At 71.5% G+C, this 54,918-nt stretch carries 55 protein-coding genes, 2 pseudogenes and 1 riboswitch (1 of these 58 only partly in view); of the genes and pseudogenes, 25 read left to right on the forward strand and 32 right to left on the reverse strand.

The features are described from left to right. Nucleotides 1–232: 232 nt before the first annotated feature. Together ABGB11_RS03115 and ABGB11_RS03120 are read left to right on the forward strand one after the other, a co-directional pair. A pseudogene (locus ABGB11_RS03115) lies at nucleotides 233–340 on the forward strand (IS5/IS1182 family transposase); the annotation flags it as partial. A gap of 191 nt (nucleotides 341–531) precedes the next feature. Continuing rightward, complete coding sequence (locus ABGB11_RS03120) at nucleotides 532–1,443, forward strand: inositol monophosphatase family protein (protein WP_347628567.1); 912 nt, start codon at nucleotides 532–534, stop codon at nucleotides 1,441–1,443. Nucleotides 1,444–1,569: 126 nt separating this feature from the next. On the opposite strand, the gene ABGB11_RS03125 is transcribed toward ABGB11_RS03120, so the two are convergent. After that, nucleotides 1,570–2,028 carry an NUDIX domain-containing protein gene (locus ABGB11_RS03125; RefSeq protein WP_347628568.1) on the reverse strand — a complete coding sequence of 153 codons (459 nt, stop codon included), beginning with the start codon at nucleotides 2,026–2,028 and terminating at the stop codon, nucleotides 1,570–1,572. A 158-nt stretch (nucleotides 2,029–2,186) separates the two neighbouring features. Here ABGB11_RS03125 and ABGB11_RS03130 point away from each other — a divergent pair, with 158 nt between their 5' ends. Both ABGB11_RS03130 and ABGB11_RS03135 read left to right on the forward strand, forming a co-directional pair. Then, the gene (locus ABGB11_RS03130; RefSeq protein WP_347628570.1) at nucleotides 2,187–2,468 is read left to right on the forward strand and encodes a hypothetical protein; all 282 of its coding nucleotides are present in this window, start codon (nucleotides 2,187–2,189) and stop codon (nucleotides 2,466–2,468) included. Continuing rightward, nucleotides 2,465–4,072, forward strand: a complete 1,608-nt coding sequence (locus tag ABGB11_RS03135; protein ID WP_347628572.1) for a zeta toxin family protein — start codon at nucleotides 2,465–2,467, stop codon at nucleotides 4,070–4,072. The genes ABGB11_RS03130 and ABGB11_RS03135 overlap by 4 nt, the downstream gene beginning before the upstream one ends. A 358-nt stretch (nucleotides 4,073–4,430) precedes the next feature. Here the strand turns inward: ABGB11_RS03135 and ABGB11_RS03140 are convergent, their stop codons facing one another. The 4 genes from ABGB11_RS03140 to ABGB11_RS03155 all read right to left on the reverse strand — a co-directional run bounded on the left by ABGB11_RS03140 (nucleotide 4,431) and on the right by ABGB11_RS03155 (nucleotide 8,522). Beyond that, on the reverse strand, nucleotides 4,431–4,646 hold the full coding sequence (locus ABGB11_RS03140; protein WP_347628574.1) for a hypothetical protein: 216 nt from the start codon (nucleotides 4,644–4,646) through the stop codon (nucleotides 4,431–4,433). A gap of 459 nt (nucleotides 4,647–5,105) precedes the next feature. Next, nucleotides 5,106–6,671 carry a hypothetical protein gene (locus ABGB11_RS03145; protein WP_347628576.1) on the reverse strand — a complete coding sequence of 522 codons (1,566 nt, stop codon included), beginning with the start codon at nucleotides 6,669–6,671 and terminating at the stop codon, nucleotides 5,106–5,108. 28 nt (nucleotides 6,672–6,699) lie between these two features. Then, nucleotides 6,700–8,235: a relaxase/mobilization nuclease domain-containing protein gene (locus ABGB11_RS03150; RefSeq protein ID WP_347628578.1), complete on the reverse strand. Its 1,536-nt coding sequence runs from the start codon at nucleotides 8,233–8,235 to the stop codon at nucleotides 6,700–6,702. Beyond that, nucleotides 8,232–8,522, reverse strand: coding sequence for a MobC family plasmid mobilization relaxosome protein (locus ABGB11_RS03155; protein WP_347628580.1), 291 nt, complete (start codon nucleotides 8,520–8,522; stop codon nucleotides 8,232–8,234). Before ABGB11_RS03155 ends, ABGB11_RS03150 begins: the two co-directional genes overlap by 4 nt. 276 nt (nucleotides 8,523–8,798) lie before the next feature. Between ABGB11_RS03155 and ABGB11_RS03160 the strand changes: the two genes are divergently transcribed. From ABGB11_RS03160 to ABGB11_RS03170, 3 genes are all read left to right on the forward strand, one after another. Then, nucleotides 8,799–8,942, forward strand: a complete 144-nt coding sequence (locus tag ABGB11_RS03160; protein WP_347628582.1) for a hypothetical protein — start codon at nucleotides 8,799–8,801, stop codon at nucleotides 8,940–8,942. Nucleotides 8,943–9,213: 271 nt separating this feature from the next. Further along, a complete protein-coding gene (locus ABGB11_RS03165; RefSeq protein ID WP_347628584.1) occupies nucleotides 9,214–9,585 on the forward strand; it encodes a hypothetical protein in 372 nt (123 codons plus the stop codon). Beyond that, entirely contained in the window at nucleotides 9,582–10,094 is a 513-nt protein-coding gene (locus tag ABGB11_RS03170) for a hypothetical protein (RefSeq protein WP_347628586.1), read from the forward strand. The genes ABGB11_RS03165 and ABGB11_RS03170 overlap by 4 nt, the downstream gene beginning before the upstream one ends. 115 nt (nucleotides 10,095–10,209) lie before the next feature. Here ABGB11_RS03170 and pheA read toward each other — a convergent pair whose 3' ends face one another. The 3 genes from pheA to ABGB11_RS03185 all read right to left on the reverse strand — a co-directional run bounded on the left by pheA (nucleotide 10,210) and on the right by ABGB11_RS03185 (nucleotide 13,057). Next, on the reverse strand, nucleotides 10,210–11,148 hold the full coding sequence (gene pheA, locus ABGB11_RS03175) for a prephenate dehydratase (protein WP_347628588.1): 939 nt from the start codon (nucleotides 11,146–11,148) through the stop codon (nucleotides 10,210–10,212). Nucleotides 11,149–11,267: 119 nt separating this feature from the next. Then, nucleotides 11,268–11,726: a DUF4446 family protein gene (locus ABGB11_RS03180; RefSeq protein WP_347629636.1), complete on the reverse strand. Its 459-nt coding sequence runs from the start codon at nucleotides 11,724–11,726 to the stop codon at nucleotides 11,268–11,270. Then, a complete protein-coding gene (locus tag ABGB11_RS03185; RefSeq protein ID WP_347628590.1) occupies nucleotides 11,726–13,057 on the reverse strand; it encodes a glycosyltransferase 87 family protein in 1,332 nt (443 codons plus the stop codon). Before ABGB11_RS03185 ends, ABGB11_RS03180 begins: the two co-directional genes overlap by 1 nt. A 53-nt stretch (nucleotides 13,058–13,110) precedes the next feature. On the opposite strand from ABGB11_RS03185, the gene ABGB11_RS03190 reads away from it, so the two are divergent. Next, nucleotides 13,111–15,339: a hypothetical protein gene (locus ABGB11_RS03190; protein WP_347628592.1), complete on the forward strand. Its 2,229-nt coding sequence runs from the start codon at nucleotides 13,111–13,113 to the stop codon at nucleotides 15,337–15,339. A gap of 433 nt (nucleotides 15,340–15,772) precedes the next feature. On the opposite strand, the pseudogene mptB reads toward ABGB11_RS03190, so the two are convergent. The 3 genes and pseudogenes from mptB to ABGB11_RS03205 form a co-directional block, all read right to left on the reverse strand. Then, a pseudogene (gene mptB, locus ABGB11_RS03195) lies at nucleotides 15,773–16,420 on the reverse strand (polyprenol phosphomannose-dependent alpha 1,6 mannosyltransferase MptB); the annotation flags it as partial. A 290-nt stretch (nucleotides 16,421–16,710) separates the two neighbouring features. Then, a complete protein-coding gene (locus ABGB11_RS03200; RefSeq protein ID WP_347628594.1) occupies nucleotides 16,711–17,442 on the reverse strand; it encodes a glycosyltransferase family 2 protein in 732 nt (243 codons plus the stop codon). A 120-nt stretch (nucleotides 17,443–17,562) separates the two neighbouring features. Further along, nucleotides 17,563–17,898, reverse strand: a complete 336-nt coding sequence (locus ABGB11_RS03205) for an STAS domain-containing protein (RefSeq protein ID WP_347628596.1) — start codon at nucleotides 17,896–17,898, stop codon at nucleotides 17,563–17,565. A gap of 201 nt (nucleotides 17,899–18,099) precedes the next feature. Here ABGB11_RS03205 and ABGB11_RS03210 point away from each other — a divergent pair, with 201 nt between their 5' ends. Beyond that, complete coding sequence (locus ABGB11_RS03210; RefSeq protein WP_347628598.1) at nucleotides 18,100–18,453, forward strand: hypothetical protein; 354 nt, start codon at nucleotides 18,100–18,102, stop codon at nucleotides 18,451–18,453. 12 nt (nucleotides 18,454–18,465) lie between these two features. Here ABGB11_RS03210 and ABGB11_RS03215 read toward each other — a convergent pair whose 3' ends face one another. Both ABGB11_RS03215 and ABGB11_RS03220 read right to left on the reverse strand, forming a co-directional pair. Further along, on the reverse strand, nucleotides 18,466–19,581 hold the full coding sequence (locus ABGB11_RS03215) for a HAMP domain-containing sensor histidine kinase (RefSeq protein ID WP_347628600.1): 1,116 nt from the start codon (nucleotides 19,579–19,581) through the stop codon (nucleotides 18,466–18,468). Then, complete coding sequence (locus tag ABGB11_RS03220; protein ID WP_347628602.1) at nucleotides 19,578–20,300, reverse strand: response regulator transcription factor; 723 nt, start codon at nucleotides 20,298–20,300, stop codon at nucleotides 19,578–19,580. Before ABGB11_RS03220 ends, ABGB11_RS03215 begins: the two co-directional genes overlap by 4 nt. Before the next feature lie 123 nt (nucleotides 20,301–20,423). Here ABGB11_RS03220 and ABGB11_RS03225 point away from each other — a divergent pair, with 123 nt between their 5' ends. From ABGB11_RS03225 to ABGB11_RS03235, 3 genes are all read left to right on the forward strand, one after another. Then, entirely contained in the window at nucleotides 20,424–21,011 is a 588-nt protein-coding gene (locus ABGB11_RS03225) for a hypothetical protein (protein WP_347628604.1), read from the forward strand. Nucleotides 21,012–21,062: 51 nt separating this feature from the next. Continuing rightward, nucleotides 21,063–21,233 (forward strand): hypothetical protein, encoded by a 171-nt coding sequence (locus tag ABGB11_RS03230; protein WP_347628606.1) that lies wholly within the window; start codon nucleotides 21,063–21,065, stop codon nucleotides 21,231–21,233. An 88-nt stretch (nucleotides 21,234–21,321) separates the two neighbouring features. Further along, nucleotides 21,322–22,875 carry a long-chain-fatty-acid--CoA ligase gene (locus ABGB11_RS03235; protein WP_347628608.1) on the forward strand — a complete coding sequence of 518 codons (1,554 nt, stop codon included), beginning with the start codon at nucleotides 21,322–21,324 and terminating at the stop codon, nucleotides 22,873–22,875. Between the two features lie 53 nt (nucleotides 22,876–22,928). Here ABGB11_RS03235 and ABGB11_RS03240 read toward each other — a convergent pair whose 3' ends face one another. The 4 genes from ABGB11_RS03240 to ABGB11_RS03255 form a co-directional block, all read right to left on the reverse strand. Beyond that, on the reverse strand, nucleotides 22,929–23,810 hold the full coding sequence (locus ABGB11_RS03240; RefSeq protein WP_347628610.1) for an endonuclease/exonuclease/phosphatase family protein: 882 nt from the start codon (nucleotides 23,808–23,810) through the stop codon (nucleotides 22,929–22,931). Nucleotides 23,811–23,971: 161 nt separating this feature from the next. Beyond that, nucleotides 23,972–25,153, reverse strand: a complete 1,182-nt coding sequence (gene tuf / locus ABGB11_RS03245) for an elongation factor Tu (RefSeq protein WP_347628612.1) — start codon at nucleotides 25,151–25,153, stop codon at nucleotides 23,972–23,974. A 304-nt stretch (nucleotides 25,154–25,457) separates the two neighbouring features. Continuing rightward, nucleotides 25,458–25,580, reverse strand: a complete 123-nt coding sequence (locus ABGB11_RS03250) for a hypothetical protein (protein WP_347628614.1) — start codon at nucleotides 25,578–25,580, stop codon at nucleotides 25,458–25,460. A gap of 27 nt (nucleotides 25,581–25,607) precedes the next feature. Continuing rightward, nucleotides 25,608–26,888, reverse strand: a complete 1,281-nt coding sequence (locus tag ABGB11_RS03255; RefSeq protein WP_347628616.1) for an MFS transporter — start codon at nucleotides 26,886–26,888, stop codon at nucleotides 25,608–25,610. Between the two features lie 51 nt (nucleotides 26,889–26,939). On the opposite strand from ABGB11_RS03255, the gene ABGB11_RS03260 reads away from it, so the two are divergent. Further along, a complete protein-coding gene (locus tag ABGB11_RS03260; RefSeq protein ID WP_347628618.1) occupies nucleotides 26,940–28,145 on the forward strand; it encodes an arginine deiminase in 1,206 nt (401 codons plus the stop codon). Nucleotides 28,146–28,324: 179 nt separating this feature from the next. Here the strand turns inward: ABGB11_RS03260 and ABGB11_RS03265 are convergent, their stop codons facing one another. The 4 genes from ABGB11_RS03265 to ABGB11_RS03280 all read right to left on the reverse strand — a co-directional run bounded on the left by ABGB11_RS03265 (nucleotide 28,325) and on the right by ABGB11_RS03280 (nucleotide 33,194). Beyond that, on the reverse strand, nucleotides 28,325–28,873 hold the full coding sequence (locus ABGB11_RS03265; protein WP_347628620.1) for an ATP-binding protein: 549 nt from the start codon (nucleotides 28,871–28,873) through the stop codon (nucleotides 28,325–28,327). A gap of 368 nt (nucleotides 28,874–29,241) precedes the next feature. Then, nucleotides 29,242–31,242 carry a PAS domain-containing protein gene (locus ABGB11_RS03270; RefSeq protein ID WP_347628622.1) on the reverse strand — a complete coding sequence of 667 codons (2,001 nt, stop codon included), beginning with the start codon at nucleotides 31,240–31,242 and terminating at the stop codon, nucleotides 29,242–29,244. A gap of 77 nt (nucleotides 31,243–31,319) precedes the next feature. Then, nucleotides 31,320–32,666 (reverse strand): cytosine permease, encoded by a 1,347-nt coding sequence (locus tag ABGB11_RS03275; protein WP_347628624.1) that lies wholly within the window; start codon nucleotides 32,664–32,666, stop codon nucleotides 31,320–31,322. Next, a riboswitch (TPP riboswitch) is annotated at nucleotides 32,659–32,775 on the reverse strand. (Overlaps the previous gene by 8 nt.) An 83-nt stretch (nucleotides 32,776–32,858) precedes the next feature. After that, nucleotides 32,859–33,194 (reverse strand): rhodanese-like domain-containing protein, encoded by a 336-nt coding sequence (locus ABGB11_RS03280; RefSeq protein WP_347628626.1) that lies wholly within the window; start codon nucleotides 33,192–33,194, stop codon nucleotides 32,859–32,861. Between the two features lie 46 nt (nucleotides 33,195–33,240). On the opposite strand from ABGB11_RS03280, the gene ABGB11_RS03285 reads away from it, so the two are divergent. Further along, nucleotides 33,241–33,702, forward strand: coding sequence for an SSI family serine proteinase inhibitor (locus ABGB11_RS03285; protein ID WP_347628628.1), 462 nt, complete (start codon nucleotides 33,241–33,243; stop codon nucleotides 33,700–33,702). 470 nt (nucleotides 33,703–34,172) lie between these two features. Here ABGB11_RS03285 and ABGB11_RS03290 read toward each other — a convergent pair whose 3' ends face one another. Then, a complete protein-coding gene (locus ABGB11_RS03290; protein WP_347628630.1) occupies nucleotides 34,173–35,036 on the reverse strand; it encodes a DNA-formamidopyrimidine glycosylase family protein in 864 nt (287 codons plus the stop codon). 196 nt (nucleotides 35,037–35,232) lie between these two features. Here ABGB11_RS03290 and ABGB11_RS03295 point away from each other — a divergent pair, with 196 nt between their 5' ends. The 3 genes from ABGB11_RS03295 (at nucleotide 35,233) to ABGB11_RS03305 (ending at nucleotide 38,766) form a co-directional block, all read left to right on the forward strand. After that, nucleotides 35,233–35,439 (forward strand): heavy-metal-associated domain-containing protein, encoded by a 207-nt coding sequence (locus ABGB11_RS03295; protein ID WP_347628632.1) that lies wholly within the window; start codon nucleotides 35,233–35,235, stop codon nucleotides 35,437–35,439. A 62-nt stretch (nucleotides 35,440–35,501) separates the two neighbouring features. Beyond that, a complete protein-coding gene (locus ABGB11_RS03300; protein WP_347628634.1) occupies nucleotides 35,502–36,470 on the forward strand; it encodes a hypothetical protein in 969 nt (322 codons plus the stop codon). Between the two features lie 34 nt (nucleotides 36,471–36,504). Then, entirely contained in the window at nucleotides 36,505–38,766 is a 2,262-nt protein-coding gene (locus ABGB11_RS03305) for a heavy metal translocating P-type ATPase (protein WP_347628636.1), read from the forward strand. Nucleotides 38,767–38,829: 63 nt separating this feature from the next. On the opposite strand, the gene ABGB11_RS03310 is transcribed toward ABGB11_RS03305, so the two are convergent. Beyond that, a complete protein-coding gene (locus tag ABGB11_RS03310; protein WP_347628638.1) occupies nucleotides 38,830–39,267 on the reverse strand; it encodes a MarR family transcriptional regulator in 438 nt (145 codons plus the stop codon). A 112-nt stretch (nucleotides 39,268–39,379) separates the two neighbouring features. Here ABGB11_RS03310 and ABGB11_RS03315 point away from each other — a divergent pair, with 112 nt between their 5' ends. Continuing rightward, a complete protein-coding gene (locus ABGB11_RS03315; protein ID WP_347628640.1) occupies nucleotides 39,380–40,453 on the forward strand; it encodes an alkene reductase in 1,074 nt (357 codons plus the stop codon). Here the strand turns inward: ABGB11_RS03315 and ABGB11_RS03320 are convergent. From ABGB11_RS03320 to ABGB11_RS03330, 3 genes are all read right to left on the reverse strand, one after another. Further along, nucleotides 40,446–41,057: a transcriptional regulator gene (locus ABGB11_RS03320; RefSeq protein WP_347628642.1), complete on the reverse strand. Its 612-nt coding sequence runs from the start codon at nucleotides 41,055–41,057 to the stop codon at nucleotides 40,446–40,448. The two genes, ABGB11_RS03315 and ABGB11_RS03320, sit on opposite strands and share 8 nt — an antisense overlap. A gap of 192 nt (nucleotides 41,058–41,249) precedes the next feature. After that, nucleotides 41,250–43,436, reverse strand: a complete 2,187-nt coding sequence (locus ABGB11_RS03325; RefSeq protein WP_347628644.1) for a glycosyltransferase — start codon at nucleotides 43,434–43,436, stop codon at nucleotides 41,250–41,252. Between the two features lie 2 nt (nucleotides 43,437–43,438). After that, the gene (locus tag ABGB11_RS03330; protein ID WP_347628646.1) at nucleotides 43,439–43,933 is read right to left on the reverse strand and encodes a hypothetical protein; all 495 of its coding nucleotides are present in this window, start codon (nucleotides 43,931–43,933) and stop codon (nucleotides 43,439–43,441) included. Nucleotides 43,934–44,051: 118 nt separating this feature from the next. Here ABGB11_RS03330 and ABGB11_RS03335 point away from each other — a divergent pair, with 118 nt between their 5' ends. Beyond that, nucleotides 44,052–44,681, forward strand: coding sequence for an RNA polymerase sigma factor (locus ABGB11_RS03335; RefSeq protein WP_347628648.1), 630 nt, complete (start codon nucleotides 44,052–44,054; stop codon nucleotides 44,679–44,681). Beyond that, nucleotides 44,678–45,382 (forward strand): hypothetical protein, encoded by a 705-nt coding sequence (locus ABGB11_RS03340; RefSeq protein WP_347628650.1) that lies wholly within the window; start codon nucleotides 44,678–44,680, stop codon nucleotides 45,380–45,382. Before ABGB11_RS03335 ends, ABGB11_RS03340 begins: the two co-directional genes overlap by 4 nt. Nucleotides 45,383–45,428: 46 nt before the next feature. Here the strand turns inward: ABGB11_RS03340 and ABGB11_RS03345 are convergent, their stop codons facing one another. The 3 genes from ABGB11_RS03345 to ABGB11_RS03355 form a co-directional block, all read right to left on the reverse strand. Further along, the gene (locus ABGB11_RS03345) at nucleotides 45,429–46,385 is read right to left on the reverse strand and encodes a DUF5996 family protein (RefSeq protein ID WP_347628652.1); all 957 of its coding nucleotides are present in this window, start codon (nucleotides 46,383–46,385) and stop codon (nucleotides 45,429–45,431) included. Between the two features lie 81 nt (nucleotides 46,386–46,466). Continuing rightward, nucleotides 46,467–47,279, reverse strand: coding sequence for a transporter substrate-binding domain-containing protein (locus ABGB11_RS03350; protein WP_347628654.1), 813 nt, complete (start codon nucleotides 47,277–47,279; stop codon nucleotides 46,467–46,469). A 27-nt stretch (nucleotides 47,280–47,306) separates the two neighbouring features. Next, entirely contained in the window at nucleotides 47,307–47,516 is a 210-nt protein-coding gene (locus tag ABGB11_RS03355) for a hypothetical protein (RefSeq protein WP_347628656.1), read from the reverse strand. Between the two features lie 231 nt (nucleotides 47,517–47,747). Here ABGB11_RS03355 and ABGB11_RS03360 point away from each other — a divergent pair, with 231 nt between their 5' ends. Continuing rightward, nucleotides 47,748–48,305: a dihydrofolate reductase family protein gene (locus ABGB11_RS03360; RefSeq protein WP_347628658.1), complete on the forward strand. Its 558-nt coding sequence runs from the start codon at nucleotides 47,748–47,750 to the stop codon at nucleotides 48,303–48,305. 48 nt (nucleotides 48,306–48,353) lie between these two features. On the opposite strand, the gene ABGB11_RS03365 is transcribed toward ABGB11_RS03360, so the two are convergent. The 3 genes from ABGB11_RS03365 to ABGB11_RS03375 form a co-directional block, all read right to left on the reverse strand. Then, on the reverse strand, nucleotides 48,354–48,764 hold the full coding sequence (locus ABGB11_RS03365) for a phosphoribosyl-AMP cyclohydrolase (RefSeq protein ID WP_347628660.1): 411 nt from the start codon (nucleotides 48,762–48,764) through the stop codon (nucleotides 48,354–48,356). A 61-nt stretch (nucleotides 48,765–48,825) separates the two neighbouring features. After that, nucleotides 48,826–49,197, reverse strand: coding sequence for a hypothetical protein (locus ABGB11_RS03370; RefSeq protein WP_347628662.1), 372 nt, complete (start codon nucleotides 49,195–49,197; stop codon nucleotides 48,826–48,828). A gap of 490 nt (nucleotides 49,198–49,687) precedes the next feature. Beyond that, entirely contained in the window at nucleotides 49,688–50,266 is a 579-nt protein-coding gene (locus tag ABGB11_RS03375; RefSeq protein WP_347628664.1) for a TetR family transcriptional regulator, read from the reverse strand. Between the two features lie 85 nt (nucleotides 50,267–50,351). On the opposite strand from ABGB11_RS03375, the gene ABGB11_RS03380 reads away from it, so the two are divergent. The 4 genes from ABGB11_RS03380 to ABGB11_RS03395 all read left to right on the forward strand — a co-directional run. After that, nucleotides 50,352–51,755 (forward strand): MFS transporter, encoded by a 1,404-nt coding sequence (locus tag ABGB11_RS03380; RefSeq protein ID WP_347628666.1) that lies wholly within the window; start codon nucleotides 50,352–50,354, stop codon nucleotides 51,753–51,755. Nucleotides 51,756–51,790: 35 nt separating this feature from the next. After that, nucleotides 51,791–52,987 (forward strand): serine hydrolase domain-containing protein, encoded by a 1,197-nt coding sequence (locus ABGB11_RS03385; protein WP_347628668.1) that lies wholly within the window; start codon nucleotides 51,791–51,793, stop codon nucleotides 52,985–52,987. Then, nucleotides 52,984–53,622 (forward strand): hypothetical protein, encoded by a 639-nt coding sequence (locus ABGB11_RS03390; RefSeq protein WP_347628670.1) that lies wholly within the window; start codon nucleotides 52,984–52,986, stop codon nucleotides 53,620–53,622. The genes ABGB11_RS03385 and ABGB11_RS03390 overlap by 4 nt, the downstream gene beginning before the upstream one ends. 486 nt (nucleotides 53,623–54,108) lie before the next feature. Beyond that, on the forward strand, nucleotides 54,109–54,918 hold the 5' portion of the coding sequence (locus ABGB11_RS03395; RefSeq protein WP_347628672.1) for an NADP-dependent oxidoreductase. 195 nt of this gene lie beyond the right edge of the window; only the first 810 of its 1,005 coding nucleotides appear in the window; its start codon is at nucleotides 54,109–54,111; the stop codon falls past the right edge of the window.

The raw sequence follows: 54,918 nt of genomic DNA on the forward strand, positions 1-54,918 counted from the left end.
CACGTGTCACCGCTCCGGCAGCGGCGTTCTCAGGGGATGGGGGCATGCCGACACGCTCGCACACCCCATCCTGATCACTGACCGATACCCACCAGTCACCAACCGCGATCTAGTGATGTAGTACTAGCACCTCCCCCGCCCGGTAGGGGTCCAATAGTGATCGCGGAAAACCAACGGATATGAGGCTCGCATCAGCGCCAACAATCTGCTCCGCGGTGTACGCGGCATCGGCGAACGCGCCAACGCCCTGCTCATCATACGTTTCAAAGCCTTGCGGCACGTCAGCCTGGATCCCTACCGGATCGGCGCGATCACCCAGGCCGCCCTCGTCCTGCTCCACCACGAGAACGACCGCACCACCTGCCGATCACCCAGCGTCAACGATCCTTACCGAGAATGGTTCACTTGGGCGGAGGCCATGACCGTATGCAGCGTCCACTGTCTTCTGTTCCTTCACCCGACACCGGCTGGAACAGTGGGCTGATGAAAGATGTCCAAGACAAAAACATCTCTTAACGGACAGGAGCACGGATGGCCGCGTCATTGTCGGCTTTGGGACAACTCGCGCTGGATGCCGCGCAGGCGGGAAACCAGATCGTCCGAGCCGCGCAGCGCGAGCAGAGCTTCGAGGTGCGGGCCAAGTCGTCCCACCGAGATCTGGTCACCGACGTCGACCACGCCGCGGAGGCGGCCATCGCCCGCCATCTGCAGCAGCGGCGACCCGGTGACGCGATTCTGGGGGAAGAAACCGGCGAGCGACCCGGGACGACCAACGTCCAGTGGATCATCGATCCGATCGATGGGACGGCTAACTTCGCCCGCGGCCGCACGGACATCGCCGTGGCGGTCGCCGCGAAGATCGACGATGAAATCCGCGTGGGGGCGCTCGTCCGCCCGGGGCACGGCGACTGGCTCGCCACGGACGGCGAGGTGATACGGGGCAGCCGCGGCACCCCCTCGGTATCAGGAGTGGAGAACCTCCAGGACGCGCTCGTGTCGGTGAGCGTCTCGGTCAGCGCCGAGCGTCGCCCGGTGACCCTGGCAGTGCTCCAAGGGTTGCTTCCGGAGGTCCAGGACTTCCGCCGCATCGGTTCAACGTCGTGCGACATGTTCGCCGTGGCGACCGGTGAGCTGGACGCCTACGTGGGGATCGGCACCAAGCCGTGGGACATTGCGGCCGGGTGGGCTGTCACGCGCGCCGCTGGCGGTCGGTGCCTGCAGTTTCCAGTTGCTGGAGGCCACACAGCGTTCGTCCTCGGAACGCCAGAAATCGCCGATCAGATCGCGCCGCTGGTGGAGGACATGGCGTCGGCCCATACGGCGGCGTTGGGACGGACTTCGTCGACGACCTCCCGGCTGAACCAGTCTGTGGGGCAGGGAACTGACGCTGCGTCGCTCATGCGCCTGAGCCGTCCGAATGATCTAGGCCACGAGCGAGGGTGAGTCCAAGCCAAAATTATTCCGAATACGGGCAGTGCGGCGACCAGGTCGGCGTCGATCTCCAGCATGGCGGCCAGTTCTCTTGTCTAAACGGTCACTCTCGCCCCACCGTCCGGTGAAAGCCCGAGGCTAACGGAAGACTCCACGGCGGCCGCCCGCCAGGTCGTCCAAAGCGTCCCGGTGCTGCTGGTTGAACAGCCGCGGAGCCTGCTCCAACGGAAAGTACCGGAGGTCGAGGGTCTCTTCCCCATCCACGCGGAGGCCGCCGCCGACGGGCGTGCAGCGGAAGAAGACCGCCAGTGTCTGGGCCACATCGCCGTTGGGGTAGGTGTGCATGTACTTGGTGTACACCCCGAGCATCGTCTCGATCTTGACCCGTAGCCCGGTCTCTTCCCCAACTTCGCGGAGCACCGCCTCCTCGGCCGATTCGCCGAGCTCGATGGCCCCGCCGGGAAAGCCCCAGGCGTCATGGTCACCCCGACGTTGCAGCAGTACCGAGTCGTCGACACACACGCAACCAGCGGCGAAGTTCAGTTGGACGGGATCGTTTCCAACGCGAGACCGCAGCCAGGAGATGTAATCAGCCATGTCCATAGCCTGCCGGACAACCGTTCGCTACAGAAGCTGAACGGTCCGAGAGTAAGACCACACGCGAACCGGAACCTGACCATGATCCTCTAAGGTGATGAAGCGTCCCGGGGCTCGCGGTAGGCGCCCGATACCGGACGACACTCTGGAGGAAAACGGTGAGCGAGAACCGAGAAGTGCCACCCCACGAGGACCTCATCTCATACGACACCGCCCGTAACGTCCTCGTGCAATTGATAGGCCACGCGTCTAACCGGGTCACCGCCGTCAAGGGACAGCCGGAACCCGATAGGGAGTGTCTGAATCAATGGGAGGAGCGCCGAGAGGGTTGGACGGCGCGACTGCAGAACCTCGATCCGCGCGACATGGCCACAGTGCAGCCCGCGCTCCGAGAGGACGCCCGCTTCCTGCGCTCCCTGCTGAAGGGAGACGCTGGGTGACCACCGGCCCCAACGATCCTGACGTCTTCCTGCCCGAAGAGCAGGCCCAAGACATTTTCCGCAGCACCATCGTCCCGGCTCTGCTGGACCCCATGATCGCCAAGGCTCCGGCGGACGCCCTACGCTTGCGGCTGGTCCTCAGCGGTCCCGCAGGCGCCGGGAAGTCCGAGTTGGCGGCCCTGATTAACCCGGTGCACATCGATGTAGACCTGTTCAAGGGATTCCACCCGCGCTACATCGAGATGATGCGCGCGGACGAACAGGCCGCCGACGAGCTCCTGCTGCCCGACGCGCGGCGCTTCTTCGAGTGGGCCGTCGACCATCTCGTCGATGCCGGAGTCCCCGCCGTCATTGAGCACGGGCTGCGCGACCGCAATGTCTACGACTCGCTGATGAACCTTCTTACCGCCCCCGAAAAGCCGCAACTGCCGGTCGAGGTCGCGGTGATGGGAACACCGTACGCGTGGAGCCTTCTCGGAGATCTGGAGCGCTACCAGAAGAACTACGAGACGATCGGTTTCGGGCGCTTCGTTCCAGAAGCTCACCTGCGGGTGCGCTTGGAACATCTCTCGACGGTCGCTGACTGGGCGGACTCAGACCCTCGCGTGTCGTCCGTCTCAGTATACCGCCAGGGCAGCACGGAACCGGTGTTCCAGAAGGAACGGGGCACCCCACGCGGACTAAGAGCGGCGCTCGAAGCCGAACGGCAGCGTCCACGCGACTTCGACGAGAGCCGTGCCTTTCTGCGCCGGCACGGGAGCCTGGCGCCGCGAATGACACCCGAATGGCGCGACCTGGTCCACAGCACCATGTCCACGGCCGAGCCGCTGCTCGCCCCAGAGGCTCGGACGGGCCCCGTCCATGACAAGAACGCCGTGACTTTCGGCCGCTATCAGTTGGTGTCTATCGCGCACCTGGACACGGTGCGGGCCATTGCCATGGACTGGCCGAAAGTGACGGTCGGCGTGATCGACATCGACGCCCAGCCGTCCGAGGCGCTCGCAGTCCCGCCGCACTTGGAAGACTTCTACCGCGACTGCGATGCGAACACGGCTCCGCAGAAGAACCCCATGACTTTGGACGAGCGGATCAGCCTCTGGCAGACGGCATTGCATGCCGCCGGTCTCCAAGACCGCGTGACGGTCCAGGCCGTCCCACGTCCGGAACTTGACCCCAAAGGCTTTAATGCCGCCTTCCCCTCAGACGAGTACGATGTGGTGTTCCCCGCCCCCAGCGGCAAGGGCTTCGACGGGTCACGCAACGCTAACTTCGAAGAGATCCTCGACCGCGACGTCAAGGCGGTCGAGCCTCCGCTGGAGTACCACACGTCGACCATCCGGGAGTCATACCGCAGTGGCGGCCAGACCTGGCGCCGCGCCTTCGCTCCGGGAACACTCGATACCTTCATCGCCATGGACGGCCCCCGCCGACTGCTGGGAGCCGGTACCGCCCCCAGCCAGGAACAAAGCGCCGTCTCTCTGGTATCGATGATGAGACCAGGAACAACCTCATCCCGCCTAGAGGCCGCCAACAAGCCGGACAACACACTGGCTGGCCCGCCTCCGCCATCACAGAGCACCGACCCGAACCAACCCGAGCGCTGACACGGCGCCGGTTACATCTGGTGCGGTGACGGGCGGTGATTTGCGTCCGTCAGAAGCAGGAACGTTCGCTACCGGTTCGGGCGACACTGTGGCTGCGGCCGGGGCGGGAATGTCGATGAGATCCGGCAACGGTGCTGTCTACTGTTCCCAGGACCGGTCCCGGTGGGCCGTCGACCTTCCCCCGGGCGCACCAGACCGGGTTTCAGGGAGTGACTGTCTAATCACTTTTGGTGCTGCCTTAGGAAGCCGACCCGTGAAGGGATGTGAGGCGAAACTCCACACCCCGGTGGATTCGCGGCCCCCTCCCGAAGCCCCAGAGCCCGTTGCCGACAGATTCCGGTCGTCCCGGATCAGCGCTCTACAGTGCGCTCCTGCCGGGCCCGTGGCGGGCGCTGAGGTGACGGCCCCCGTTCGGACCGCCGACCGGGTTGATGGGGTTGCTGGCGCCGTGGGAGGCGGCCATCAGTTCCATGGCCTGCTGGGCTTGGCTGGTGAGGTCGTCGGGCTCGCCGACGATGACCGACGCTGGGCGGATCACTTGCCCGCCGACGGTGTATCGGGGCTTGAGCAGCATCGGAACGAGAAGTCACGCTAGGGCCGTCTCGTGCTTGCCAGCGCAAGCACCGGGCGGTCACCGGCTCGACATTGTGTCTGAACCCGACCACCGCCAGGCTCTCGCCCCGGGCTCCGAAACCGGGGCCCCGCCTGCGCGGGTTTCACAGATTCGCCCCCGACCGCGCGGCGCGCGCCTGACTTATCCCCGTTGCCCGGCCGCCGCGCGTCCGGAAACCGCTTGCTGCAGCACGCGGCAGCGCTGGAACGGGGAGTCACGGTAAGACCGACGTCGGCAGGGCGCTTAGCGTGACTTTTCGTTCCGATGCTGCTCAAACCCCGACTCCTGCCAGTGCCGCATCGCCCGGCGCCTGTACTGGTTCATCGTCGTCATGCGCGCTGTTCCCTTCTGATCGGCCGCCGGGTCCCGGATGACCGAAATAAGATCATCCGGCGAGGGAACGGGTCATCCCCGTTGGAGTCAGCGAGACAGCGGATCGTTCTCCTGCCGGGGCCCGCGCGTCTGGCTTGCCCCGACAGGGGCGTTTTGCGCCCCCTTTTGCGCCGTGTCGGCGACACGATCGGAGGGCTTGGCGGTGTAGGCCTGCGCCACCGTGGTCGCGGCCTTGGCAGCCTCGACAACAACCGGGTCGCCGTCCTGGCTCATCTGCTCATAGACCTCAGCAGCCGCGGTGTCCTGCTCGGTCGGCGCATGCCGGATGGCCGCAGCGTCCGGTCCAGGAACAGGGGCAGCCGACTCTGCGGAGGGTGCCCGGCCGGTGAGCAGGTCACGTACCTGGTCGCCCGTGGCGGCCTCGGGGAGTATCACCTCGAACTGGCGGTGCACCGCGCTGCGCAGGTGGGCTAGGGCCTGGTCGCGGCTACGTCCCGGCGCCCAACTGGCGACCTGATCCCACACGGCCGCGGCCTCCGATCTGGTGGCGGTCTGCCACCATTGCTCATCCAGCTCGTAGCGCAGCGCAGCCCAACGCACCACAACATCGCCGTCCTCGCCACGCAGGTCGGCCTCGACGGCCTGCAGCCGCGTCCCAAGGCGACCCAACTGCGCCCGGGTGTCCTCTGCTCGGTCGCGCGCCCACGACTGCCGCTCGCCCGGGTCGTCGGGGGCGTCAGCGAAGGCGGCGTCCTCACCGTTACTCAGGGCGGTCAGTCGACCCCGCAGCCGATGCCGTTCGGTCCGCAGGACAGCGGCCACCTCGGCCCCGCCCTCCGCGCTTTCCGCCGCACGGGCATCGGCCTCACGCGGCTGCGCCACGATCGTCGAGTAACGGTCGTGCATCTCCTGGGCGGCGACGCTGTCCAATGTGAGCAGCCTCCGCTCCGGGTCGATTCGGTCGCCGGCGAACATCTCGATGCCGCACCAGCCGTCGTGTTCGGCTTGGTAGGCGGTGAGGCGTTCCGCAGCGATCTGCCGGGCGACGTCGGTTCCGTCGTCGGCCGCCAGATGCACCACACCGGTCTCTGTGTGACCGTCCGGGCCGTGCAGGCGGTAGGTGATGGTGTCGAGTCGTTCCCGGGCGCCGGGATCGGTGGCCACGGTCGTGGCGTTGGAGGGTGAGGCCGAATCGGGTTGCGGGTCGGCCGCACCGCCGAGCAGCGCGGCCAGTTCGGCCCCGCGTACTTCCACCGGGTCGACGGTGATTCCGTACCGCTCGGCCAGCTCGGCACGCATGTGCTCGATGGTGGCCTTGGCGGCGGGGAACTCATCGGTGGCCCATGCTGCGGCCGCCTCCCACGCTCGGGCGATCCGCTCCGGGGCCGCCTTCTCCCAGAACTCTTCGTGCCAGACCCGCCGCCACACCAGCCGGTCGGCGTCATACAGCGCGTCCTCCTGCTGCTTAAGACGACGCTGTTCGGCTTCGCTTCGCGCAGCTGCGGCGCGGGCCTTCTCCGTGCGCTGGTGCGCGCGAGAGGTGACTTGTTCGGTCACCATCGAGATCAGCGTCTGAATCCTCTGCCCGGCCGAGGCTGCCACCTCATCAGTGCCCTGGGTGGAGGCGTAGTCCAGAATGCTCGGTTCGCTCATCTGCCTCTCGTTTCTTCGGCGGGGAGGGTTACCGTCCCAAGTCGCTTCCGGGACCTGGGCGGGTGGGCGGACGGCGCGGCTGCCCAGCCGGCGGAAGGCTCGGCCCGGCGACCGCAGTCGTCGCAGCGGCGGCCGCCGTTGTGGTCGCCATCGAGGCGAGGTCGCGGTCCTGGACACGGGCCAGGCCGGTGCGGACGGCCTCGGCCAGCACGGCGGCCTGGTGCGCCCGGCCACGGGCCTGGTGCATGACGCTGATCGCCTCCACAAGGCGGCTGATCTGACGTAGCAGCAGCTGGCCGGAGAGGCTGCCCGGCTCGCGAGAAGCGGCGGCTGCCACCATCGCCACACCGCGCAGATCCTTCACCCGGCCGACGCGTTGCGCGCGTGGCCGGCCAACGGGGGTTTGCGCCGAGCGGGCCAGCGCATCGGCAGCAAAGTCAGCGGTCCGGGCGCGTGGGTCTCCAGTCGGATCGACCACGCCGCGAGCACACCAGTATGCCTCCCGTGCCGCTCCGGCCCAGGTGGCGAAATCATCGGTGGCCGCGGCGGCGAGTTCGGCGCGGACCCTGTCGACCACGGCTGCGGCCTGAGCCCGACTGTCCCCGCGGTAGGTGTCACCGGACGTGCGTGCGACGCGCCAGCGACGCCACTCGGACAGCGCCTCCCGCGTCGCGGCAGGCGAGTTCGTCCAGTGCGCTCGCAGCCGCGGCAGGGTCAGGTCCCGTGCAAGTCGGCCACCACCAAACCAGACGGATGCCGCGCCGTCCCTGGCTGTGGGCCGCAGGGCGACTGAGTAGCCAACCACCTCGGTTCGCCCGCCGGACTCGAACCGGGGGCGTACCAGCGCCTCATGGCGGCGAAGTTGGCGAACGAAGTCGGCTTCGCCCTGGGCGGCCACCGCGCAGCCGCGCACGGTGCGCGCCAGCCGGAGGCGATCGGGTTCAGCCTTGTCCGGGTCACGAGCGGTGCGTTCAATCTCGGCACGGCTCAGGCCTGGCATCCCAGCGCCGGCGCGGCCCTGCACCACGCTCAGCCCGAACCGCTGTTCCAGCGTGGCGCACACCCGACTCATCTTCCTGCGTTCCCAGCCAGTCGAGGCGAACGTGCCGTCCTCGCGGACGAGATTCACCGCCAGGTGGATGTGCTGGTTCCCGCCTAGCGAGGGCCCGTGGTACACCGCCACCCAGCGGCATGGCGCTCGGCCAGTGTCGAACCCCATCTCCGCGACCGCTGTCCGGGCGGCCTCCGCCCACTGCGCGTCGGTCAGCACCTCGCCCGGCGGCAGCGAGATCGCGCAGTGCCAGACGTGCCCCCCGGGCATCTGCACACCCAGCACCCTGCGGTGCGCGTCCAGCAGTTCGCCCAACGCAAGGATCTCGGCGTAGTCCGCCGGGTCGCTGTAGTCCAGGGCCGTGCCGTCAGCGAGCCCGAGCGTCTCGGCCAGTGTCTCGGCCGCTGCGATGACCTTCTGATCTCGGTGCTCGTTGTGTCGGCCAGGCCCGAACAGGTACCGCGTCAGCCCCCCGGTGGTGTGGCCGCGCTGCGGCACGATGAAGTTGTTCACAGCTGCCCGCCCAGTTCTGGCGTCCGCGCCGGCGGCACCCTGGTCAGCTCCGCCACCGACGCGTCGAGACGGGCCGTGACCCGGGCGACCGCGTGCATCGTGGCGCGCAGCTCGGCGGGTACTTCTCCGGTCGCGTTCGCCGCGGCGGCGAGCTGGTTGACGTTGTTGCTCACCCGTGCCAGCAGGCGCCGTGTCGCCAGGAACTCGGCGACCATGGCGCGCCGCTCGCTGGCGGTCTGAGCTTCCCCGGCCAGAGCTGCCTCCACCAGCAGCCTCGGCACGCTCACTCCCGCGACTCTGGCCCGCGCGACGATCTGCACCTGTTCCTCGTCAGACAGGCGGACCAGGTGCTGATACGGGCGCCCGCCGGGCTGACGGCGTCGGCGCGCGGCAGGCCGACCGCCCGTCGCCTCCGCCGGCCCCTCCTCCGACACCCCCGCGACCACCCTTCCGCCCAGCGCAGCGACTCTACCTCGTGGGGACATCACCCGACACGCTAAGGAGGGTGATCACTGCGGCGCCAGCCGCAACAGCTCCGAGCCGCCTTCGCTGAAGGGGCTCCGTTGCTGGACGGGGTGCTGGCAGTCGGGGATCCGATCTCGGTGCTGCCGAGGTTCTTCCATCTGCTCTGGTCGAATGAGCTGATGATGGACCTGACCGTCCCGCTGCACATGTCGGCGATCGTGTCGCTCCCGGAGGCGATGTGACCGATAGGCGGGCGCCTCGGCCGGTGCTGAGACTGGGCGACTGGGTGCAATACGACGACAGCGAGTACCAGGTGGTGGCGCTGGATAGAACGTCGGTGCGGCTGAGGGCGGCGGGCGGGCGGAACTCGGTGGTGCTGCTGCCGTTCCTGCTGGGCTCGCCAGAGTTCGCGGTGGTCGATGGTGAGCCCTTCCCAGAGCTGGAGCCGCTGGGCCTGCTCAACAGCCTCCCTGCTGAGGTTCTGGCGCGGCCAAAGAGTGGGAGCGCCACATCGTGGAAGTCATCACGGGACTTCCCCCTGACGCTGAACCGGGTACGGCAAAGCGGTTGGAATGCGATCCGGAGCTTCATCCGCTGGGCGAGCGCGGCCAGGCCAAGGCATCCGAACTCGGGACCACATCGCGCACCATCCGCACCCGCCGGGCTCGCTATGCCGCGCAGGGATTGTGGGGGTCGGTGGATCAGCGGGCGGTGCGCGAGTGGCAGGCAACCGGACGGGTCGACGCGAGGGTCGTGAAGGCAGTCCAGGAGGCGCTGGATGCCGAGACGAACACCTCGACGGGGACGAGGTCGCGGTTGATCTGGAAGGTCACCAAGTCGCTTGAGGCCGAGCACGGGCCGGGGGTGCCGCTGCCGGCCGGTTGATCGACACGCTTTCGACGGGCCGTCACACGTTCGGGTCGGCCTCCACACGACGGCAGTTGGACAATCGGCCGGAGGGACCGTTCACGCCGACGCTGGCCGACCGGCCGGGCGAGCAGGTGCAGGTCGATTCCACGCCGCTGGATGTGATGGGTGCTGCTGGATTCCGGAGTGGCGGTCCGGGCGGAGCGTCTCCAGCCGTACGGCGACTCCGGGAGGAACGCCGTCGCGCCGCCGATCTCGGCGCCGCGATGCCCGGAACCCCGTTTGACGACTGGGTCGAACGATTCGGACCCGTCATCGACTGGCCCGAAAACCTGTCCACTGCTCCGCTTATCGTCGACATCCCGATCGGCAGCGACCCGCATAACGCCCTCGCGCTGGCAGCCGTGGCACGGACCGAGCCGAAGCTGGTGATCTGGCTCGATTACCAGCTCGGCGTAACGCTATGCGGCTCACGAGGCGCAATCTGCGCCGACTCATCGGGCACGAGACATCGGCAAGGCCTTTGACCTGGCGGGCTGCGTTCTTCGGTCGGCGCAGCATCTTCGCCAATGCGTTGTGGAACACCTTTCTCGGGACGGTGCGTCATGCAACGAACTCCCGCGCCGCCTGATTTCCGGAGGCTCAGGCGTTGCCGGTGCGGATGGCGTCGACCCAGGCGGCGGCCTTGGTGAAGTCGGTGTCGTGGGTGCCGCGGCGGATGTCCGGGCGGACCCGGTCGGCGCGGGCGTAGGAGCCGAGGAAGCGGACGTCGGAGCAGACCCGGCGCAGGCCCATCAGGGCCTCCCGGACGCGGGCGTCGGCGACGTGGCCCTCGAAGTCCATCCAGAACAGGTACGAGCCGAGGCCCGCGCCGGTGGGGCGGGACTGGATCAGCGTCAGGTTGATGCCGCGGACGGAGAACTCGGTGAGGATCTCCAGCAGCGCGCCCGGGTGGTCCTCGCCGAGGAACGCGACGACGGTCGTCTTGTCCATGCCGGTGGGCCGCGGCGGGGTGCAGGGGCGGTGCAGGACGACGAACCGAGTGACCGCGTCGGCGACGTCGTGGATGTCCTCGGCGAGGATCGACAGCCCGTAGCGGGAGGCGGCGAACGATCCGGCGAGGGCGGCGTCGTAGTGGCCGTCGGCGACGTGCTGGGCGGCCTCGGCGTTGGACGTCGCGGCGCGCCATTCGGCGTCCGGGACGTTCTCCAGCAGCCAGCGGCGGCACTGCGGCTGCGCGATCGGGTGGGACGCGACGGTCTTGATGTCGTCCAGCGCGGTGCCCGGGCGGACGAGCAGCGCGAACGAGACCGGCAGGTGGATCTCGCCGACGATCTGCAGGGCTTCGCCGGTGGCGAGCTCGTCGAGGGTGGTCGGGACCGAGCCCTCGACGGAGTTCTCCAGCGCGACGACCGCGGTGTCGGCCTCCCCGGCGCGGAGGGCTTCGAGGACGGCCGGGACGGTCGAGTACGGGACGTGCTCGGCGTCCGCGGCGTCCGGGAGGGTGAGGAGCGCGGCCTCGGTAAAAGTGCCCCGCGGACCCAGGTAGGCGTAGCGCGCTGTCCTGCCGTCTGCGGTCACGGGGTCCCCCGGGTGGTCTGTTTCTGGGTAGACGAGAGCGCCTTGAGGCAAGGCGAGATGGCCGAGTTTACTTCCCGGGAGGTAAAGCCCGTACTCGACCGCCCGTATCAAGGCACGGGTCAGGCGCGGGCGGTGGGGGCGCGGTCGCCGTTGCCGAAGTCGGGGAGCGGGTCGTCCATGGAGACGACCGGGCCCTTGCCGAGCCGGGCCGCGCGCAGGACCTGGTTCTCCTCGGGGGAGAGGGTCTCGACGGCGTGCCCCGCCTGGACGGCCTTGGCGTAGGTGCGCGTCTCGGTCCGCCCGTTGATGGAGCTGACGATGACGCCGTCACCGACCGCGTTGATCAGGGCGAGCGAGAACGAGCGGTGCCCCGACATCTCCTTGAGGGCGTCGTAGTGGACGATGGCGAGATCGCGCAGCGCGCGCTCGTCGACCGACCCGCTCGCCACCTGGAGCTGGCGCCTCAGCATTTCCCCGCACTCGTCGACGACCTGGTTGACCCGGTTGTGCGCGACAACTGCGATGGACAGCCCCGCGACCCCGGCGACCAGGCCCGCGACGGCCACCGCGACAAGCATCACGAGCCGAGCGTACCCATCCCGACCTGCTGTTGCGAAGGATCCTCGGGCCGGATGACCGGATCGAGCCGTTTCACGAGCCAGGTGCCGAGCGCCAGGATGGACACGAGTGCGGCGATGCCGAACGTGTCGCGCAGGACGGAGCCCGCGAAGACCGAGACCACGGAGTGGTCCGGGCCGATCAGCGAGCGCGCCCACCAGGGGATCGGGAACAGGAAGAGGAACCAGAGCCCGCCCGCGAACAGACATCTTCGCGTGTCCCGCCCATCACCGGCCAGAGCGCCGACCACCGCGATCATCCAGACAAGGTGGTGAATCCACCCCACAGGGGACAGGACGACGGACAGCAGCCCGACGATCGCGACCCCGGCGAGCAGCAGGCCGGCGGAGTCCGTCCCGGTCGCGGCATCGGCGGCGAAGGTCGCGCGGCGCGCCCACGCGAAACCGAAGTAGGCGACGACCAGGGCGAACGACAGCCACACGAACGTCCGGGCCGGCCCCTCGTCCAGGATCCGGGCGACGATCCCGTGGATCGCCTGGTTGGTGGTGCCGTCGACCGCGCCCGTCCGGTCGCCGCCCTGCAGCAGCGCGCCGAACCAGTAGCCGGACGAGTCGGACGGCAGCAGCGCGAACCCGGCGAGCGTGGCGGCGGCCGCCGTGAGCACCGCGTTGCCCAGCGCCTCCCGCCGGCCGGTGATGAGGAAGTAGATCAGGAAGACGCCCGGCACCAGCTTGATCGCCACCGCGAGCCCGACCAGCGCCCCGCGCGGCCAGCGGGGCGTGCGGGCGCAGCAGTCGGCCAGGCACAGGGCGAGCAGGAACAGCCCGACCTGCCCGAACCGGACCTGGTCGCGGACGGGGTCGAGCCACGCCATCGCCGCGAAGAGCACGCCGGCGGTGAGCGGCGCCCAGCGTCCCGTCCGGCGGATGAGGTCGCGGAAGGCGTACCAGACGCTGATCGCGAGGGCCGCGTAGATCATCCCCGTCCACGCCCACTGCGCGGTACGCCAGGGCAGCAGGGTGAACGGGACGGCCAGGGCGGCGGCGATCGGCGGGTAGGTGAACGGAAGCAGCTGCGGGGGCTGCGTCAGGAAGTCGTACAGCGGCGCGCCGCGCAGGACCGCCCGGCCGCCCTCCCGGTAGACCTCCAGGTCGACGAGCCGCTGGTCGGGCGGGTTGCCGAGCCAGCGCACCACGATCGGCGTGACGGCGGCCACGGCCACCGCCACGCCGGCCAGGACGATGACCAGATCGAGGGGGCCGCGCCGGGGGCCGGCGGGGGCGGCCTCGCCGCGGGCTTCGCCGGCGTCGCGCGCCATGAGACCGTCCACGCACGCAGGATATGACCACTACCCGATGGTGGGGCTCTTGTAACCTGAACGCCATGACGCCCCGGGGAACGAAGATCGCAATGTTCCTCGCGACCCTCGTCACCGTCCTGACCGGCGCGATCTGGCCGGCCGCGGCCCACGCGGAGGCCGGCTCCGCACCCACCGGGCGCGTGGTGATCATCGGGGTGCCGGGACTGATGTGGAGCGACGTCACCCGGGACAACACCCCGGCGCTGTGGGGCCTGACGGCGCAGGGGGCGGGTGCGGGCCTCAGCGTCCGCACGACGCGGGTGAACACGTGCCCGACGGACGGCTGGCTGACGCTGTCGGCCGGGCAGCGGTCCCGGCTGCCGCACGGCGACTGCGCGCTGCCGTCCGCGCCGATCCTGCCGGGCCAGGACTCCCCCACCGGCGCGCCGCCGCCGGGCGGCGCCGTCGCCGCCGGCTGGCCGGCGATCAAGAGCGACAACGCGGGCACCAACTACCACGCCCAGATCGGGCTGCTCGGCGACGAGGTGCACGAGGCGGGCGGCTGCACGACGGCGGTCGGGCCCGGCGCGGTGTTCGGCGCGGGCAACGGCGGCGGGCGCGTGGACCGCTACGTCGAGTCCCCGGACAAGGTCACCGCGGCCGACTGGGCGCGGTGCCCGCTCGCCGCCGTCGACGTGGACGACCTGTTCCGCGCCTACATCAACGCCGGCGTCGACCCCAAGGGCGACCAGGTCCCCCTGTCGGACCGCAAGCGCGCCGCCGCGGCGGCCGCCGCCGACCGCCGCGTCGCCCAGGTCGTGACCGGGCTCCCCGAGGGCACGAACGTCCTCGTCGCGGGCCTGTCCGACATCGGCGTGGACCCGCACCTGCGCGTCGCGATCGCCAAGGGGCCGGGCTTCGAGCCCGGCTACATGACCTCCGGCGCCACCCGGCAGGAAGGCCTGGTCACGCTGACCGACCTCACCGCGACGACGCTGAAGCTGCTCGGGCTGAAGCAGCCGAAGCAGGCCGTCGGGTCGGCGTGGCGGTCGGAGCCGTCGGAGGCGTCCACGCACGAGCGGGTCGACGCGCTCATGGACGAGGACGTCGCGGCGCAGGCGATCCGGACCGTCCAGACGTCCTTCTACTGGGTGCTGTTCGCGACGCAGCTCGTCCTGTACGGGGTCGCGGTGATCGCGCTGCGCCGCCTCGGCGGCGACCGCAGCTCGCGGGCGCGGATACTGGGCGGCACCCGGGTGATAGCGCTGCTCGGCGGGGCGGCGCCGGGCGCGTCGTTCCTCGCCGGGCTGCTGCCGTGGTGGCGGGCCGAGGCGCCGACGCCCGTGCTGATCTGCACCGTCCTCGGCTTCGCCGGGCTGCTGACCGGGGTGGCGCTCGCGGGTCCCTGGCGCCGATCCGCGGTCTTCCCCGGCCTGGTGATCACCGGGGTGACGGCGCTGGTCCTCGCGCTGGACGTGATGACGGGCTCGTCCCTCCAGCTCAACACGCTGATGGGCTATACCGCCCTCGTCGCCGGCCGGTTCTACGGCTTCGGCAACCAGGCGTTCTCGCTGTTCGCCGTCGCCTCGATCCTGACGGCGGCGTGGCTGACGGAGTACCCGCTGCGCAAGGAGCGCAAGGCGATCGCGGTGGGGATCGTCGCCGTGATCGGCGCGTTCGCCGTCGCGGTGGACGGGCTGCCGGCGTTCGGCAGCGACTTCGGCGGCGTGCTGGCCATGGTCCCCGCGTTCGCGATGCTCGGCCTGATGGTCGCCGGCAAGCGCGTCTCGGCGCCCCGGCTCGGCGTCTTCTTCCTGGCCGGCGCGGTCCTGGTGCTGTTCATCTCCTACCTGAACGCGCGCAGCGACAACCCGACGCACCTCGGCCGGTTCTGGCAGGACCTCATGGACGGGGACGCCTGGGGCGTCGTCACCCGCAAGTTCGACGCGATGCTGAACAGCCTCGGGTACTGGCCGTACACGCTGGCGCTCGCCGCCGCGGTGGTGTTCCTGTTCTTCGTCCTGGCGCGGCCGACGCGGTGGCGGGTGTCGCTGCTGCAGGGCGCCTACGAGCACAGCCTGACGATGCGCCCGGCACTGATCTGCGCGCTCACCGTCGGGGTCATCGGCACGCTGGTGAACGACTCCGGCGTGGTGATCCTGTCGGTGTCGTTCAGCCTGGCGACCCCGCTGATGCTCGCGGCCGGGCTCCGGTCGCTGGAGATCGACCTGAGGAACGCAGACACGCCGCCACCAGAGCGGTCAGGATCGCCAGCAGCGTCCACGGAACGACGGTCGGCCGAACGACGGTGAACAGCCACTCCAGGTCGTCCGGCAGCCGGATCCGGGCGGGCGCGCGGGCCGGCAGGTAGGCGAGGCTGAGCGCGGCGGTGTGCGCGAGCAGGATCCAGTCGATCCGCGTCCACGGCAGCAGCGCCAGCAGCGCCCAGCCGAATCCGTCGTACCAGGGCAGCGCGTAGGGGGCGGCGAGGAGCCACGCGAGGACGATCGCGACGGCGACGCGGCGGTTCTCGGCGTCCTGCGCCGTCGCCCCCGCGTCAGGCGACGGCCCGTCGTCCTTCGGCAGGGCACGGAACAGCAGCAGGAACAGTGCCAGGCCGAGGAGCATCGCGCCGGTCTTGATGATGTCGCGCTGCGAGCCGCGGCCGAGCGACTCGTCCACGAGGTGCCAGGGCGTCGCGAACGACACCATGTTGCTCGCCTCGCGGACCTGGTCGAGGGCGTGCGGGCCGGCGATCACGTACGACAGCGCCGTGACGGCCACGCCGCCGGCCGCGAGCGCGACCAGCGCCCCGATCGGCCGCCACCGGCGCTCGGTCCACGTCTCGCGGAGCAGCGCCCAGGCGGGGCCGCCCGCGACGAGGGCGGCGGGCAGCTTGATCGCCGTGCCGATGCCGACCAGCGCGCCGGCCGCCAGGCCGCGCAGCCAGCTCGTCCGGCCGCCGGCGACGGCGAGCGCGGCCACCATCGGCGCGATGGCGAGGACGTCGTTGTGCGCGCCCGCGATCAGGTGGAACAGCACGAGCGGGTTGCACGTCCACAGCAGGGCCGTGCGGAGCCGCCGCTCCTCGCTCCTGGACGTCCGGTAGAGGATCAGCGAGGTCGCCGCGAACGCCACCGTGTTCAGCACCGACAGCACGAACACGGTCAGCCGCACCGACCCGCTGCCGAGCCACGCGGCGAACGCCTGCCCGCCGGTGGCGATGGGCCCGTACACCGACGGCGTCGTCCGCCACTCCTCGGGCGCCCCGGCGACCGGGTCCTTCGGCAGGTCGTCGGCGCTCGTCCGGTAGGGGTCGTGGCCGGTCGCCGCCATCCGCCCGTACGAGGCGTAGTTCAGATGGTCGGTGGACCCGACCGGCGGCATGACCATGAACGCGACCGCCGCCGCGATCCCGGCCAGCACCAGCGGCAGGGGCCGCACCCGCCAGCCCCGGCGGACGGCGGCGAAGCACAGGCCGAGCCCCACCGTGCTCGCCACGATGCCCGCGACGACGAGGCCGATCACGAGGTACGGCGACGGGTGGACGTCCAGCGCGTACGGCGGCTCGCGGCGGGGACCCTCGAGCTCGGGCTGGAACACCGACGGGCCGAGCAGGGCGGTGGCGGCGAAGCAGGCGACGCCGGTCCCGAGCCCGCACAGCCCGCCCGTCCCGAGACGGGTCACGGGCGGCTGCCGCGCAGGCGGTCCAGCCTCCTGGCCACCGCCGGTTCGCGCACGGCGAGCGCTCTGGCCACGTCCCGGAACTGCCGGGCGCGGTGCATCTGGGAGCGCCAGTCGGTGCCGGTGGCGCGGTGCGCGAGCGGGACCTCCACCTCCGCCACCCGGAAGCCCTTGCGCAGCAGGTCGATGGTCAGCGCGGTCTCCACGCCGAAGCCGGCGGCGAGCGGGAGCGCGGCGTCGAACGCGGCCCGGGTCAGGCAGCGCTGCCCGTTCAGCGGGGCGGTGGCCTCCCAGCCGGTGGCGCGGCGGATCCCGTCGCGGGACAGCCCGACGACGAACCCGTGCCCGCCGAGCTTCACCGTCGTGGTGAACACCGCGATCGTCATGTCGGCCTCACCGGCCCGGACGGGTTCGACGAGCGGCGCCGCCCCGCTCGCGGTCTCGGCGAGGTCGGCGTCCAGGAACAGCAGGTGGCGGGGCTGGTCGCGGCCCTCGTCCAGGAGCCGGACGGCCTCGGCGCCGGTCTCCATCGCGGCGCCCTTGCCTCGGTTGCGGCTGTGCCGCACGACCCGGGCGCCCGCCTCGCGCGCCGCCCGCCCGGTGCCGTCGGACGAGCCGTCGTCGATCACCACGACGAGGTCGGCTCCGGGCAGTTCCTGGGCGGCCTTGACCGTGGCCGCGATGCGGTCGGCTTCGTCCTTGGCCGGGATGCATACCGCTACGTCCTGCATATCCGCGATCGTAGTCGGGGACGGGCGCGCCATGCCGCACGGCACCCGGAACGGTCCGGGCCGTTTCCCCGCGGGATCGCGCGGCGAACCCCGGCGTTCACGCGCCGGGGCCACACCGGGTCAGCCGGCGTCCAGGACGGGCGCGGCGTCGGTCACGGTGAAGACCGTGTCGAGCCCGGTGACCTGCAGGATGCGCTTCACGGCCGGGCGCGGCGCGGCGAGCTCCAGCGCGCCGCCCTGCTCCTTGAGCCGCTTCATGGCGGCGAGCAGCACGTTCATGCCGGTCGAGTCGCAGAACTCGACGCCGCTCATGTCGACCACGATGCGGTCGATCTCCTCGCGCAGCAGTGCCGCGAGGGCCGCCTGAAGCCTGGGCGCGGTGTACAGGTCGAGTTCACCGGTCGCCGTGACGACGGCGTGACCTCCCTGAGATGCGGTCGAAACGTTTAGCTCCACGTCCGGCACACTATCTCGCTAACGGCCACGGGGCCAGACGGTTCGCCAAGTCCCCTGGCCCGTGGGCGATTCCGGGGCGTGTCGCCGCCTTGCCAGCCCCGTACGCTTTGAGAACTACCCACCGTGATGCCGCGATCCCCGGTTCGGCCGAACTCGCGGGTTCGCCTCGCGCGGACGCCCGGAGTAGGAGAGGCTGAGCGGGTGCAACAGCGGCATGCCCACCTCCGCGAACGCCTGGAGACGATCCGGGCGCGCTCGGCGAAATCCAGCACCTGGCGGACGTCCACGCAGGTCCTCTCCCGCCTGGTGAACAAGAACGGCTTCGTCCCGGTCCGCACGCGCCTGTCGCGCGAGGACCTCGCCTTCCTCTCCGGCGCCCGCGAGGAGGTCATCGCGTTCGCCGACCTCGGCCTGCGCCTCATCGACATGCACCGCCCGCAGGAGGCCGGAGGCATCACCAGCGACCCCGACCGCCCCATCCGCCGCTGCCGCGCCTGCATGTCGCGCTGGCCCTGCCCCACCTACCGGGCCATCTCCGAAGCCCTCGACCACTGACCCGGTGGCCCCTCAGACGGTGAGGGGGAGGCGGACCTCGAAGCGGCAGCCCAGGCCCTCGTTGGCGACGCCGATCTCGCCCGCGTGGGCCTCGACGATGCCGCGGGCGATGGCGAGGCCGAGGCCCGCGCCGCCGCCGGGAGTGCGGGCCGCCTCGCCGCGGAAGGCGACGTCGAACACGCGCGGCAGGTCGTCCTCCGGGATGCCGCCGCAGGCGTCGGCCACCGTCACCCGGGCCTCCCCGCCGCGGACCTCGCCGAGGATCTCGACCGCGCCGTCGCTCGGGGTGTGCCGGATCGCGTTGACGACGAGGTTGCGCAGGGCGCGGCCCAGCTCGCCCGCGTCGACCTGGACGGGCAGGCCCTCGCGGACGTCGCCGTGCAGCCGGACGCCCTTCGCGCGGGCCAGCGCCTCGGCGCCGGCGACCGCCTCGGCGACCAGGTCGGCGAGGCCGACGCGGCTGCGGGACAGCCGCAGCGCCCCCGCGTGGATGCGGGACAGCTCGAACAGGTCGTCCACCATCTCGGACAGCCGCTCCACCTCGACGCGGATGCGGCCGTGGTAGCGGTTGATCGTCCGCTGGTCGGCGACGACCTCGTCCTCCAGGGCCTCGGCCATCGCGCGCAGCCCGGCGAGCGGCGTGCGCAGGTCGTGGCTCACCCACGCGACCAGCTCGCGGCGGCTCGCTTCGAGGGCCTGCTCGCGTTCGTGCGCGGCGGCCAGCCGGTCGTAGGCGGCCTCCAGCTCGCGGGACAGCTCGGCCAGCTCGGCCGGAAGGCGGGCGGCCGGCCGCCGGAACCGGTCGGCACGGACGGCCTCGACCAGCACGCGGTTCGCGGCGACCAGGCGGCGTCCGAGCAGCACCGACACCGCCATCGCGACCAGCCCGGCGGACGTCACGACGGCGAGCACCACCGACCGGTCGTGGTCGTTCAGCAGCATCATGAACGAGATCACGAGGATGCCGGAGATGGTCGCCAGCACGGTCGCGGCGCCGACCACGATGAGCTGCGTGGCGACGGAGCGGCCGCGCAGCGCGTACAGCACGCCGAGCGCCAGCCCCGCGACGACGAGCGCGGCCAGCGCCGCGTAGAAGATCACCCAGAGGAGGTCCTCGAACGGGATCATCGGTCGCCTCCGGTCACCGCGGGCTCGTACCGGTAGCCGACGCCCCAGACGGTGACGATGCGGCGCGGCGTGGTCGGGTCGTCCTCGATCTTCTCGCGGAGCCGCCGGACGTGGACGGTGACCGTGGACGAGTCGCCGAACGTCCAGTCCCACACGCGTTCGAGCAGCTCGTCGCGGGTGAACGCCTGCCGCGGGTGACGCATCAGGAACGCCAGCAGGTCGAATTCGCGGGAGGTGAGCGCGAGCCGGTCGCCGCGCAGCAGCGCCTCGTGCGCGCTGACGTCCACGAGGAGGTCGCCGTCGTGCAGCGGCCCGGACGGGCCGGTCGGCACGAGCGCCCCGCGCGCCCGGCGCAGCACCGACCGGACCCGCAGCGCCAGCTCGCGCGGGCTGAACGGCTTGGTCACGTAGTCGTCGGCGCCGGTCTCCAGCCCGACGAGCCGGTCGGTCTCCGTGCCGAGCGCGGTGAGCATCACGATCGGGACGGTCGAGGTCTCGCGGAGCCGCCGGCACACCTCCAGGCCGCCCATTCCCGGCAGCATCAGGTCGAGGACGACGAGATCCGGCGGCTGGTCGACGGCCTTGCGCAGGGCGGTCCGGCCGTCGGCGACGCAGACGACCTCGTGCCCGTCGCGGGCCAGGTACCGGGCGACGACCTCGGCCACCGTCGGGTCGTCGTCGACCACCAGGACACGGCCGGCATGGGACACGGAGTTCACCCCCTCACGCTAAGGCGCCGCCCCCCGCCCCGCCCATTCCGTCACCACCCTGTAAGGAATGCCTCTGTGGGCGGTTTGACCTACTGACCTGTATAAGGAGCCGACTGCCGGTTTAATGGCCCGATGTCTCAGACACGTCCCGCGACCAGCATCGCCCGCACCACCGCCCTCATCCTCGCGGGCGGCGCGGTCGCCGCGGGCATCGGCGTGGTCCTGACGATCGCCGGCATCCACGATTCGCCGTTCCTGGCGGAGTTCCGGGGCTCCACCGCCTACTACGCGATGCAGTGCTTCATCGCCGGCGCCATCACGGCCGCCGGGCCCGTCCTCACCCGCCCCCGCGGCCCGGCCACTCTGATCGTCGCGGCCGTCGCCGCGTTCGTCGCGCTCGACGTCGGCACCCGGATCGGCGTTCTCTTCTATGGCGGCGTGCTCCACGACGTGTCCGTCAGCAGCGACTACATCGCCGCGCTCCTGAAGCCGCGCTTCCACGGGTGGGATCTGCTGGCGCCGCTGGTGGCCGGTGCCATCACCGGGCTGCGCCTCGCGGTCGTCTCCGGCGACACCAGGTTCGACCCCGCGCCCTTCCCGCAGCCGGGCCCCGGTCACGAGCCTCCCTCCGGAGAACCTCCGGCGCCGCCGTTCGGGCCGGGTCAGGGTCCCACCCCCGGTACGCCTCCGGGATGGACTCCGCCGCACGATGGGGCCTAGGTCGTTCCCGAGGGTGATGACCGCCGCGCGAGGAACGCTTACGGTGGAGTCATGGGTAAGACGATTCTGACCGTCCTTGGCGTCATTCTCGCGGTCTGGCTGCTTTTCACCGTTGTCGGCGCGATCCTCTCGATGCTGAAGTTCTTCTTCTTCATCGGACTCATCGCCGTCGTGGTGGTACTCGCCGTGACCGCCGTATCCAAGATGTCCAAAAGCCACTAGGTAAGCGGCCCGATCCCCTTGCCGCGGTGTCGCCGGTCACCGCATGATGCCGGAACAACCAGGCGGTCATCCAGCAAAGGGGCCCACCGTGCCAGGTCTTGACGGAGTGCTGCGCGAACGCGCGCTCGCCAATCCCGACCGCGTCGCCTACATCGCGGGCGACACCGAGATCACCTATGGCGACTTCGACCGGCGCGTCGACCGGGTCGCCGCCGCGCTCGCCGCCGCGGGGGTCGGCGCAGGCGACCGGGTCGCCATTCTGGACAAGAACTCCCTGGAATACGCCGAGCAGCTCTTCGGCGCCGCCCGGATCGGCGCCGTGCAGGTCCCGGTGAACTACCGGCTCGCGCCCGACGAGGTCGCCTACATCGTCAACAACGCGCAGGCGAGGGTCTTCATCGTCGGGCCCGAGTTCGTCCCCGTCCTGGACGCGATCACCGGAAAGCTGGAGTACACCGCCCACACCGTCGTCATCGGCGGCTCCGGCCACGCCCACCAGGACTACGCCGCCTGGATCGACGGGGCGCCCGACACCGTGCCCGAGCACGAGCCCGACACCGCGGACGTGTTCGTCCAGCTCTACTCGTCCGGCACCACGGGCCTGCCCAAGGGCGTCATGCTGACGCACGACAACTTCCTGGCGGCGCTCGCGGTCACCACCGACGTGTGGGACATCGACGAGTCGTCCGTCCTCATGGTCGCGATGCCGATGTACCACGTGGCCGGCAACGTGCTCACCGTCTCCACCGTCTACAACGGCCTCACCGGCGTCATCGCCCGCGAACCCGACCCGACCCTGATCGCGCAGGGCATCGAGCGGCACCGCGTCACGCACATCTTCCTGGTTCCGGTGCTGCTGCAGTTCATGCAGCTGATCCCGGAGGTGGCCGCCTGCGACCTGTCCAGCCTGAAGCTCATGCTGTACGGCGCGTCCCCGATCAGCGAGGACGTCCTGCGCGGCTCCATGGCCATGCTGCCGGGGACGCGGTTCATGCAGGTGTACGGGCTCACGGAGGTCACCGGCGCGATCACGATGCTGCCGCCCGAGGACCACGACCCCGGCGGCCCGAACGCGCACCGGCTGCGCAGCGCCGGCCTCCCCAACGCCACCACCACCCTCAAGATCGTCGACCCGGCCACGCAGGAGGAGATGCCGCCGGGGCAGGTCGGCGAGATCCTCTGCCGGACGCCGCAGAACATGAAGGGCTACTGGGGCATGCCGGACGCCACCGCGACCGCCCTCTCCGAGGACAACTGGTTCCGGACGGGCGACGCGGGCTACCTCGACGAGGACGGCTACCTCTACATCCACGACCGCGTCAAGGACATGATCATCTCCGGCGGGGAGAACATCTACCCCGCCGAGGTCGAGAACGTCCTGATGGGCCACCCCGACATCACCGACTGCGCCGTCATCGGCGTCCCCGACGACAAGTGGGGCGAGACCCCGAAGGCGATCGTCGTGGTGTCCGGAGACATCACCGACCAGGAGATCATCGACTACTGCCGCGACCGGCTGGCCCACTACAAGTGCCCCACCTCGGTCGAGCGCCGCACCGAGATACCCCGCAACCCCACCGGCAAGATCCTCAAACGCGACCTCCGCGCCCCCTACTGGCAGGGTAAGGATAGAGCTGTTTAGTTTTGTTTTCGTGGGGGGGCGGCTCCCTGGGGGCGCCCCCCCCCCGACTCATTTCAGGGGTAGCGGATTACTGCTGAGAGGGGGCGGTGGTCGGAGGACTTGGTGTTGGCGGTGGGGACGCTGCAGGAAACCGAGGCCGACTTGCCGATGAAGAGGTAGTCGGTCTTCTCGACGGCGGTGCCCTGCCAGTTCTGCCGGGTCTTGGCGCCCGTCCGGGACGAGCCGGTCTGGTCGCATTCGGCGTAGGCGGCGTACAGCGGGTCGAGGGCGGGGCTGTCAGGGGCGTCGGCGAAGTCGCCGCCGACCAGGACGCGGCCCTTGCCCGCGAGCGTGGCCAGGGTCCCCGCCTCCTTGCGGCGCCACTGGGCGTCCTCCGACGTGCCGAGCTGGGTGACGCAGACGCGGGTCTTCCAGGACGGGACCTCGCCGCAGAGCGCGATGCGGGAGTGGCCGGCGGGCGCGGGGAGCTTGGTCTGCCCGTGCTCGATGAGCTCCGCGTCGGTGCCGATGGCGAGGCCGGCGTCGCCCTGCCCGTCCGCGCACGTCCCGCCGCCGGGCGACGGGGCGAACGCCCAGCTCCAGCCGGACACGGCCTTCTTGACGGTGCGGAGCTGCCCCTCGCAGACCTCCTGGAGGAGGACCGCGTTCGTCGTGACCTTGCGTCCGCCGACCTCGGTCGCCCGCATCCGCTGGACGATGTCCTTCGCGAGCCCGGCGGGCGCGGTGCCGGACGGGCAGCCGGGCCCGCCGCAGACGTTCCAGCTCATCGCGGTGATCGTCACGGCGGCGGGGCGGGAGGCGGCCCCGTCGGCGTGGGCGGGACCTCCACCGCCGCCCGGAAGGCCCTCGATGCTGGCGCCGGTGGCGGCGGCGGTCACGACCGCGGCGGCCGCACAGACCGAGAGCAGGGGAATCAGGGCGCGGGGAGATCGCACACGTTCTCCAGAAATGGGGGATTCTGCGGGGGTGATGTCGGAATCCCACCACATCAAGATCGCTTCCGCCAGCCGTTCGCGACCGCTCGGTCACCGCGGCCGGAAGAATTTACCCGCGCCCGGCAGAAGGGCCCGGCGGCTGTCCCGCCGGGCCCTTCGCGCTAGTCGAGCAGTTCCGTGACCGTGCCCGCGCCGACCGTCCGGCCGCCCTCGCGGATGGCGAAGCCGAGCCCCTCGGTCATCGCGACCGGCCTGCCCAGCTCGACCGCCATCTCGACGGAGTCGCCGGGCAGCGCCATGCCGCCCTCACCGAGGTCGATGCCGCCGACCACGTCCGTGGTGCGGAAGTGGAACTGCGGCCGGTACCCGTGGAAGAACGGCCTGGACCGGCCGCCCTCGGCCGCCGTCAGCACCCGGACCCGCGCCCCGAACCGCAGGTGCGGCCGGATCGCGCCCGGCGCGCTGATCACCTGGCCGCGCCGGACCTGGTCCCGCTTGACGCCGCGCAGCAGCATCGCGGTGTTGTCACCGGCCTCGGCGTGGTCCATGGTGCGGCCGAACGTCTCCAGCCCGGTCGCGACGGTGCCGAAGGTCTCGCCGAGGCCGACGACCTCGACGGCCTCCCCGAGCCGGATCGAGCCCTGCGCGACGACCCCGGTCACGACGGTGCCGCGCCCGGTGATCGTCAGCACGCTCTCGACCGGCATCAGGAAGGGCCGGTCGAGCACGCGCGCCGGGACGGGCACGTAGGCGTCGACCGCGTCGAGCAGGTCCACGATGCGGGCCGTCCAGTACGGGTCGCCCTCCAGCGCCCGGAGCCCGGACACCCGGACGATCGGGATCTCGTCGCCGGGGAACCCGTACTCCGAGAGCAGGTCCCGCACCTCCAGCTCGACGAGGTCGAGGAGCTCGGTGTCCTCGACCATGTCGGCCTTGTTCAGCGCCACCACGACGTGGCCGACGCCGACCTGCCGCGCGAGGACGATGTGCTCCCGCGTCTGCGGCATCGCCCCGTCCTGGGCGGACACGACGAGGATGGCCCCGTCCACCTGCGCGGCACCGGAGATCATGTTCTTCACGTAGTCGGCATGACCGGGCATGTCGACGTGCGCGTAGTGCCGGGTCGCGGTCGCGTACTGGACGTGCGCGACGTTGATCGTGATGCCTCGGTCGCGCTCCTCCGGGGCGCGGTCGATCCTCTCGAACGGCACCGCGGACGCCAGCCCGCGCTCGGCGAGCACCTTGGTGATCGCGGCGGTCAGCGTCGTCTTGCCGTGGTCGACGTGCCCCATCGTGCCGATGTTGAGATGGGGCTTGTCGCGCTCGTACAGCTGCTTGGCCATGGTCTCGTCCTCACTGGTGGATCCGGTGAGAACCGCTGGACCACCCCCCTCCGCTGGTTCTCCGGAGGGTGGGACGGAGAGGGGTCAGCTTCGGATGAGCGCAGCGAACCGGGGGGTGTGGGAGGTCGTCCCCCCACAGGGAACGCGCAGGCCGTTGAAGACGGCTGCGTTCGCTGCTGCTGCGAAGGCAGCCGGCACCGCGCTCAGCAGGCCGTGGCCTGCGAGCGTCCGGGTGCCGGCTGCGAGGAACATGCATCGGACAGTACGGTCGCCCCTGGTGGAAGTCGACCGATTTTCCATCCGGTCAGCCGCCGGACGGGGCCGCCTCCCACTGCCGGTCTGTCCGGTCGTCCTCGCCCTTGCCCGTGCGAAGGTCGAGCAGCGCGCGAGGCTTGGTGGGCAGGGCGCCGAGGCTCGTGGTCGGCATGCGCCGGCTTCTCGGTCGTGGGCGTTTTCACCTCCTCTTGCCCGACCGGCCGTCCGTGGGTCCATCGGCTGCACGACCGTCCTCGGCGGGGCGGGTCCGGTCCTCGCCCGCCGGGACGCGGAGGAGGAACAGGCCGGCGAGGGCGCCTGCGAACTGGAACGCGGCGATGCCGAGCACCAGGCCGATGGGGCCGATCGCGCCGGCGGAGGCGGCGGTGAGGGCGGCGCCGAGGGCGGACGCGCCGATCTTGAGGCTGCCGCCCGTCGTGTTGACCTGGCCGAGCCGGTCGGGCGGGGACTCGCGCTGGCGGAGCATGAGCGTGGCCGCGAACACCGGGCCCTCGGAGACGCCCGCCGCGACGAACGCCGCGGTCGCCCAGGGCAGGGACGGCACGACGGCGAGGGCGGCCAGGGACGCGCCGAACGCGACGAGCCCGGCGATCATGACCGGTTCCGCGTGCTTCGGGGTGAGCCAGCGGCTGGAGGCGAGCGACCCGATCAGCGAGCCGACCGCCATCGCCACCAGCAGCCGGCCGCCCGCGCTCGGCGGGCCGCCGATGTGCTCGGCCAGCAGCACCGCCGTGACCGCGACCCCGCCGAAGCCCATCCACGCGAGCGTCGTCGCCACCGTCAGCGCGCGCAGCACCCGGCCCCCGGCCAGCACCACCAGCCCGCCCGTGATCACCGAGAGCGTCCCCGCCCTGGCGCGGGCGCCCGTGCCGGCCGCCTCGGGCGCGCCCGCGGACCGGCCCGGGAACGGGAGCAGCGGGAGGGTCAGGAGGCCGAGGAGGCCGACGGCCACGACCGCGGTGCCGGCGTACTCGCCTCCGGCCAGCGCGGCCAGCCCGGCGGCCAGGCCCGGGCCCGCGATCCCGGCGAGGTTGTAGCTGGACGCCTCCAGGCCGTAGGCGCGCGAGAGCCGTGCGGCCGGGACGAACCGGGGCAGCAGGCTGGTCAGCGCCACGACGATCGGCTCGGTGCAGCCGATCACGGCGGCGACCAGCAGCGCCAGCGCGAGCGGGGAGCGGCCCGCCATCAGCAGCAGCGCCGCGGTCGCGACGGCGTAGCAGGCGGCGAGGGCGACGGCGACGCGGCGGGGGCGTCCCACCCGGTCCAGCGCGTCGCCGATGACCGGGCCGCTGAGGACGTACGGGAGCGTCATCGCGGTCTGCAGGTAGCCGGCCGTGGCGGCGTTCCCGGTCCGCGCCTCGACGGTCAGGACCAGCGCGGTCGCGACGCCCTCCGCGGACACGCGCAGCATCGTGCCGGACGTGAGGTGGAGCGGCAGGGCCGCGGATCTGCCGATCACCTGTGCATGGTGGCACAGCGGGTGCGGGCGCCCGCCGCCTAGACTCGGAGGGTGACGGCAGCGAAGACGCACGAGCACCGGGTCACCAGCGAGGTCGGACGGCTGCGGACCGTTCTGCTGCATCGTCCGGGCGCGGAGCTGAAGCGGCTCACCCCGCGCAACAGCGACAAGCTGCTGTTCGACGCGATCCCGTGGGCGGGCCGCGCGCAGGAGGAGCACGACGCGTTCGCCGAGGCGCTGCGGTCGCGCGGCGTCGAGGTCCTGTACGTGACGGAGCTGCTGCAGGACGCGCTGGAGTACGAGGCCGCGCGGGAGCAGGCGATCGCGGACGCCGTCGTCGACCTGCGCCTCGGCGACCAGCTCCGCCGCGTCGTCGCCGACCACCTGCGCGGCCTCGACCCGGAGAACCTCGCGCACACGCTGATCGCCGGGCTCGCGCACGAGGAGCTGAAGGCCGGGCACGGCCTGGTCTACCGGCTGATGGACACGCAGGACTTCATCATCGACCCGCTTCCGGGCCTGCTGTTCACGCGCGACAACAGCACCTGGATCGGCGACCGCGTGGCGGTGACGAGCCTCGCGATGGAGGCCCGGCGGCGCGAGTCGGCCCTGACCGGCCTCATCTACGCGCACCATCCGCGGTTCGCCGGGGTGGAGCCGGTGTACACGCCGTCCCTCGAACATCTGGAGGGCGGGGACGTCCTGCTCCTCTGCCCGGGTGTGATCGCCGTGGGCACCGGGGAGCGCACGACGCCGGCGGGCGTCGAGCGGCTGGCCCGCCAGGTGATCGGCGCCGGTCTCGCCCACACCGTCCTCGCGGTGCCGATCGCGCAGGAACGCGCCACCATGCACCTCGACACCGTCTGCACGATGGTCGACGTGGACACGGTCGTCATGTACCCGCCGGTGGCGCACTCCCTGACGGCGTACACGGTCACCCTGGGGGACGGCGACCTGCGCGTGGCCGAGCCTCGCCCCTTCCTGGACGCCGCGGCGGAGGCGATGGGCCTGGACCGCCTGAAGGTCATCGACACGGGCCTCGACCCCGTGACCGCCGAGCGCGAGCAGTGGGACGACGGCAACAACACGCTCGCGGTCGCTCCGCGCCTGTGCGTCGCCTACGAACGCAACATCGAGACGAATGCCCAGCTTGAGGCGTCCGGTATCGAGGTCATCAGGATCAGCGGCAGCGAGCTGGGCACCGGGAGGGGCGGTCCGCGCTGCATGTCGTGCCCGATCCTCCGCGACACACCCTGACCGGGGGCGGAGGGGCTGCATTCGGGAGCTTTGCGTTCTTTCCGGTGTGCGAGCGCAGGGCATCGCACACCGGAAAGAACCACTCAACGCCGGGGCGGTGTCGACGGGGGCACGACAGCGCCCGAGCGTTGGTGAGGACCATACAAGGTCGGGCGGGGTTCCTTCCAGGCAGGGTCGCTCTATGCCGGATATGCCCTACTTGGAGCTACTTCATTCCTTGATTCGGGGCCGAGGTCATCATGGGAATCATCCAGAAGGTCCGGAAATGCGGAGAGATCGGGCATCGCGGTCTGGGTTCCCGCGGGGGCGGCGGAGATGTCATGCGCGTCCGGTGACTTGGGGGCCCGCAGCACGGCCCAGACCGTGGTCGAGCCGTCCTCGTGGCGCACCCCCCACCCTTCGGACAGGGCCTCGACGATGCCGAGGCCGCGGCCGCCGAGCGAGGACAGGGTGCCCGGGCCCCGGCGCGGCTCGGTCATCGCGCCGCCGTCGCTGACCTCCAGTTCGAGGAGGTCGCCGCGGCGCAGCCAGCAGACCCTGACCTGGCCGGACGGCAGCGGCCGCGCGTGCCGGAGGGCGTTGCTGATCAGCTCGCTCACGATGACGCTGGCGTCGTCCACGATGGACTCGTAGACCCCCGAGTCGGCCAGCTCCGAGCTGAGGCGCTTACGGGCGACAGCGACGCTCGACGGCGCATGTGGCAGTAGTACGACGCTCGATGCCCTCACCTCCCCGTGCTTCCGCTCACTCGGACGCGGCCCGTCGTTGCTCTCCCGTTACGTCCGAAATGCCCTGTTGCCCTTGTCCGGAAACCCGGGCGCCTCGGTTCACCACCTGCACAACGAGTCACCGGCCATCCGGTCACGGTGATCACCCCCGGATCGGACCTTCGTCACCAACGGCAACCATCCTTGGATCTATCCAGCCAACGGCGGACTTACTCCTCACGCACACGTTTCGTCCGTCACACCCCGAAGACACCGCACTTTCCCGCACCAGGCCAGCCTGCCATCCGCCGAGACCGCCGAAAGCCCTGGTCACGCCGGTCTCACCGGGCCGCCCGGGACGGAGTGTCCTTACGGTAAGTAACCGCCGGTCACCCGGCGGCGCGCAGGACGAGGCGCATGCACGTGCCCTCGCCCGCACGCGCCCCACCTGCGGGTGCGCGCGGCTCCGTCACGGGGAGCAACCGAGTGGCGCGGTCCAATTCGGGCGTCTCGGTGCCGCTCGTCCCGTTGACCGCACCCTGCCCGGTCTTAGTGTGAGATGTCTCACGTCCGGCCGGGTGGGCGGAGATCGTGCCGCCCTGCGCCTCCGTCAGCCGCCGGACGATGTAGAGGCCGAGCCCGATCCCGCCGAACCGGCGGCGGTCACCGGCGTCTCCCTGGACGAACCGCTCGAAGATCCGCTCGTGGTCGCCGGGCGGGATGCCGATCCCCTCGTCGGTCACGGTGACGACGATGCGGGAGCCCTCGCGGCGGGCGCGGACGCTGACCGTCCCGCCGTCCGGGGAGTACTTGAACGCGTTCTCCAGCAGCTGCCCGAGGACGATGTCGGTCGCCATCGCGTCCCCCCGGCAGGGCGGCAGGCCCGGCTCGACGTCCAGCTCGACCCGGTGCAGCGGCGACAGGGACCGGAACCCGGCCACCACGCCCTCCAGCACCCGGGTCAGGTCGAACGCCTCGATCGTCACGGCCAGCTCGTCGGCGCCCGCACGGGAGCCGAGCAGGAGATGCTCGACCAGGCGCCCGAGGGACTGGGCGCGCTCGGCGATGGTGGCGACGGCGGCGCGGCGGTCGCCGTCGGCCATCTCGTCCCACCGGTTGACCAGCGTGGACGCGAACCCCTGCACGACCGTGATCGGGGTGCGCAGCTCGTGACTGGTGGTGGCGAGGAACAGGTCCTTCGCCTCCTCCAGGGCCTTGGCCTCGGAGACGTCGCGGAAGTCGACGACCAGCTCGCCGGTCTCCTCGATCTCGGCGGCCAGCACGTTCAGCCAGGTGCCCGACTCCAGCCGGAACGTCAGCATCTCGCCGAGGGCCGGCATGTCGAACGGCAGCGGGCGCCCGATCGCGTCCTCCGGCGGGATGCCGGTCAGCGTGTGCGCGGCGGGGTTCCAGTGCCGGACGACGAGGTCGTGGTCGAGCACGGCGATGCCGTCCGCGCTGGAGTCGATCACCGCGCGCTCGTGCGCCCGCTGCCGGACGACCTCCGCGTAGGCGACGGCGTTGCCGACCGCGACCCCGGCGTGCCCGGCGAGCAGCTCCAGCAGCTCCAGCTCGGTGTGCCCGACCTTGCGCCCGGTGAACAGCGCGTACAGCGCGCCGTAGGGCCGGTTCTGCAGGTAGGAGAGCCCGAGCGCGATCGTGTGCAGGCCCGGCAGCTCCGACCAGATGAGGTCGCCGAGGCGCCGCTCGCCCGTCGCCAGCTTGACGGTCTTGCCCGACCGCAGCAGCTCGCCGACGAGGCTCGGCCGCAGCTCGGCGGACCGCCCGCGCATCCGCTCCGGCAGCCCGGACATGCTGACCAGCCGCAGCCGGTCGCCCTCGATCCGGACGAAGCCGCCCGCGTCGGCCCCGGTCAGCTCGATCAGCGCGGCGGTGATCCGGTCGAGCACGATGCCGAGGTCGAGCTCGGCGTTGAGGTCGGCGACGATGTCGTTGAGCCGCCGGACCAGCCGCGCCCGCTCGGTCATGCGGTGCTGGACGATCTCGTCGTCCTCGACCGGGTGGTACACCCCGACCCAGCCGAGCAGCGTCCCGTCCGGGTCCTTCAGCAGGCTGGTGTCGATGCGCACGTCGATGAGGCGGCCGTCGCGGTGGAACCGGCGCGTCGCGATCGAGATCTGCCCGCCGTCGCCGGCCCGGCGGGTGAGGAGCCGTTCCTGGACGGCGTTGTGCTCGGCCTTCAACTCGTCCGGGACGATCGGCGGCACGCGGCCGACCATGTCGGCGGCGGTCCAGCCGAACATGCGCTCGGCGGCCGGGTTCCACACCGTGACGCGGTGCCGCCGGTCCACGGCCACGATCGCGTCGGCGGCGCTCTCGATGACCGCCCGCGCGATGGGATCGTGGACGTGCTCGTACACGTCTGTCATGGTGCCACCGGACTCCGGCCCGACGCCGGGCAACGTGCGCCGAAAGTTTCTTCGGCGCCCCTCCACGCACGCAAACCTTACCGTTTGGTAAGCCTGCCGATGAGGAGGGCCGCGAGCCCGGCGACCAGGAACGACAGCAGGGACGCGCTCATCCAGCTCTGCGGCGTGAAGTGCAGCGCCTCCTGGACGTCCCGCCAGAGGCCGGCCCAGCGCTCGACCGTGCCGGGGTTGATGAGCTGGTAGACGACGAACCCGGCCGCCCAGGCGGCGATCATGCCCCAGCGGGACGGCGCCGTGCGCGAGACGTCCCAGCCGCCCCGCGCCCGGCGGCCGAGGAAGAAGTCGGCGGCGAGGACGCCGAGCATCGGCACGAACACCGACCCGATCAGCGACAGGAAGCCCGCGTAGTCGCCGATGTCCAGGGCGAGCGCGAGCACGGTGATCCCTACACCGAGCCCGACGCTCAGCACCCGGCGGTCCGCGCGCGGGAACAGGTTCTGGATCGACACGGCCGTGGAGTAGGTGTCGGCGAACGACTGGTCCGCCTCCCGCAAGACGAAGATCGCGAAGAACACCACCCCGAGCGTGGCGCCCAGGAACGGGTCGAAGACCTTCGTGGAGTCGCCCGCGACGAGGGCCAGCGCGAGCAGGCCCAGGACATACGCGACGATCTGCGTGACGGAGTAGCCCACGGCCGCGGCGCCGAACGCACCGCGCTCGGTCTTGGCGTGCCGGGTGTAGTCGGCGGCCACCGGCACCCAGGAGATCGACACCGCCAGCGCGGCATCGGCGCCGATCCAGAAGCCGCCCCACGATCCCTGCGTCAGGTCGGGGATCGGCTCGCGGAGGAGCTGGACGTAGAAGTAGACGAGCGCGACCGCCACGGCGACCGTCACGTACCGGCGCAGCAGCCGCACCGAGCCGAGGGGCCACACCGTCAGCACCGTCGTGATCGCTCCGGCGGCGACGACGTAGCCCCAGCGGGGCACCCCGTCCCACAGCTCGCGGGCGGCGTCCGCGATGACGATCAGCTCGAACGTCCCCCAGCCGACCAGCTGCGCGATGTTCAGCACGGTCGGCGCGTACGACAGCTTCGCGCCGAACAGGCCGCGCAGCAGCACCATCGCGGGCTGGCCGGTGCGGGTGCCCGGGACGGCGGCGAGGCCGAGCATCAGCCCGCCGAGGATCGTGCCGGCGGCCATGGCGACGATGCCCGCCATGATCGAGATGGTGGGCCGCCCGGCGGCGTCCGGCGCGAGGACGGTGTAGGCGCCGGAGAAGGCCAGGAGGCTGACGCCAAGGTTGGCCCAGAAGGCGCTCTGGTCCCAGAAGCCGAGGACCTTCGGGGCGGGTTCGTCGAGGGTGTAGGGGACCTCATTTTGCGGACGCGCGCCTTCGGGGCGCTTCTCGACGTCGGACGTCACGGGACACACTCCCTACGCCGGCATTACCCGGACAGGTTCATGCGGTCGGCGACGCCTGGAAGGCCGCCCTCTCAGCCCGGCTGTGGCCCGAGCTCCCGCGGGTTTCGGTCGGCCCCGATCGTACAGCCCCCAGCAATCCCCCAAAAGGGTGCATAGGGGTTCAATCGCGCGACCCGGCTCGCGCGCCGCGGATCAGGCGACGTACGGCTCGCCGTCCCCGGAGCCCTCCATCGGACGTCCCGCCTCGGCCCAGCCCTTCATGCCCCCGTCGACGTTCCTGGCCAGCCAGCCCGCCTGGTTCAGCGCTACCGTGACCTGCGCGGACCGCGCCCCGGAGCGGCAGATCACGTAGACCTCCCGGTCGCGCGGAATCTCCCCGGCGCGGTCGCCGAGCTGCCCCATGGGGATGTGGACCGCCTCGGGCGCGTGACCCGCGTCCCATTCGTGCTGTTCACGCACGTCCACCAGGTAGCCGTCCTGCGGGACGTCCGCGGCGACCACGGCCGGCACGTCTTCCCCGAAATTCATCACACCCCCATGGAACCGCGCGAAGCACCCCTGCGTCGAATCACGCATGCGGTATCGGACGCTCCTTTTCGCGGCGCCCGGGCTGGCCACGCTCCTGTCTCTGGCCGCCTGCGGCGACGAACAGGCCAACGGAAACCCCGCCGACAAGCCTTCGGGCACGACGTCCGTGCAGCCGTCCGGCACGCCGGCGGACTCACTCACCGTGGAGGTCAAGGCCTCGAAGGAGGCACCCGCCAAGACCTGGAAGCTGACCTGCGACCCACCGGGTGGCACCCATCCCAAGGCCGCCGACGCCTGCGCGGCCCTCACCAAGGCCAAGGAACCCTTCAAGCCCGTCCCCAAGAACCAGATGTGCACCAAGATCTACGGCGGTCCGGAGATCGCCACGGTCAAGGGCACCTGGCAGGGGAAGGAGATCGACACCCAGTTCACCCGAGCCGACGGCTGCCAGCTGCACCGCTGGACCGAGGTCGGGCCGCTCTTCGGCAGCGTGCCGAAGGTGCGCTGACACCACACATCCGCTGAACGAGCCATCCCCGTTCCGGTCTCGTTCACAACAGATCAGGGCCCGGCCGTCCGGCCGGGCCCTGATCTGTTCTGGATCGACCCGCTCTAGAACAGGCCGCCGATGCTGCCGTTCTGGGAGACGGCCGTGTCGAACGCGAGCGGGGCGCGGGGTGCGCGGGTGGCGCCTGCGGTGCCGGGTAGCCGCCCTGCTGGGGGTATCCGGTGGGCGGGTACCCGTACGCGGGCGGCGGCGCGGCGGGCGCACAGGGCTGCGCGGGGACGGCGGGGTGCGCGGGGGCGCCGGGATGGGACGGGTGGCCAGGGGCGTACGGCCCACCCGGGCCCGGCTGCGCGGGGTAGGGCGGGTAGCCCATGGCGGCTCCTGGGGGCGGGAGAACGTGATCGTCTCGCGCTACGATACGCCGCCGTTCTCTCCCGGCACGCGGCCTTTCGCGCGAAATGCCGGGCGGGCTACTTGAGCAGGCGGGACATGCGGCGGTCGGCGAGCGGCTTGCCGCCCGTCTGGCAGGTGGGGCAGTACTGGAGCGCCGAGTCGGCGAACGACACCTCGCGGATCGTGTCGCCGCAGACCGGGCACTTCTGGCCGGCCTTCCCGTGCACCCGCAGGCCGGTCTTCTTCTCGCCCTTGAGGTCCTGCGCCTCCAGGCCGCGCGAGCGCTCGACCGCGTCCCGCAGCGTGGTGACGATCGCCTCGTGCAGGACGGCCACGTCCTCGCCGGTGAGCGACGACGCCATCTTGAACGGCGACATCTTCGCCACGTGCAGGACCTCGTCGGAGTAGGCGTTGCCGATGCCGGCGATCACCTTCTGGTCGCGCAGCAGCCCCTTGATCTGGTTGCGCTTCCCGCCGACGATCCCGGCGAGCGCCTCGACGGTGAACGCGTCGTCCAGCGGGTCGGGGCCGAGCGAGGCCACGCCGGGCACGTCGGCGGGGTCGCGGACGACGTAGACGGCGAGCCCCTTCTTCGTCCCGGCCTCGGTGAGGTCGAAGCCCGATCCGTCGTCCAGGTGGACGCGCAGCGCGAGCGGGTTCTTGCCGCCGGGCCGGACGGGCCTGCCCGGTATCTCGTCCCGCCAGCGCAGCCAGCCCGCGCGGGCGAGGTGGATCACCAGGTGCAGCCCGTCGACGTCCAGGTCGAGGAACTTGCCGTGCCGGGACGCGCCGGTGACCGACAGCCCGCCGAGCGCGGTCACCGGCGGGTCGTAGGTCTTCAGCGCGGAGATGGCGAGAACATCGACGCGGGCGACGACATGGCCGACCACGCGCTCCCGCAGGAACCCCGCCAGCGCCTCCACCTCAGGTAGCTCAGGCATGGCTTCAGTATCCGCGACGGGACGAGGTGCCGGAACGTCGTCCACAGCCCTGTGGACGCCTGTGGACAACTCTGGGGGCGAGTGTGACCGGGATCTCGGAACAGATGGATACCCCCCCGGGGTTGTCAGGGGGGTCCGGCTATGGCAGCATGAGGCGCACGGGATACCCCCCAGGGGTAATAGAGAAGGAGACGCGATGAGCACCAGCACCTACACCGTCAGCGGGATGACCTGCGGCCACTGCGTGAGCTCGGTGACCGAGGAGGTCGAGCAGATCACCGGCGTGACCGGTGTGGACGTCGACCTGAAGAGCGGCAAGGTCACCGTCACCAGCCAGACGCCCCTCGACGACGCCCAGGTCAAGGCCGCCGTCGAGGAGGCCGGATACCAGTTGACCGCGTGAGCGAAGCGCGCCCCGCCTCCGGGCGGGGTGCCTCGCCCGACCGACGAGCGGAGTGAATCGGCATGAACAGCGCGACCAGGATCGGGGCCTACGCCGTAGGGCTGGCGGTCGTCTTCGGCGGCGCCGCGGGCATCGGTAAGATCACCGGCCCCGTCGGCACCACCGCCGAGAAGATGGCCTCCCACGAGAACGGCGGCGGCCACGCCGGCGGCGGCGAGGGCGGACACGGCGGCGGACACACCGCCGCGGCGGCGCACGCCCCCGGCGGCCTCCAGGTCTCGGAGGACGGCTACACGCTGACCCCCCAGCGGACGACCGTCACCCCGGGCAAGAAGACCGACTTCCGGTTCACCATCACCGGGCCGGACGGCAAGCCCGTCACCGCGTTCAAGCCCCTGCACGGCAAGCAGCTGCACCTGATCGTCGCGCGGCGCGACCTGGCGGGCTTCCAGCACCTGCACCCGACCCAGCTCGACGGCGGCGTCTGGTCCGTCCAGATCAAGCTGCCGAAGGCCGGCGTGTACCGGTTCTTCACCGACATCCAGCCGACCGCCGCGACCCGGCAGCTCACGCTGGGGACCGACGTGTTCGCCCCGGGCGACCAGCGGCCCACGCCACTGCCCGAGCCCGAGCAGGTGGCGAAGGTGGACGGCTACGAGGTGAAGCTCACCGGCGGTCTCGTCCCCGGCAAGGCCACCGAGCTGACCCTCACCGTGAGCAAGGACGGCGAGCCGGTCACCGACCTGCAGCCGTACCTGGAGGCGTACGGGCACCTCGTCGCGCTGCGGCAGGGCGACCTCGCCTACCTGCACGTCCACCCGGACGGCGCGCCCGGCGACGGGGTCACCAAGCCCGGCCCCGGCATCACGTTCTCCGCCGAGGCGCCCAGTTCCGGCGCCTACCGGCTCTACCTGGACTTCAAGCACGGCGACAAGGTCCGCACCGCCGAGTTCACGGTGCACGCCGGGGACGCCCGGGTTCCCGCGCAGGAGGCCGAACCCGGCCACGACGACCGCCCCCACACCCACTGACGTGTACCGCACGATCGATGCGAAGGAGGACACGATGAGCACGGAAGCGAAGTCCGCGCCTATCGAGCTGACGATCGGCGGTATGACGTGCGCGTCGTGCGCCAACCGCATCGAGCGCAAGCTCAACAAGATGGACGGCGTCACCGCGACGGTCAACTACGCCACCGAGAAGGCCCGCGTCGAGTTCCCCCCGGAGGTCTCTCCGGAGGACCTGATCGCGACGGTCGAGAAGGCGGGCTACACCGCCGCGCTGCCCGCCCCGCCGGCGGCCGAGGGGTCGCAGGACGCCGCGCCCGAGCAGGACGACACGCTGCGCCCGATCCGCCAGCGGCTCATCACCTCGGTCGTCCTGTCGGTCCCCGTCATCGCGATGGCGATGATCCCGGCCATCCAGTTCGAGGGATGGCAGTGGCTCTCGCTGACGCTGGCCTCCCCGGTCGTGGTGTACGCGGGCTGGCCGTTCCACAAGGCCGCGGCCGTCAACCTGCGGCACGGCGCGACCACCATGGACACGCTGATCTCGCTGGGCACGCTCGCCGCGTTCGCCTGGTCGCTGTGGGCACTGTTCTTCGGCACCGCCGGCGAGCTGGGCATCAGGCACGGGTTCGAGTTCTCGATGACCCGCTCGGACGGGTCGATGAACATCTACCTGGAAGCCGCGGCCGGCGTGATCATGTTCATCCTGGCCGGCCGGTTCTTCGAGAAGCGGTCCAAGCGCCGCGCCGGCGCCGCGCTGCGGGCCCTGCTGGAGCTCGGCGCCAAGGAGGTCTCGGTCATCCGGGACGGGCGCGAGGAGCGCATCCCCGTCGGCCGGCTGGCGGAGGGCGACCTGTTCGTCGTCCGCCCCGGCGAGAAGATCGCCACGGACGGGACGGTCGAGGAGGGCTCGTCCGCGGTGGACGCGTCCATGCTGACCGGCGAGTCGGTCCCGGTCGAGGTCGGGCCCGGCGACACCGTGGCCGGCGCGACCGTGAACGCCGGCGGGCGGCTGCTGGTGCGCGCCACCCGGGTCGGCGCCGACACCCAGCTCGCGCAGATGGCGCGGCTGGTGGAGGAGGCGCAGAACGGCAAGGCGCAGGCCCAGCGGCTCGCCGACCGGATCTCCGGCGTCTTCGTCCCGATCGTGATCGCGCTGGCGGTCGGCACGCTCGGCTTCTGGATCGGCACCGGCGAGCCGCTCGCCGGCGCGTTCACCGCCGCGGTCGCGGTGCTGATCATCGCCTGCCCGTGCGCCCTCGGCCTGGCCACCCCGACCGCGCTCATGGTCGGGACGGGACGCGGCGCGCAGCTCGGCATCCTGATCAAGGGCCCGGAGGTCCTGGAGTCCACCCGCCGGGTCGACACGATCGTGCTGGACAAGACCGGCACCGTCACCACCGGCCGGATGGCCCTGGTCGACGTCGTCACCGCCGACGGCGTGTCCGAGGACGAGGTCCTGCGGCTGGCAGGCGCGCTGGAGGACGCGTCCGAGCACCCCATCGCCCAGGCGATCGCCAAGGGCGCGCAGGAGCGGGTCGGAGAACTCGGCGCGGTCGAGGACTTCGCCAACGTGGAGGGCCTCGGCGTCCAGGGCGTGGTGGACGGGCACGGCGTCCTCGCCGGACGTCCGCAGCTCCTCGCCGAGTGGTCGCAGCACCTCACCGTCGACCTCGAACGCGCCATGGAGAAGGCCCAGGCGCTCGGCCACACCGCCGTCGCGGTGGGCTGGGACGGCGAGGCCCGCGCGGTCGTCACCGTCGCGGACCAGGTCAAGCCGACCTCGCGGGAGGCGGTCGAGCGGCTGACGGCGCTCGGGCTGCACCCGGTCCTGCTGACCGGCGACAACGAGACGGTGGCCCGCACGGTCGCGGACGCGGTCGGCATCGACGAGGTCATCGCCGAGGTCCTGCCGCAGGACAAGGTCGACGTGGTCAAGCGCCTCCAGTCCGAGGGGCGGACCGTGGCGATGGTCGGCGACGGGGTCAACGACGCCGCCGCGCTCGCCCAGGCCGACCTCGGCCTCGCGATGGGCACCGGGACGGACGTCGCGATCGAGGCGTCCGACCTGACCCTGGTGCGCGGCGACCTGCGCGCCGCGGCCGACGCGATCCGGCTGTCCCGCCGCACGCTCGGCACGATCAAGGGCAACCTGTTCTGGGCGTTCGCCTACAACGTGGCGGCCATCCCGCTGGCGGCGTCCGGCCTGCTGGTCCCGATGATCGCGGGCGGCGCCATGGCGTTCTCCTCGGTCTTCGTCGTCAGCAACAGCCTCCGCCTCCGGAGCTTCAAGCCGATCACCGATTCAGCGAACCGCTGACCAGCACCGGAACGCGCGGCTCCCACCCCCCGGAGCCGCGCGTTCTTCCATGCCAGCCGTGTTTCAGGGCCGCAGAGTGGCGATCAGCGGGGCGAGGGTGGGGTCTGCTGCGGCGGCGTCCAGGGCCTCGGTGAGGGTCTCGATGTAGGTGGGGCTGGCCTTCTCCAGGACGGCCAGACCCTCGTCGGTGATGACGCTGTAGACGCCGCGGCGGTCCTTGGGGCACATGGCGCGGCGGGTGAGGCCGGCGGACTCCAGGCGGGCGACGAGCCGGCTGACCGAGCTCTGGTTGAGGCCGATGAGGTCGGCGAGCTCCTGCATCCGCAGCTCGTGGTCCTCGGCGCGGGAGAGGCGGCAGAGCGCCCTGTACTCCGAGAGGCCGATGCCGTGGCGGCGCTGCAGCGCCTTGGCGAGGCGGGCCTCGACGCGCCCGTGGAGGGTGACGATGCCGTCCCAGAGGGGGCCGTCCACGGCCTTTGCGTTCTTCTCGGCAAGGCTCATCTCGCACCTCGCTTCCTGTTGACGCCAGCATACATGCAATGCCAATATCTGCATGTACATACAACTCATGCAGGTACATGCACGTGACCCGCCCGGCGAGAGGGGACCCCCGATGACCGGCCCGCTGCTCACCCCGTACGAGGGCCCGCATCTCAGGCTGCGCAACCGGATCGCGATGGCGCCGATGACGCGGGGGAGGGCGGACGACGTGACCGGCGTCCCCCACCCGCTGACCGGGGAGTACTACGCGCAGCGGGCGGCGGCGGGGCTGATGGTGAGCGAGGGGATCTGGCCGCACGAGCTCGGCAAGGGCGGTCCCGGCATCCCCGGGCTGGTGACGGACGAGCAGGTCGCCGGGTGGCGCGAGGTCACCGGGGCCGTGCACGCGGCGGGCGGGACGATCTTCGCCCAGCTCTGGCACGTGGGCCGGATGACGCACCCGCTGATCCTGCGGGGCGGCGCGACGCCGGTCGCCCCCTCGGCCGTCCGGATCGAGTCGCAGCGGATCCACACGAACGCGGGCTGCGCCGAGCACGTGACGCCCCGCGCGATGACGACCGCCGAGGTCGAGGCGGCCGTCGGCCACTTCGCCGCCGAGGCGCGCAACGCGATCCGGGCCGGGTTCGACGGGGTCGAGGTGCACGGCGCGAACGGCTACCTCATCCAGCAGTTCCTCGCCGAGAACACCAACCGGCGCACCGACCGGTTCGGCGGCTCGCGCGAAGGAAGGATCCGCTTCGCGCTGGACGTCGTGCGGGCCGTGGCGGACGCGGTCGGCCCGGAGCGCGTCGGCCTGCGCATCTCCCCCGACAACCCGGAGAACGAGATCGCCGAACAGGACCCGCAGGGCACCTACCGGGCGCTCGTCGACGCCCTCGACCCGCTGGGACTGGCCTACCTGCACGTCATCGAGCGCGGTGCGTACGGCGCCCTCGCCGACCTGCGCCCGCGCTGGTCGGGCACGCTCATCGGCAACTTCAACGGCGACGAGCCGACGACGCGGGCGGCCGGCGAGTCGGTCGTCGAGGCGGGGCTGGCCGACGTGTTCTCCTTCGGCCGCCTGTTCATCTCCAATCCCGACCTGCCCGCGCGGTTCGCGACGGGCGCCCCGCTCAACCCGCACGTGCCCGAACTCGTCTACGGCGGCGGCGCGGAGGGGTACGTGGACTACCCGGCGCTCACGTGAGGGGGACGTCCCAGAAGGCGATCTCGTGACGCATGCCCTCCAGGAACAGGCGCTCCGCGGCCGCCTGGTCGGCGCCGGACTCGTCGATCATCTGGGCGATGCGGGCCGTCAGCCGCGCGAACCCGGGGTCGGCGTAGGTGTCGACCCAGCGTCGGTACCGCGGCTCGGACGGCGGGTTCTCCGCGAGCAGCCGTCCGAGGGTCGAGTAACCCCACATGCAGGGGTACAGGGCCGCGAGTCCGTCGGCGTACACGGCGGCGCTGTCCAGCAGGAAGGACGTGTAGGCCGCGCAGGCCGGGCCCTTCTCGGCGCCGTCCAGGTCTGCGGCGAAGCTCGCGGAGAGGGATCGGTGCAGTTCGAGCTCGTCATGGAACGTCGCATGAGCGAGATCGACAAGGTCGCCGAGATGGGCGTCGGGTGCCTGCCACGCCAGGCGCGAGAACACGCGCACGTAGTCGTGCAGGAAGAGGTAGTCCTGCTCCAGCCAGGAGCGGAACACGGCTTCGTCCAGATTCCCTTGGGCGATGCCCTGGACGGTGGGGTGCTTGAGTTGTTCGTCGACCAGGGGGCGGCCGAGGTGTTCCAGGCGCGCGGCGAGACTCATGCCGCCAAGTCTGCCCGGAAACGATCAGGCCCCGCCGGGTCGGACGACCCGGCGGGGCCTGATCTGCCCTGACGGGCAGGGCTTGCACCGGTGTGTGGGTCGCCTCTCGGCGAAAGGCACAACACGGCTCCAGCCGGACGGTATTCCGTGAAGGCGATAGGTGAGGCCCGGGGACACCAGGCACACCGGCTGTCATGTATAACCGATGGGTCCCGGGGATTGTTCCCGGCCTCCGAAATCGGTGAAGGTTCCCGTCCGCCTGATGGTGTGCCAGCCGAGACCTGCCCCCAGCAAGGCCGTGACGAGGGACTGGACGACGACCAGGTACATCAGCTGCCGGTAGACGAACTGCTGGAGCGGCAGCGCCCACAGCGGGCGGATGGGCTCGCCGTCCAGCCAGAGGGCGTAGGCGCCCGCGGCGGCCTGCGCGGCCACGAACACCGCCCAGGTGAGGACGGGCGCGGCGGGGTTCAGGAAGACCAGCCCGAACAACGCGAACAGGTCGACGGCCGGCGCGAACAGCGGCAGCAGGACCTGGAACACCGTCAGGTAGGGCAGGCAGCGGCGCCCGAACCGCCCGGACCCGCCGCGCTCGACGACGGAGCGGCGGTGCTTCCACATCGCCTGCATCGTCCCGTAGCACCAGCGGTACCGCTGCCTCCACAGTTGCCGCAGGGACGACGGCGTCTCCGTCCAGGCGATGGCCTTCTCCTCGTAGACGACGCGCATGCCGGTGCGGCAGATCGCCATGGTGAGGTCGGTGTCCTCGGCGAGGGTGTCGCCCGGGACGCCTCCCACCCGCGCCATCACCGAGCGGCGGAACGCGCCGATCGCGCCCGGCACGGTCGGCATGCACCGCAGGACGTCGAACATCCGCCGGTCGAGGTTGAAGCCGATGACGTACTCGATGTGCTGCCAGCGTCCGAGGATGCCTCCGCGGTTCGCGACCTTGGTGTTGCCGCTGACCGCCGCCACGTCCACGTCCGCGTCCGCGAACGGCGCGACGAGGTGACGGATGGTGTCGCGCTGGAAGACGGTGTCGCCGTCCACCAGCACGAAGATGTCCGACCGGGCCACCTCCATGCCCGCGTTGAGCGCGCTCGGCTTGCCGCCGTTCGGCTTGCTGATCAGGAACACGCCGGGCAGGCCGAGGGAGTCGACGATCGCCGCCGTGCGGTCGGTGGACCCGTCGTCCACCACGATCACCTCGACGGTGCCCGGGTAGTCGGTGTCGAGGAGCGAGGCGACGGTCGCCGCGATCCCCGCCTCCTCGTTGTAGGCGGGGACGACGACGGAGACGGGCGGGAACGGGTCGGGCGGCAGCTCCCCCGGCGGCGGCGCCCGCCCCGGTGCCGCGTCCTGCCGCGAGCGGCGCGGCGTCCGGACCCGCCGCATGTGGACGTGCGCGAAGACCAGCAGCATCAGGAGCCTGAGCACGTACAGGATCCCGGCCACGGCGAACAGCACGCCCATCGTCCCGGTGAGGGCGGACGCGGCGCGCTGGGCCGCGACGAGCGTCCAGCCGACGGCCTTCTCGTGCGCGGGCACCGGCACCTGCGCCCCGGGGATGCCGAGCGCCCGCGTGAGCGTGGTGAACCGGTAGCCCCGCGGCTGGAGCCGGTCGAGGATCCGCTCCACGGCGGCGACGGTCTCGGACCGGTCGCCGCCGGAGTCGTGCAGCATCACGACCGCGCCCTCGCCCTGCCGCTGCGCCGCCAGCGCCCGCCGGACGATCGTCTCGGTGCCCGGCATCGCCCAGTCCTCGGTGTCGCGGTCGGTGAGGACCACGACGTACCCGTCCCGGCCCGCCCGCTCGGCCGCGCGCCACTCGGGCGCGGTCAGGCCGTCCGGACGGGACGAGTACGGCATCCGCATCAGCCGCGTGTGGACGCCCGCCGCGCCCGCCAGCGCCCGCTGCGTCAGGTCCATCTCCAGGCGCCCCCGCCACGCGGGCGCGGCGGCGAGATCGACATGGGTGTAGGTGTGCGACCCGATCTCGTGGCCCTCGCGGAGGATGCGCCTGGTCAGCGACGGGTTCTCGGCCACGCGGGCGCCGACGGCGAAGAACGTGGCATGGGCGCCGCGGCGGCGCAGGACGTCCAGCAGCCGCGGCGTCCATGCCGGATCGGGGCCGTCGTCGAACGTCAGCGCGATCGTCTTCGGCGGCATCCGGCGGCTCTGCGGGGTTCCGCCCGCGAGGTTGACGACCGGGCCGCCCGAGACGATCTGGGACGGAGCGGGCGCGGGCCGCCGCGGCACGTCGCGCGGCGCCTCGCCGACCGCGCCGTGCGCGAAGCCGTCCAGCAGGAGGAGCACGGTCAGCGCCAGCCCGCCGAGCAGGAGCAGAGGCCAGTGCCCCCGTGGCTCACGCCGCGGCACGGTCAGCGGTTCTTCTTGCGGCGGCCCCACGCGGGCGGGCTGGCCTGCGACTTCCCGGGACGGTCCGTGGTGGCGGCGGCCGTCGGGCTCGGGGTGACGGAGGGCGGCCTCGGCGTCGCGGACGGAGCCGGCCTCGCGGCCTGCGCGGGGGGCCGGGGGCGCGCCGCCGCGGGCGGCCTGCTCGCCGTGCTCTTCGGCGGGACGCTCGGACGGCTCAGCTTGGCGCGCGGCTCCGGGGACGTGCGGCTCCACGGCGTCAGCGGCACATCCGCGCCCGTGGTCATGCCGAGGCCGAGCGAGCCCAGGAACACGATGAGGACGGCGCCGGCGAGCAGCCCGATGCGGCGCCCGAAGCGCGCCCGCCAGCCGGACGCGTCGGTGAACACGGGCGCCGTCTCCGCGTCCGGCTCCCGGTCCGGCGCCGCCGGCGGCTCGGTCGCCGGCGAGATGCCGGTGACAAGTAGCTTGTCCCGATCTTGCGGCAGGTTGCCGATCATCCTTCGTCCATCAATCGGGGGCGGGGGAGGAACGCCCGGCGCGAAAGGCGTTCACTGCTTCAGCGCGTACCCCCGAGTACGTGTCACACCACCGGGGAAATGCCTGCACAATGGCGCGGTGGACGAGGACGAGCTCAGCCGGGCGCTGCGGGCGGCGCAGGACGGCGACGAGGCGTCCTTCCGCATGCTCTACCGCGACGTGCAGCCCCGCCTGATCCGGTTCGCCGGCGCCCTCGTCGGCGCGGACGCCGAGGACGTGACCTCGGAGGCCTGGCTGCAGATCGCCCGGGACCTCCCCTCGTTCCGCGGCGACCTCGACGGCTTCCGGGGCTGGACCGCGACGATCACCCGGCACCGCGCCCTGGACCACCTGCGCCGCCGGTCGCGGCGCCCCGGCGCCGACCTGCCGGCCGAGGAGCTGGTGACGATGGCCGCCGGCGCCGACACCGAGCTGGACGCGCTGGACGGCATCGCCACCGAGCGGGCGCTGGCGCTGATCGCCGAACTCCCCCGCGACCAGGCCGAGGCGGTGCTGCTGCGCGTCGTCGTGGGCCTGGACGCCAAGTCGGCGGGCACGGTCCTCGGCAAGCGCCCGGGCGCCGTCCGCACCGCCGCCTACCGTGGCCTGCGGCGCCTCGCCGAACGGCTGCCGTCCCCCCGTCAGGCCCCTGCCGGCGACGCGGCCGACACCCGGCCGCTCATCCGCGGTGACAAAACCGGCGGTACCGGCGCTGAAGGGGTGACATGAGCGACCACACCGAGCCCGGAAGGCTGGACGACCGCACCGCCGAGCGCCTGCTCGACGGCGGCGACGGCCCTGCCGCGCTGCGTGCGCTGCTCTCCGCCGCCGCGGCGCCCGGCCGCCCGGAGGAGCTCGGCGGCGAGGACGCCGCCGTCGCCGCGTTCCTGGCCGCCCCGCGTCCCGCCCGCCGGCACCGGGCGGCGGACCTGCGCCGCTTCCTCACCGCCAAGATCATCGCGGCGGTGGGCGGCCTGATCCTGCTGCTGTCGGGCGGCGTGGCGTACGCGACGGGCAACTTCCCCGGCCAGGAACCGGCGCCCTCCCCGTCCCCGACCCGCAGCGAGCCCCAGGGCCGCGACGGCGACAGCACCCCCGCGACGCACGGCTCGCCTCCCGGGACGTCGCCGGCCCCCGCGGCGCCCGGGGCGGGCGGCACGCCCGGCCCCGGGAAGTCGCCCGGCAGGGCGAACGCCCCGGGCCAGCAGAAGAGGACCGCGAAGCCGAACTCGCCGGGCACGCCTCCGCGGGGTCCGGGGAGCAACAACGGCTCGTCGCCCGGCGCCAACTCGGGGAACGGCAACACCAGCAACAACGGCAACGGGCCGAAGAAGAAGAACAAGACCAAGGACGACTCCGCGAACGGCGCCGTGGACACCGACGACGTCGAGGACGGCGACTCCGCCGGCTCCGGCGACGGCCAGGACTAGCCGCGAACCCGCCTCAGCCGCGGGCCGGTAGCGCGGGCACCCGGGTTCACCTTGAGTGCTCCTCGCGGGCGTACCGGCGGGTCTTGTGGGACCAGCGGGCCGGGTCGTCCTCCAAGGCTTGGCGGTCCCATTGGCCGAGGTCTGCCGCCGCCTCGTAGGTGTCTTGCAGGAACTCCAGCAGGGCGCGACCGGGATCGGGAGCCTTCCGCACCGCCTCGTACGGCAGCAGGAACTGGCCGTTCTCCCGGCTGTAGAAGGCGCCGGACGGACCGACCGGACGGTCGGCGAAGCCCTGCGGCTCGGGGTAGGCGTAGGCGTAGAAGGCGCCCTCCTCGCCTCCGCCGGGCCAGAAGCCGCAGCTGCTGAGCTCCCGTGAATAGCCTTCGACCATCACCCAGTCACCGCAGTTCGGAGCTCCGCCCGGATGCTCGGGGGCGTCCCGTCCGGAGAAGCGCGTGCAGGCGAGGTCCATCGCGCCCCAGAAGAAGTGCACGGGGCTGACCTTGCCGGCGAAGCGGGAGCGGAACTCGCCCATCACCCGCGCGACCTGGAGCAGCTGGCGCCAGAACAGGTGCGCTGCTCCGGCGTCATAGGAGGCGTGCCGGTCGTCCTCCGCGAACGGGATCGCGGGGTCGACCTCGTTGGGGTGCCCCTGGATGCGCGTCGGCACCCCGAGGTCGTCGAGGGCGCGCATCGTCCGCGCGTAGAACTCCGAGACCGGCATCGGCTCCAGCCTGATCTCCCGGGCCCCGCCGTCGGACGTGCGGACGAGCAGCAGGTGGTCGACGAAGTCGAACTCGATGTCGAACGCCCCCGACCCGTAGGGGATCGCGGACGTGGTCAGGCCGCGCGGGCTGACGTACAGCGTCACCTGCCACCAGTGGTTGACCAGCGGCGCGTGCGCCAGCCGGATCTTCCCGACGATCTGCGTCCACATGTGCAGCGTGTCGCGGGTCTCCTGCCAGTCGTCGACCCGCAGCCGCGGCCAGCCCTGTCCGTCCACCGTCGCCCCCTCAACCGGACGTGTCCGGTGATGCCCGGCATTCGTGCAGCTCAACCTGATCCGCTTGGGCGGGCTTGGAGGTCAGAGGCAGCCTTCGAACTGCGGGACCTCGACATCCGAGAGGTCGAGGCCGGACGCGCCGAACCACGTGTGCATGAACTTCGCCATCGTCCCGTCCTGGTACATCTCGGTGATGGCCCGGTTGAGCGCCTCGCAGCCGTCCGGGTCGCCCTGCCGGATCGCGATGCCCGTCCGCCGCTCGCCGAACCGGGAGTTCAGCAGGCGGAACCCGGCGCCCTGCCGCGTCTTCAGCCCGGCCAGGATCGTGTCGTTCGTGGTCACCGCGTCGATCCGGCCGTCCCCCAGCATGACCATGCACTCGTCGTAGGAGCGCGCCGTGACCGGGACCGCCGGCACCTCCCGCTCCACGGTCACGGCCTCGGCCGCGCCCGACCCGGTGACCGCGCAGATCCTGCGCCCCCTCAGGTCGCGGACCCCGCGCACCTTCTTCTCGCCGTCCCGGACGAGGATGTCCTGGTACGACAGGAGGTAGGGGCCGGCGAACGCGAGGCGCTGCTTCCACTCGGGCTCGATCCAGAACGTCAGCACCATGTCGACGTCGCCGTCCCGGAGGAGCCGCTCCCGGTCCCGCGCCAGCGCGGGGACGAACCGGACCTTCTTCCCCATCCGCTCCGCGAGGTAGCGGGAGACGTCCACGTCCAGGCCCTCGAACGTCCCGTCCGGACGTCTCAACCCGATGCCCGGCAGGTCCGGCCGCACCCCGGCCACCAGCGCGTCCGCGCCGAGGATGGAGGTCGTCTCGTCCCGCCCGCACCCGCTCAGCATCAGGCAGCCGGCGAGCAGCGCGGTCGCGGCGGCGATGGGCCGCCGCATCCTCCCGCCCCGTGTCGCAGCCAACGATCAAGCCCCCTGCCCGGCGGCCGGGTCGGCCTGGCGTGCGGTGAGGCGCGGCTCGACCGGTGTGCGCGCCGACTGCCGGACGTCAAGGCGGACGAGGTTCTCGCCTCTCAACAGGGACACGCGAGCCATGTCGACCGCCCGGAATTCGCCCAATTCTCTGGCGAGGATGCCGATTCCGGCCGCCACGCCCGGCGCCCGCAATCGGGTCATACCGAACGATCAGCCAGGGAGTCTGATCTGACGCCGCCTATTGTAAGGAGGGCCGATGCTCCCGAGCAATCCCGGAGATCGCCTCCCAACGGGAAATCAGGCCAATGTGGGCGCCCGGAGAAACAGTCGGCCGACGCCGTAAACATTCCGTAAACGCGGTCCGCGAGGGTGTGGGCACTGGGAAGGACAGCGGCAGGACGGTCCCGCCGCCCGCCCGAGAGGATGCTCACAATGCGCACGTTCACGCTTCAGGTCCAGGTCAGCGCGGACGGCTACATGGCCGGCCCGAACGGCGAGATGGACTGGTTGACGATGCCGTGGACCCCCGACCTCGACGCCTATGTCGACGCGCTCCACGCGCCGGTCGACTGCATGGTGTTCGGGCGCAGGCTCGCGGAGGGCTTCATCCCCGCGTGGGAGTCCGGGCCCGAGGGCGAGACGCAGGAGTCCATCGACCAGATGAACAACACCCCGAAGGTGGTCATCTCCAACACACTCGCCGAGTCGCCGTGGAAGAACGCCGTGGTCGCGGGCGGCGACCTCACCGAGACCGTGAACCGGCTCAAGGCCGAGCCGGGCGGTGACCTCATCGCCTACGGCGGCGGCACGCTCGTCCGGAACCTGATCGGCCGGGGCCTGCTCGACGACCTGCACCTGTTCGTCAACCCGACCGCGATCGGGTCCGGCATGCCGGTCTTCCCGGCCGACGGGTACCAGCGGCTCGACCTCGCCGGCTCGCGCTCGTTCGACTGCGGGATCACCGTCCTGCACTTCAGGCCGAAGCGCTGATCACCGGCCTGGCGGCGGCCAGGCCGGCGTCCTGGCCGCCTCGACGGCCTACTGCAGGAGGTGGCGGAGGGTCGTCTCGTCGGTGACCGAGCGGTAGTAGCAGGTCGGCCGGGCCTCCCCGGACGGGAGGTTCGTGTGGCAGGCGCCGCCCGTGGTGCGGTTGACCAGGTAGAGCAGGGAGTTCTGCTCGCAGTTGACGCGCACGTCGACCAGCGCGAGGACGTCGCCCGAGGTCGCGCCCTTCCGCCACAGCTCGTTGCGGGACGTCGACCACAGGACGGCGATCCTCTCCTCCAGCGTGGCCTTGAGGGCCTGGTCGTTCGCGTATCCGATGAACAGGACCTCGCCGCTGTCGGCGTCCTGCAGGACCACCGGGACGACCCGCGCCCCGGTGGCCGCGACGCCGGCCAGCTTGTCGAAGTCCAGGGTGAGCCGGGTGCCTTCTTCGAGTTCGTTCACCCTGCCATCCTGCCCGGCCGCGCAACGGGGGTCGTCACCGACACAGGCCGTCGGGTTCTCGTCAGCCCGTCCGGCCGTCCGCTCGCAGGTACAGCGCCCCGAGGGCGGCGTAGCCACCGGTGATCGCCACCAGCCCGGCCGCGGGCCCGCGCGGCACGTCCCCGCGGATCAGATGCGCGAGCCCGGCGGCGGTGTCGCAGGCGTCCACCATCAGGCAGAGCCGCCGCCAGCGGCGCCGCGCCGCCGGATCGCTGATCAGGTAGCCGAGGCCGAGCGCGACCGCCCGGCTCCCGAAGATCCGGATCATGTACCTGAGCTCGGGCGTGTCCCGGTCGCCGGCGCCGGCCAGCTTCACGTTGAGGCCGGGCGCCGCCAGCGCCAGCGCTCCCCATACGACGCGGCCTCCCGCCGCCATTTCCAGTGCTCGTTCCATGCCTGCGACACTCGCACCCGGCATGGACGCGACTCGATTACCTCGCAGGTAAAGCCCCTTGGTCACACCTCAGAACGCGCCGATTCGGTCACGAAATCCGACCGTGGATCCAGCAGCACGTAGCGATCAGGGCGTCCGCCGCACGCAGGCCGGGCGCAAGAGGTGGCCAGCAGCGCAATCGCCTCGGTTCCGGCCCCCGCGTTGCGCCCCTTGATGAATCGGACGCAACTCCGGTGAGCCGGATGAAGACTCTTTTGTTGGAGAAGCTCCGAGTCACCTTTCGGACTCGGCCGTTCGACCGCGGCGGCACGGACAGCATGCAGAGCCCCTGGTTCGGACGTGGTGATCGTGGTGATCAACTCACGACGCTTACTCCACAGACTCAGGCTGTTCGGGCGGTTCCGCTGGAAGCGGTACGCGTGAGCTGTACGCCATTTTAGCGTCGACAGCGGCGATGAAGGGAAGCCGCTTCGCCGGGGCGGGGGCGGGGTCAGGGGGCCAGGATCGACTGGACGGTCGCCGTGATGAGGGGCGCGGTCTCCTCGCGCTTCAATCGCCCGGCGCGGTTCTCCTCCGCGGCGCCGTGCAGGACGTACTGGACGACGTTGACCAGCCACGTGATCGGCATGTCGGTGCGGAACACGCCCTCGTCCTGACCTCGGCGGACGAGCTGTTCGAGGCGGTCGGCGGGACGGCCGTGCAGTTCGCGGATGCGTGCGGCGGACAGGGTGCCCTGGGCCGCCGTCAGCAGCGCGGCCGACTCGGCCACCAGCGACCAGCTCGATTCCAGCAGCCGGTCCAGCGCGTCCCGCGCGTTCCCGGTGAGGTCGACGCCCTCCAGCACCTCCTCGCCGGAACGCAGCGCGTCTGCCAGGGCGGCGTCGACCAGCTCGGCCCGGTTGGGGAAGTGGCCGTAGAGCGTCATCCGCCCGACCCCGGCGGCCTTGGCGATGTCGTCGATGCTCGCGCTCGGGTCCCTGCTGAGGCTCTCGCGGGCCGCGGAGACGATCCGGGCGATGCTGCGCTCGGCGTCCGCGCGCCGCCGCCGGCGAGGTGGTGCGGAAGACATGGCCCACATTCTAACTCGTACACCGAAGTACGTGTTACTCTCGTTTAAGTCGTACGGTGGAGTACGAGTTAAGGAGAGAGATTCGATGACGGACAAGATCCCGGACCCGGAGGGCACGGGCGGCACGGGCGGAGCGGCCCACCCGCTCCGCTGGCGCATCCTGGGCTTCCTCGGCATCGCCCAGCTGATGCTGATCCTCGACGTCACCGTCGTGGCCATCGCGCTGCCGCACATCGAGACCGACCTGGAGCTGAGCCGCCAGGCCGTGACCTGGACGGTCAGCGCCTACACCCTCACGTTCGGCGGGCTGATGCTGCTCGGCGGGCGGACCGCCGACCTGATCGGGGCACGGCGGGTCGTGCTCGCGGGGCTGCTGATCTTCACGGCGGCGTCCCTGGTGACCGGGCTCGCCGGCTCCGGCGAGGTCCTGCTGGGCGGCCGGATCGCGCAGGGGGTCGGGGCCGCGCTGCTGTCCCCGGCGGCGCTGTCCCTGGTGGTGAGCCTGTTCGACGGTGACGAGCGGAACAAGGCGCTCGGCGTCTGGTCCGCGCTCGGCGGGGGCGGCGCCGCGCTCGGCGTCCTGCTGGGCGGTGCCCTGACGGCCGGTCCCGGCTGGCCCTGGGTCTTCTACGTGAACGTCCCGATCGGCGTGGTGATCATCGCGGCGCTCGGGAAGATGCTGCCGCGGCAGAGCGTGCCGGGCCCGCGGGCGCGGCCGGACGTCCTCGGCGCGGCGCTGGTCACGGCGTCGTCCGCCGCCCTGATCTACGCGTTCATCCGCGCGGGCGACGACGGCTGGCTCAGCCCCGCGATCGGGTGGCTGGTGCTGCTGTCCGCGGTCGGCTACGTCGCGTTCGTCGCCCGGCAGAAGACCGCCCGGTCACCCATGATGGACGTCTCGCTGCTGGTCCGGCGCCCGGTGGCCACCGGCACGTTCCTGATCCTGATGGCGACCGCCCTCATGATCGCGGTGTTCTTCCTGGGCACGTTCTACTTCCAGCACGCGGAGGGGTTCGGTGCGCTGCGGACCGGCCTGCTGTTCCTCCCCGTCGCCGTCGCGACGATGTTCGGCGCCAACCTCACCGGCCGGACGATCGCCAAGGCGGGACCGCGCCGGCTCGCCGTGACCGGGCTGGTCACCGCCGCGGTCGGGATGGCCGTCCCGGCCGTGTCGATGACCCCGCTGAGCGTGGTGATCGGCACGGCGATCGCGGGCGCCGGGACCGGGGCGATGTTCGTCGTCGCGTCGGCCACGGCACTCGGCCAGGTGGCCCCGCACGAGTCCGGCATCGCGTCCGGCATCGTGAGCACGTTCCACGAGTTCGGGGCGTCCATCGGGGCGGCGGTCATCTCCAGCGTGGCCGCGGCGAGCATCGCCGGCCAGACCCTCGACGGGTTCACCGACGGGTTCGTCCTGGCGGCGGTCGCCGCCGCCGTGGGAGCGGCCGCCGCGGCGGTCCTGACCCCCGGCCGTCCGGCGGCGGCGTAACGGCAGGGAAACAGGCGACGCCGTTGTATCGGCGTATGACTTCCACATCACGGCGAACCGCACTCAAGGTGCTCGGCGGCGCCGCCGCTTCCGGCGGCGCCGCCCTGACGTCCCTCGGAGCGGCGCCCGCCGCCGCCGCGTCCGGCCGGATTCCCGCGGACCTGAAACCCGGCGGCAAGCTGGACCGGTTCATCGCCGACCTGGCCGCCAAGGACCAGTTCTCCGGCTCGGCCCTCCTGACCTACCGGAAGCGGCCGGTGCTGAGCCGCTCGCACGGAATGGCCGACAGGAAGAAGGGGGTGAGGATCGGGCCCCGCACCCGGTTCGCGCTCGGGTCGATCACCAAGATGTTCACCGGCGTCGCCGTCCACCAGCTCGTCCGGCAAGGGAAGCTGAACTACACCGACAAGCTCGGCGCCCACCTGGACGGCTTCCCGGAGCACATCGCGAACACCGTGACCGTCCACCACCTGTTCACCCATTCCTCCGGGCTCGGAGACTTCCACAACCTGCCCGGGTACAAGAAGGCGTCCAGGAAATGGAACAGCCCGGACGAGGTGCTCAACGGGACGGTCGACTTCATCCGGAAGACCGACCTGGCCTTTCCTCCCGGCGCCGGAAGTACCTACAGCAACTCCGCGTACTGCCTGCTCGGGGCGATCGTGGCCGCCGTTTCGGAGCAGTCCTACTACACGTACATGAAGCGCCTCTTCCGCGACGCCGGCATGGGTGACAGCGGCTTCTTCACCAAACCTCAATGGCGGACCGACCCGACGCTCGCCCACACCTACTACAAGAAGCCCGGGTCGTCGGAATGGACCGACGGCCTCGAAGAGCACGCCTACATCGCGCTGCCGCCCGGCGGTTCCTTCGCCACCTGCGCGGACATGGACCGCTTCGCACAGCTCCTCATGAACAACGACCTGCTAGGCCCCGCCCACACGAGCCTCATGCTCGGCGCGAAAATCCCCAAGCCCGTCGACGGGTCCGAGGAAGAACCGCCGCCGCCGGACGCGCCGCCCAGCACGACCTTCGCCGGATACGGTTCGCGCACGGAACTGGTAGGCGACCAGTGGGTGCACGGGCACGGCGGTGGCAGCACCCTCGGGACGTCCGCCAACCTCGAATTCTTTCCCGGGAGCGGATGGGTCGTCGTCGTCCTCGGCAACTCTGGGAATCGGTCCAGCAAACCCATCGCCACCCTGGCCAGGGACATTATCCTCCAACAGTGACTCCCCGCACTGCGCTGCCCCTCGCCAACTCCCTCAAATGGGCGCTGCTCGTCCCGCTGCTGCTCGCTTTCGGGGGCTGGGTGGCCCAATACCCGTACGGCCTCATCATGGTGGGCGTCTTCATCGCCGTGGTGACGGCATTCGTCGCGATCGCCGTCGTCGGCTCGTCGTGGGAGCGGCCCGGTGCGGCGGTCCTGGTCGCCGTCACCGGGTTCGCCCTGCCGATCTTCGCCGGCCCGGCGCTCTACATCGTCTACATGGAGACGCTGGGCGAGTCGGCCCCCGCCGTCGTCACCAAGGTCGAGGACCGGGACGCCCGGCGCGGGGCCAGCTGGTTCTGTACCGTCGTGGAGACCACGGGCGATCACGCCGTCCACCACATCTCCCAGCAGGAGAACTGCTTCGGCCAGATCAAGCCTCTCCAGAAGGTCACCCTGCGCAAGGACCCGCTCGGTCTGCTCGACCCGCGCCTCCCCGACCGCCCCGGCGAGAGCGACACCCTCCTGAGCGTCCTGCTGTCAGCGGCGCTCTTCGCGGCGAACGCGGCGACCTTCCTCTACGCAGGCCTACGCCGCAAAGGCACGAAGTCCCCGCCGCCAAAAGCCCCTGAGTTCACCGCCCGGGCAGAGAGCTGACGCCGCAACAGAGGTTTTCGTGACGGGCGAAGTATCAGGGGCTGTGCGGGCGGCGTGAACTCATCCCCTCCCGGGTGATCAGCGGGCGGCGAGTCACTCACGGGCGTCCTCCCTGGATGAGCCTTTCCAAGAGTTGCGAATTGAACCCCGTTGAAGGGCGGGAGATAGTACCACCGGCCCCGGAAAGAAGCACCCGGGTCCGCTGCAAGGCCATTGCCGCCCTGTTCCGAAGTAACGGTGGGGAAACTTGTGACGCCGTTGTATCGGCGCATGGCTTTCACATCACGGCGAACTGCTCTCAAGGTTCTTGGCGGCGCAGCCACTTCTGGCGTTGTCTTGACGTCCTTTGGAGGGACGCGCCCCGCCGCCGCGTCCGGCCGGATTTCCGGCGACCTCAGCTCCCGGACCGGACGGCTTGACCTTGCCCCGCGGGTCAGGGGTTAGCGTCGCGACGCCCTTCCCGACTTGACGTCTCAGGAGCGTCCCATGCCGCCGACCTCGCGCATCGTCCAGCTCGCCGCCCTGCCGGACGGGCTGCCGAGGCCAGAGCACTTCGCCGTCGTGGAGGTGCCCGTACCGGTGCCGGACGAGGGCGAGGTGCTGGTGCGCAACCGCTTCTTCCAGGTCTTCCCGGCGGTGCGCACCCTGATCGGCGGCGGCGTCGAGGGCACCCCGTTCCCGCCGCTGCGGCCCGGCGATCCGCTGTTCGGCGCCGCGATCGGCGAGGTCGTCTCGGCGCCGCCGGACGCCGGGCCGCGGCCCGGCGACCTCGTCCGGCACTGGCTCGGCTGGCGCGAGTACGCCGTCATGCCGGCCGATCAGTGCTCGCCGCTGGACGGCACGCTGCCCGATCCGGCCGCCCATCTCGGCCAGGCGGCCATCGCCTACACGGCCTTGACGCGGGACGCGCCGGTCCGTCCGGGCGACATCGTGTTCGTGTCCGGCGGTGCGGGCGGGGTCGGTTCCCTGGCGGGCCAGATCGCCCGCCTGCTGGGCGCGGGCCGGGTGATCGGCAGCACCGGTTCTCAGGAGAAGGCAGGACGCCTCGTCTCGGAGCTGGGTTACGACGCGGCCCTGATCCGAGGCACGGAACCCTTCGCCGAGCAGCTCGCGAAGGCCGCCCCCGACGGCATCGACGTGGTCGTGGACAACGTCGGGGGCGAGCAGCTCCGCGCCGCGATCGCCGCCGCTCGCCACGACGCGCGCTTCGTCCTGGTCGGGACGCTCGCCGGGCAGCTGGCGCCGGACCGCTCGGGCACAACGGCCCCCGTCGAGATCGACACCTTCCAGCTGGTC

Source organism: Actinomadura sp. B10D3 (assembly GCF_039871695.1).
In the GTDB taxonomy this organism is placed as follows: Bacteria; Actinomycetota; Actinomycetes; order Streptosporangiales; family Streptosporangiaceae; genus Spirillospora; species Spirillospora madurae.

What these genes read in the sequence shown, in the direction of transcription:
- ABGB11_RS03120 (WP_347628567.1), top strand. Translation starts at nt 532, where the DNA reads ATGGCCGCGTCATTGTCGGCTTTGGGACAACTCGCGCTGGATGCCGCG.
- ABGB11_RS03125 (WP_347628568.1), bottom strand. Translation starts at nt 2,028, where the DNA reads ATGGCTGATTACATCTCCTGGCTGCGGTCTCGCGTTGGAAACGATCCC.
- ABGB11_RS03140 (WP_347628574.1), bottom strand. Translation starts at nt 4,646, where the DNA reads ATGCTGCTCAAGCCCCGATACACCGTCGGCGGGCAAGTGATCCGCCCA.
- ABGB11_RS03145 (WP_347628576.1), bottom strand. Translation starts at nt 6,671, where the DNA reads ATGAGCGAACCGAGCATTCTGGACTACGCCTCCACCCAGGGCACTGAT.
- ABGB11_RS03180 (WP_347629636.1), bottom strand. Translation starts at nt 11,726, where the DNA reads ATGCTTGTCGCGGTGGCCGTCGCGGGCCTGGTCGCCGGGGTCGCGGGG.
- ABGB11_RS03190 (WP_347628592.1), top strand. Translation starts at nt 13,111, where the DNA reads ATGACGCCCCGGGGAACGAAGATCGCAATGTTCCTCGCGACCCTCGTC.
- ABGB11_RS03200 (WP_347628594.1), bottom strand. Translation starts at nt 17,442, where the DNA reads ATGCAGGACGTAGCGGTATGCATCCCGGCCAAGGACGAAGCCGACCGC.
- ABGB11_RS03215 (WP_347628600.1), bottom strand. Translation starts at nt 19,581, where the DNA reads ATGATCCCGTTCGAGGACCTCCTCTGGGTGATCTTCTACGCGGCGCTG.
- ABGB11_RS03225 (WP_347628604.1), top strand. Translation starts at nt 20,424, where the DNA reads ATGTCTCAGACACGTCCCGCGACCAGCATCGCCCGCACCACCGCCCTC.
- ABGB11_RS03230 (WP_347628606.1), top strand. Translation starts at nt 21,063, where the DNA reads ATGGGTAAGACGATTCTGACCGTCCTTGGCGTCATTCTCGCGGTCTGG.
- tuf (WP_347628612.1), bottom strand. Translation starts at nt 25,153, where the DNA reads ATGGCCAAGCAGCTGTACGAGCGCGACAAGCCCCATCTCAACATCGGC.
- ABGB11_RS03250 (WP_347628614.1), bottom strand. Translation starts at nt 25,580, where the DNA reads ATGCCGACCACGAGCCTCGGCGCCCTGCCCACCAAGCCTCGCGCGCTG.
- ABGB11_RS03270 (WP_347628622.1), bottom strand. Translation starts at nt 31,242, where the DNA reads ATGACAGACGTGTACGAGCACGTCCACGATCCCATCGCGCGGGCGGTC.
- ABGB11_RS03280 (WP_347628626.1), bottom strand. Translation starts at nt 33,194, where the DNA reads ATGAATTTCGGGGAAGACGTGCCGGCCGTGGTCGCCGCGGACGTCCCG.
- ABGB11_RS03285 (WP_347628628.1), top strand. Translation starts at nt 33,241, where the DNA reads ATGCGGTATCGGACGCTCCTTTTCGCGGCGCCCGGGCTGGCCACGCTC.
- ABGB11_RS03290 (WP_347628630.1), bottom strand. Translation starts at nt 35,036, where the DNA reads ATGCCTGAGCTACCTGAGGTGGAGGCGCTGGCGGGGTTCCTGCGGGAG.
- ABGB11_RS03295 (WP_347628632.1), top strand. Translation starts at nt 35,233, where the DNA reads ATGAGCACCAGCACCTACACCGTCAGCGGGATGACCTGCGGCCACTGC.
- ABGB11_RS03300 (WP_347628634.1), top strand. Translation starts at nt 35,502, where the DNA reads ATGAACAGCGCGACCAGGATCGGGGCCTACGCCGTAGGGCTGGCGGTC.
- ABGB11_RS03305 (WP_347628636.1), top strand. Translation starts at nt 36,505, where the DNA reads ATGAGCACGGAAGCGAAGTCCGCGCCTATCGAGCTGACGATCGGCGGT.
- ABGB11_RS03310 (WP_347628638.1), bottom strand. Translation starts at nt 39,267, where the DNA reads ATGAGCCTTGCCGAGAAGAACGCAAAGGCCGTGGACGGCCCCCTCTGG.
- ABGB11_RS03315 (WP_347628640.1), top strand. Translation starts at nt 39,380, where the DNA reads ATGACCGGCCCGCTGCTCACCCCGTACGAGGGCCCGCATCTCAGGCTG.
- ABGB11_RS03320 (WP_347628642.1), bottom strand. Translation starts at nt 41,057, where the DNA reads ATGAGTCTCGCCGCGCGCCTGGAACACCTCGGCCGCCCCCTGGTCGAC.
- ABGB11_RS03330 (WP_347628646.1), bottom strand. Translation starts at nt 43,933, where the DNA reads ATGATCGGCAACCTGCCGCAAGATCGGGACAAGCTACTTGTCACCGGC.
- ABGB11_RS03340 (WP_347628650.1), top strand. Translation starts at nt 44,678, where the DNA reads ATGAGCGACCACACCGAGCCCGGAAGGCTGGACGACCGCACCGCCGAG.
- ABGB11_RS03350 (WP_347628654.1), bottom strand. Translation starts at nt 47,279, where the DNA reads ATGCGGCGGCCCATCGCCGCCGCGACCGCGCTGCTCGCCGGCTGCCTG.
- ABGB11_RS03355 (WP_347628656.1), bottom strand. Translation starts at nt 47,516, where the DNA reads ATGACCCGATTGCGGGCGCCGGGCGTGGCGGCCGGAATCGGCATCCTC.
- ABGB11_RS03360 (WP_347628658.1), top strand. Translation starts at nt 47,748, where the DNA reads ATGCGCACGTTCACGCTTCAGGTCCAGGTCAGCGCGGACGGCTACATG.
- ABGB11_RS03370 (WP_347628662.1), bottom strand. Translation starts at nt 49,197, where the DNA reads ATGGAACGAGCACTGGAAATGGCGGCGGGAGGCCGCGTCGTATGGGGA.
- ABGB11_RS03375 (WP_347628664.1), bottom strand. Translation starts at nt 50,266, where the DNA reads ATGTCTTCCGCACCACCTCGCCGGCGGCGGCGCGCGGACGCCGAGCGC.
- ABGB11_RS03380 (WP_347628666.1), top strand. Translation starts at nt 50,352, where the DNA reads ATGACGGACAAGATCCCGGACCCGGAGGGCACGGGCGGCACGGGCGGA.
- ABGB11_RS03385 (WP_347628668.1), top strand. Translation starts at nt 51,791, where the DNA reads ATGACTTCCACATCACGGCGAACCGCACTCAAGGTGCTCGGCGGCGCC.